Source organism: Bacteroides sp. 1_1_14, from assembly GCF_000162515.1.
GTDB lineage: Bacteria > Bacteroidota > Bacteroidia > Bacteroidales > Bacteroidaceae > Bacteroides > Bacteroides thetaiotaomicron.
This window is the reverse complement of the sequence record NZ_GG774709.1, coordinates 57,672-106,355: the sequence shown is the minus strand read 5'-3', so window position 1 is coordinate 106,355 and position 48,684 is coordinate 57,672. Positions and strand designations below refer to the sequence as shown.

Here is a 48,684-nt window from a genome sequence, read left to right as displayed (position 1 = left end):
TTTATTTATCACTTATTCATTTGGAAATGTTATCCGTTTAAATCCCGTATTCAAAGCATATTATTCGGATCTAACGGCAATGACTCGTGAATTTAAAAATCGATGGACACTCCCCGGAGACGAAGCAAAGACTAATGTTCCTGCTATTTTGAGCAAACGTATGTACGACAGCAATGAAGACTTGAAGTATGCCTACAACGCTTACAATTATTCAACAGAACGCATTGCAAAGGGGGATTTTATCCGTCTGAAAGAAATCTCACTGGCTTATGACTTCCCCAAAGCATGGATCAACCCATTGAAGTTAACAGACCTCTCGCTGAAAGTCCAAGCCACCAACCTTTTCTTAATCTATGCGGATGATAAGCTAAATGGTCAGGACCCGGAATTCTTTAATGCAGGTGGTGTTGCCTCACCGGTTCCCCGCCAATTTACTATTACTTTAAGACTGGGGTTATAATTTAAAATAAGAACGAATATGAAGAAATACATAATAATGGCCAGTGTGGCCGCGCTCGCAATAGGGCTCTCATCGTGTTCTAATTTCTTAGATGAGCTTCCCGACAATCGTACCGAGCTGAATGAAAACAATGTTGGCAAAATATTACTTTCCGCCTATCCTACTACAGCAATCTGTGAGATGGGGGAAATGTCATCAGACAATACTGATGCTTATCCGAATCGCTTTTCTTCTTTCAACCGTTTGCAAGAAGATCTCTATAAGTGGGCAGACTCTGCAGAACAAGATCAGGACTCTCCCCATGCACTTTGGGAATCTTGCTATATGGCAATCTCTGCCTGCAACGAGGTTTTGAAAGTGATTGAAGACGCAGGAAATCCAGCTTCTCTTAGCGCTGAAAAGGGAGAAGCCCTAGTATGTCGCGCCTATGCTCATTTTTTACTTGCCAATATATTTTGTAACGCTTATAGCAGCCAAGCAAGTTCAGACTTGGGTATCCCCTACATGAAAACGATAGAGACAACCGTAAGCCCTGATTATCAACGCGGAACTCTAGAGGAGGTATACCAAAATATTGAGAAAGATCTATTGGAAGGTCTAGATCTGGTTACTGATATTTATGCAGTCCCCAAATATCACTTTACAAAGAAAGCAGCTCAAGCTTTTGCTGCACGCTTTTACTTGTACTATGTAAAATCGGATAAATCCAATTATACTAAGGTGATCGATTACGCAACAAAAGTATTAGGAAGCAATCCAGCCACCTCTGTACGCGACTGGAAATCTTTGGGTGCACTAGACATAAATGGCAGTGTTCAGCCAAATGCTTATGTAGATGCAACGAATGGCGCTAACTTATTATTGGTCAGTGCAGGTTCTTATTGGGGATATGTTCATGCACCTTATGGACTAGGCGAAAGATACGCCCATGGACCGAAAGTAGGCAATGAGACATGCAATTCTGTTGGTCCTTGGGGAAGTGACTATTACATGGGTGTTTGGAGCAACTCAAGTGCACTGCCGACCAAAATCGTTGTTATGAAAATAACTCAATATAAAGAAGTGGTTGACGCAGTAGCCGGAACAATCAACGGACACATGATCAATGCAGCATTTACTACAGATGAAACATTACTCTGTCGTGCAGAAGCTTATGCGATGAAAGAAATGTATCCACAGGCAATTGCTGATTTAAATATATGGCGAGAAGCATACACACGTTCTACTACCCCGCTTACCACAGAATCTATAAACGATTTCTACGGAAGCATGGAATATTACACTCCTACTGAATCTACAGTTAAGAAAAAATTGAATCCCGACTTTACTATAACAAATGAAACACAGGAAAATGTAATCCACTGCATACTTCATGCACGACGTTTAACAACTTTACATGAAGGGTTACGCTGGCAGGATATTAAACGCTACGGTATTACTATCTATCGTCGTTTAATGAATGATAATGGTACTATTACCGTCACAGATAAGCTGGAACCCAATGATCCTCGTCGAGCAATACAGATACCGAGCGATGTTATTTCAGCCGGATTAAAACCAAACCCTAGAACTAAATAAAAATCGATAAGTTATGAAAAAATATATAATATATACATTGATCGTTACTATAGCCGTTTTTTTAGGCTCATGTAATAAAGATGATATTGATACCAAACGCAGTATATTTGATCCTACTGAAGTTTATGAGCCCAACGAGTTTGACAAATGGCTACTTGACAACTATGTTTACACTTATAATATCCAGGTGAAATATCGTCTGGATGACAATGAAACGGATGTAGAATATCATCTGGTTCCAGCCAAGTATGACAACGCAATTACATTGGCTAAGATTGTAAAATTTGTATGGATGGAAGCTTATGACGAAATATGGGGAATTGACATGACCCGTACGTATGTCCCTAAACTACTCCAATTCATTGGAAATGTTGCTTATACCGAGTCAGGTATGATCCTCGGACAAGCCGAAGGAGGAATGAAAGTAACCCTGTTTCGTGTAAATGAAATAGATAAAAACAATCTCAGTGTAGCTCAATTAAATGAGTACTATTTCAAGACAATGCATCATGAATTTACACATATTCTTAATCAGAAAAAAGCCTATGATACATCATACGATCGTATATCGGAATCCGACTACGTAGGTTCAAGCTGGTATAGGGTATCTGAGTCGGTTGCTCTGCAAAAAGGATTTATCTCTCCTTATGCAATGGACCGTGCTACGGAAGATTTTGCGGAGATGGTTGCTATTTATGTCACCAATGACGCTAGTACTTGGGAAGATATGCTAGCAAGTGCCGGCACAACAGGAAGACCGATCATAGAAAAGAAATTTGAGATTGTATTTGATTACATGCTCAATTCCTGGGGACTTGATTTAGACAAATTGCGCGAAATTGTTTTGCGCCGGCAAAGTGAAATTACCGAATTAGATTTAAGTACGCTTTAATAATTGTAGGATATGAGAAAGATTAAAATATATGGCTTACTGACTTGCGTTTGCCTGATGATGCAATCGTGTCTGTTTAATGAAGATGATATCTTTGATGAATCTTCTGCACAACGGGCTATAGCCTCCGTCAACGAATGTCAGGAGATTTTAAAGGGCGCAGCCAATGGGTGGTTACTCGAGTATTATACAGGAGAAGACGGAGAATATGGTGGCTTCAATGTTTTGGCACGATTTGATGGCAATAATGTAATTATGGCTGCAGATTTCGCTACAGATAATTACGAAATTGGAGAAGAATCTACTTCCTTGTATAAAGTTGAATCATACCAGGGAACAGAATTAAGTTTTGATTCATACAATGAATTAATTCACGAATTCTGTGAACCGAGTGGTTATAATTCACCAGGATATGCCGGAGATTATGAGTTCGTCTTCAGAAGCGTTTCAAAAGAAAAGATCGTACTGACTGGGAAAAAACATGGAGTAACGTTGATCATGACACCTCTGCCTGCTGAAACAAATTGGCAAGAGAAACTGACCAATATTGCCAATGTCGTTTCACAGGCTTCATATGTAACCTATAAGTTAATTGTGAATGGTCAGGAAATAACTAAAATGGGACAGGAAGAGCATGCCTTCTCAGTTACCAAAGTAGACGAAACCGGTGAAACAACCGTAAGTCTATATCCGTTCATATATACAGAGGAAGGCATTAAAATGTATGAACCATTAGTAGTTAATGGAGTAGAAATAAACAACTTCAAATGGGATAATGAAAACCTTACATATATTTGTACAGATACAGGTGTAGATGCAAAAATAGAATTCTATTGTCCGGAAGGATATCTCAACTATTTAGGCAACTATATACTACAATTAGCAAATGGGCAACGTATACAACTTGAGCTCAAACAAAAAATGATAGGAAAATCATTTGCAATGAATTTTGCTTTGAGTGGTACTCCTATTGAATTTGTCTATAACTATAATATGACAACAGACTGTATTGATGTACCTTCTCAGACAGTTGGCGTATATCAAGGTTACAACGTATTATTATATCCAGGAATTCCCGGAGGCAATTTCTATGCAGATGACTCAGCTGTATTCCAAGGACGTATTGCAAATACAGATCCGCTTACAATTAAGTTCACTTATGTAAACAATCCTATTTGCACCCTTATGTTGCTGGTATATCAAAAAACAGACGGTTGGTATGGATTCTCTACAATGTTCCAAGATGTAACATTGATAAAAGTTGATTAATTAACAAACAGCATATTATGAAGAAAATAACAAGCATATTTGCATTATTATTATGCGTATTCGTCTTCTCATGTAGTAACGACGACGATAAAGAAACATCTTCTTTGCAGATTGTTAGCTCAAATGTCACATTTGAATCTGCTGGAGGAACCGGTACAATAAAAGTTAACGCAATAAGTGAAATTACTGCTACCTCCAATAAAGATTGGTGTACCGTAAGCGTGAATGGAGATATTATAAATGTTTCTGTCATTGAAAATAATGATATGTCCGGACGTACGGCAGCAGTAACCATAACAGATGGTGAAGCATCCACTTTGGTTCCTGTTTCACAGGGTGGCTGTGTTATTCTGTATAATAAATCAGAATTGGGGCATGCTTTTACTTATGCCGGTGGTTCTGCTACAGTATCTTTCTCAACCACAGCATCTTATTCAATAGAAGTACCCGCCGAAGCCCAAAGTTGGTTATCATACACACTTGACGAAGAAAACAGAACTATAACATTTAATGTTGCTGCGAGTGCTGATAAAACCCCACGAGGAGCGGCAGTTAAAGTTACCGCAGGTAAAAAAACGATTTACTATCATCTTGGAGAGTATGAATTGAAAGACATCGCAGGCAAATGGAGAGTATCCTTTGTTGATGGAGATGATAGTACTCTAGCTGGAGAAATAGAAGTAGTTCAGGATGAAGAGGAACCTACCATCTTCTACTTGTCAGGTATTTCCAATTTCTTTGACCTACCGTTAATCTATAATGGAGAGGCCTTACTCACAATGGGAGGTCTTAATTTAGGAACATACGCTGGGAGATATAACATCTATACAGTAACATTGTCTGAAGGTGGATATGTCAGTTGGGATATGTCAACGCAATATGTTGCTTATCCGTCATCCATCAATGGCAAATTTGCATTGGTATTTGGTGATAATGGTTCCTGGGATGGAGACGTAGTCAATGGCATTGCCTACTGGGCATTCTCCGGTGCTGCGGGAACAGGAAGTGCAGGATGGTTGGAGAAATTCAACGCTCTTACACTAAGCAAATAAGACGGCAAGCGTGCTTAGCTAAGTCTGTCTCTCTAACATGTATAAGATTTAGCTTTACATTAATTATTCATATAAAGGGTGTTCAACATTGGACACCCTTTACATTATCCTTTTCCATATAAAAAGCAATACAAAAGATGATGTTATTATTAAATTAATTCGTATCTTTCGGACACACAAAAAAGTTAAACCAACAATCACACATATGAAAATGATTCTTTTCCGACTAATATGTTTAAAGACATGCCTACTATTAATCCCTGTACTTTACGCACAAAACAACTATCGTCCGGGATTTATCATCACTGTTCAGAAAGACACAATATATGGAGAAATCGACTACCGTACAGATAAGATGAATGCTAAACGCTGCGTCTTTCAATCACAAGGTAATGATACCGAACCAGTAACCTATCATCCTTTCGAAATCTTGGGATACCGTTTTACAGACGACGGTAAATACTATGTCTCCAAGAACATAGAATTGAAATACGGTGTCTCTACCCCCGTCTTTCTCGAATATTTGCTACAAGGAATGAAAAGCTTGTACTACTATGAGACAGAAGATAACATACCAATCTATTTTGTTGAAGATAATAATACCCTTGTAAAAATAGATGCGCCCAAACTGTCCAAGCAGGCTACCAATATACAGTTTAAAGGCCAGACTGACCGATATATTCCCCTTCTTCATTACGCATTCAAAGACTGCCCAAGCCTGGCTCCCCAAATAGACCGGGCCCGTTTCAGCCGAAAGGAGATAATAAAAATCACAAAAGAATATCATTATGCAATGTGTACCAGCAATGAAGATTGCATTGAATTTGAAGCAAAAGAAGATAAACGTTCAATACAGTTAGATATAACTCCTTATGTAGGAGTTATTCAATATAATGTACCATCGGGTAGTCCGATCGGGCTCTATAGCTCACCCGAACTATCTTACCTGGCAGGAGTCACTTTAGCTATCAGCAATAGACGGTGGATGAGTTCGCTCAGTGGTTGTTTTGATGTGTCTTTTTCCCGCATAACATCCTCTGCAAGATCATTGAATAATGAAAATTCATCCACTATATTTAAACATAGCGGAACAATGTTTTCGGGTAAGTTAGGAATACGCTATACCTATCCGAAAGGAATGGCGCGACCATTTGTTGAGCTTGGAGCAGACTTCAGTGGAATGATCAATGCCAAGATAAAGATAAATGATAAGAGCGAGAGATGGCTGGATGGTGTCTACCCTGGCTATTACGCCAATGCGGGAGTAAACTTCAAACTTTCGCGGAAAAACAAACAAATGATATGCATACGCGCTCAATTCAAAGGCTTAAGAGACATGATGGAAAAATCAGCCCTCGTTAATGGATGGTCAGGAGTGATAGGATATACATTTTAAGTACTGCATTATTCGTTTATATAGTACTCACACTAGGAAATCTCTTATAAAACCGTTTTTCTTGTTATACCCATATTCTACCCGACAATAAAACTCCCCTTATTTCAGCCTTTCGAATGAAATAAGGAGAGCCTTATATAACTGGGTTATCAGCTATTAATACTTGACTTCTCAGGTATTAATAACTGACGCGACAAGTATTAATACCTGAGAAGTCAGATATTAAGACCTGTCGTGACATATTAGAATGCTTGTACCAGAGTTTATTAACTACCGTCTTAGTAAGTCACCGTCAACGGTGTACGCACCTTCTGCGCATACTCAGCCATATACGCATTCCACGCATCAACCGTCTTGATAGCAGCCTTATCCCAGGCAGAACCCCAGTAATAAGTATATTCCGAGCCCGGTTCATACTCGCTGATTGCCAATACATGACCGTCAGCTCCACCGCGTAGCTCCTTCTTCTCCTTTTCCGGGAAAAGAACCGTCTTTGCCTCTTTTACCAGTGAAGGAAATGCAGCGCCGATAAATATCTTACCGTTACCCCCGCTTCTGTCGGTTGTAGGGTCTACATAGGTGATATAGCCGTTTGCAGCGTCTGCTGTAACCACACCGTCCGGTTCACGAAGAACGATTCCGGTAGTCACAGGCATCGCTTCTTTCAGGTTAGTATACGAAACAACGGTTTTATTCAGGTAAGAACCAGCATCCAATGTGATGACACGCGTCTCCACCACGTTAGAGTCGCCACGAACAGTCAACGGATTAAATTCCAGCTTCACTGTGAAACGCAGCGGGCCATTATCAAGGATTTCCTGTGTCCGATAGCAATAAGGATAGATAATCGTATCACCCGCCATCAGAGCGGCTGTACCGCAGCCCAGCGTAGGACCTACGGCATAACAATCCATCCCGTAGCCGTGGTCAATGTGATAAGAGATGGCATTTTGCAGTTCGGCAGCCGCTTTAGGGTCTGTCTTTTTCAGTTCGGCAATTCTGGCACGCTTTTCCTTATCCAGTTCTTCAGCGTAAAGGCTTTCAAGAATCGGTTCCGTAGTGTTATACTTCGTAAAGAGGTCGTAGCCGAAACCACGTTCACCACGCTTCTGCAAGGCAGGGCCATAGGCACGGTATCCGCCCAGGTCATTCTCCCATGCCACGTCGTCCAGACGTTCGGGATAATAGCGGCCGCAGGCAATTACATTATACGGGTCGGGAGTACCGGATTGGATAGTATAAGTGGCTGTGCCATTTGCTTTCACCGTAGCCGGGAAAACCACTTTCTCGTCATACGTTACTTGATAAGGTACTTGCTGGCCATCTTCACCAAGCACTACGATCTGAGCCGTATCAGCCAGCTGCAGCTTGGCTGTAACGTCACTCATCGGAACTTCAACCATTTCACCTGTGCGCTCCAACGCCAGAGGATTGGTCACTGTAACCGTCATTGACTGCTTGCTGTCAGCACAAGAGGCAAAACCCATCAGGGCAATAGCAGCCAAAATAAATATCTTCTTCATATTATACACAACAAATAAGGGGATAGAATCAGGTAAAAAAACGAAAGGGGATAAATGTAAACCGTAAACTATTCAACAGAAAAACGATAAGGTGACAGGCGGTAAAGAATCTCCTTACCACCCTATCACCTTATAATAATCTCTTGTTATCGTTATTTCGGCTGTTTTCCGATATAAGCCAGGATACCACCGTCTACGTAAAGAACATGGCCGTTAACAGCGTTAGAAGCCTCAGAAGCCAGGAATACGGCAGGACCAGTCAGTTCTTCCGGATCCAACCAACGACCGGCAGGAGTCTTGGCGCAGATGAATGAATCGAACGGGTGACGGCTTCCGTCTGCTTGTTTCTCACGAAGAGGAGCAGTTTGCGGAGTAGCGATATAACCCGGGCCGATGCCGTTACACTGAATGTTGTATTCACCATATTCAGAGCAGATATTGCGAGTCAGCATCTTCAGACCGCCTTTGGCAGCAGCGTAAGCCGATACAGTTTCACGACCCAGCTCAGACATCATAGAGCAGATGTTGATGATTTTACCGGCACGCTTCTTCATCATGGCAGGCAACACAGCCTTAGAAACGATGAACGGAGCGTTCAAGTCGATATCAATCACACGACGGAAGTCAGCAGCTTCCATTTCGTGCATAGGAACACGGCGGATAATACCGGCGTTATTAACAAGGATATCAATCGTACCTACTTCTTTCTCGATAGTAGCAACCATTGCCTGAACAGCCGGTTCGTCTGTTACGTCGCATACATAACCGTGAGCTTTAATTCCCTTTTCAGCATAGGCAGCCATGCCTTTGTCTACCAACTCCTGGTTGATGTCGTTAAAACATACAGTAGCGCCTTGTTCTGCGTAAGCAGAAGCAATTGCAAAACCGATACCGTAAGAAGCACCTGTAACGAGAGCTACTTTACCTTTCAAAGAAAAATTCAAATACTGATTCATAATTTTTTGTTATTAAATGATGAAAACTATTGTAGTTGTTTATTTTAAATCTGTAATTAATGAGAAGTCCTGATCGCCATAATCGAGGTTTTCACCGCCCATACCCCAGATAAAGGTATAGTTGTGGGTAGCCGCAGCCGAGTGGATCGACCATTCGGGAGACAGAACAGCCTGATCGCCCTTCATCCATACGTGACGAGTTTCGTCCACCTCACCCATAAAGTGGCAGATAGCGTGCTCTTCGGGGATTTCGAAGTAGAAGTAAGCTTCCATACGACGGCTGTGCACGTGGGCAGGCATCGTGTTCCATACGCTTCCCGGAGCAAGTTCCGTCATACCCATCTGCAGCTGACAGGTAGGCAATACCTGATTGACCAGCATCTTATTGATGTTACGGTGGTTGGAACCTTCCAACGAGCCCATTTCAGCCACTACGGCATCCGCTTTCGTCACTTTACGGTCGGGATAGTTGCGGTGTGCGGTCAGTGAGTTGAAATAGAATTTGGCAGGATTGGAAGCGTCTTTGCTTTCGAACGTCACCACACGGTCGCCCGAACCAAGGTAGAGGGCTTCTTTATAGTCAAGTTCGAAAACCGCATCTCCGGCTTTCACTACGCCCGGTCCGCCTACATTGTAAATACCCATTTCGCGACGGGTCAGGAAGAACGGAGCCTTCAGCGGGTCGATCGCTTCGAGTGTCAGCACCTCTCCTACCGGAAGCGCGCCGCCTACAACCATACGGTCGTACATGGAGTACACCATATTCACTTCGTTGGGAACAAATATTTTTTCGATTAAGAAATCGCGACGGATTCTTGCAGTATCATAACTTTTTGCATCCTCGGGATGCGCAGCATAGCGAATTTCATAGTTCGTTTTCATACCTTATTTATTTATAGTTATTGAATAAGCTCTCTTTCTCAAATGCACATCGTTTACGTACACGATGCAAAAATAGTAAAAGAAAACGGGTTAACCTTGCAATTTTGTTCCAATTATCCACCAAAAATGTCCAGAATTGATGCAATGTACATCTTTTTAACGAACTATAATACGTTTTGAAGGAGTTTGACGACTATTTTCAATGATACAAAACGATATAAAAAAAGGAAGCTCCAATAATCAATGATTATCAGAGCTTCCTTTTGGTTGTCCTACCAAGATTCGAACTTAGACAAACAGAACCAAAAACTGTTGTGCTACCATTACACCATAGGACAAACATATGCGCTTTCTGTTAAAAAGCGGTGCAAAGATAGAGGTTTGCAAGCAAACCTCCAAATATTTCGATTACTTTTTTACTTTGCCACCTTGCAAATCGCTGATTTTTACTTCGCGATCAGCAGAAAATAGTTCTTTTTACCACGCTGAACAAGCAGATATTTCCCGTCAAGCAGATCGGCAGTCGTAATAACCTGGTCAAAAGCTTCCAGTTTTTCTTTATTCAATGATACGCCACCGCCTTGAACCAACTTACGCATTTCGCCTTTCGAAGCAAATACAGCCGCATTATCGACAAACAGATCAACAGCCTTCACTCCTTCCGCCAAGGCGTCACGAGAGATTTCAAACTGGGGTACGCCTTCGAATACAGCCAGCAACGTATCTTCGTCCAACTTGCGCAATGACTCGGAAGTAGCGTTACCGAACAGGATATTAGACGCATCTACCGCTGCATTGTAATCTTCTTCGGAGTGAACCATGATAGTCACTTCCTTGGCCAGACGTTTCTGCAAAGCACGCAAGTGCGGAGCCTGCTGGTGCTCGGCCACTAATGCTTCGATTTCTTCCTTCTCGATCGAAGTGAAAATCTTGATATAGCGTTCTGCATCAGAGTCGCTTACGTTCAGCCAGAACTGGTAGAACTTATAGGGAGAAGTATAACGAGGGTCCAACCAGATATTTCCAGATTCAGTTTTACCAAACTTACCACCGTCAGCCTTTGTAATCAGCGGGCAAGTCAGCGCGAACACCTCTCCCCCATTGGTACGGCGGATCAGTTCTGCTCCGGTAGTGATATTGCCCCACTGGTCGGAACCGCCCATCTGAAGTTTACATCCTTTAGTTTCATACAGATGAAGGAAATCGTAGCCTTGAAGCAGCTGATAAGTAAATTCGGTGAATGACAGTCCGTCACGTGCTTCTCCGTTGAGGCGACGCTTTACAGAATCCTTTGCCATCATATAGTTTACAGTGATATGCTTACCTACTTCGCGAACAAAGTCAAGGAAAGAAAACTCTTTCATCCAGTCATAATTGTTCACTAATTCAGCACGGTTAGGCACATCCGACTCGAAGTCGAGAAACTTGGCAAGCTGTTTTTTGATACACGCCTGATTGTGACGCAATGTTTCCTCGTTCAGCAGGTTACGTTCTGCCGATTTTCCGGAAGGGTCTCCAATCATACCTGTAGCGCCACCGATGAGTGCCAGCGGCTTATGGCCGCAGCGTTGTAAATGACGAAGGATCATCACTCCACAAAGGTGACCAATGTGTAGCGAATCGGCAGTCGGGTCGATACCCAAATAGGCAGTCACCTGCTCTTTGTTTAACAACTCTTCCGTTCCCGGCATGATGTCCTGCAGCATGCCACGCCATCTCAATTCTTCTACAAAATTCATCGTATTACTCTTTTTATTAGGTTTTTATTGTCTTTCAATTCCATGTGCGACAAAAGTACGACTCTTTCTCGGAAGATACAACTCTTAACGCCTAAAAAAGACTTTTTGAATATTTTCCCGAATCGCCTGCCGCAGCTCTTCCGCATCCGTGCTTCGTGCTTTCGCCACCTGCTTCAGCACTTCTTCAATGTCGACCGGACTGTCATCCGTCTCCAGAAACAGGTGACCGACAGGCACTCCCTTCACTGTTTCCTCCGGATAGTGCACACCGAAAGAAAGATAAATGCCGTTCTTTATCAGTTGCCCTGCCTGCTGCGGTTTCCCGCGAAAGCCGTGCCAAATCCAGGACTGAGCCGGATTCAGTTTCTTCCTCACCGCCAGCAACTCATCCATCGCCTTCACACAATGAATAATCAGTGGCAACCGATACTTCTCCGACAATTCCACCTGCTTCTCAAACATCCTTACCTGAAGCTCCATCGGAGCAGCTGTCAGTTTATCGAGCCCCGCCTCTCCTACCGCCACAAACTGCTCTTTCACAAGCAACTGCTGCAGAAGCTCAAATTGCTCTTCCGCATTGCGTTCCGTCAGTTTCCAGGGATGAATGCCGGCCGAATAGAAATATCCCTCTTTACCTGCCGTCCTGACATCCGAAGCCGACAGGCACAGCGAATCATCCACCGGTAATGGAAAATTGATAATCGCCCTGCCGTGGGAAGCATCCTCCGACTTGTGAGTATGAATATCCAGAATATGACTCGCGTTATTCTCCATATCTCTCGTTCTTTAGGGTAAATCGTTTTTAAGGCACAGGATCGTAACCGGAACCACCCCACGGATGACATCTGAGGATGCGCCGGACAGCCAGATAGAGTCCTTTGACGGGACCGTGTTTCTTGATTGCTTCGACCGCATAGGCCGAACAGGTGGGCGTAAACCGACAAGACGGAGGGGTAAGGGGCGAAATACACACCCGATAAAAATAGATAGGGATCAGCAGTAAGAATGAAAACACCTTCCTCACAAGACTTTTCAGGGACATCCAGCAGACGGACACCCGGTGAGCACAGGGTTTCATAAGGATAACTTTTCAGAAATGCGCGAAAGCGCTGTCTTCATTTTCTCTTCCAGTTCGGCAGTGGCTACAAGTTCGTCCGACAGATAGATAAAAGCGATTGCCAGACGCTGCCCTTTGTTTTGCAAACCGTCCAGCAGTGGCTGTTTGTTCTTCCGGTAGACTTCGCGTATCTGCCGCTTCACCCGATTGCGCTTTACAGCACGTTTGAAACGCCGCTTCGATACGCTGATAAGTATCGTTGCCGGCACTTCACCTTGTTCTATGGGCATATATACAACGCGTATCGGAAAGATGGAAAACGACTTGGAATGGCCGCCTTCGAACATCTTTCCGATCAATATTTTACTATTCAGCCTTTCGGCTTTACGCAAAGTATATACGCTCACGCTGTTTATTTATTGTTTTCCTTGATGAACATATCAAGCGCAGCCGTCATTGACGGAGCCTGCACAGTCGGTGCTTCAAGGTCCAGACGGAGTCCGGCGTCGCGTACAGCTTGCGCGGTAGTCGACCCGAAGGTACCGATTCTGATCTCTTTCTGGTCAAAGTCCGGGAAGTTCTTCTTCAAAGAAGTCACTCCGGCAGGGCTGAAGAACACGAGCATGTCATAATCAAATTCCTCATCCGATGTAAAGTCATTGCTCACAGTGCGATACATTACAGCTTCTGTATGCTGTATGTTATTCTTGTCGAGCAGGTTTTTCACATCATCATTGTGCACGTCCGACATAGGGACGAGATATTTCTCCGTTTTATGCTTTACGATAGATGGCACCAAATCTTCAATCTTTCCGGTAGCACCGAAGAAGATTTTACGTTTGCGATATTGCACATACTTCTGAATGTACAATGCAACCGCTTCTGTGACACAGAAATACTTCATTGTTTCCGGAATAGTCACACGCAGCTCCGTACACAGATTAAAGAAGTGATCGATTGCGTGGCGTGAAGTGAATATAACGGCAGTGTGATCAAGAATTGAAACCTTCTGTTGCCGGAATTCTTTCGCCGAAAGACTCTCGACCTTTATAAACGGCCGGAAATCTATTTTTACGCCATATTTCTCTGCTATGTCGTAATAGGGAGATTTCTCTGACGCAGGCTTAGGCTGCGAAACTAGTACTTTTTTAATTTTCAACGTCCTAAATTTTTATTAGCAATACATTGTTTACCTGGATCATTCCCTGATAGAGTAGCAGACAGGGTATGATTTCAAGAGCGCAAAAGTACAAAATTAATAGGAAAGCCGCACTTAATTGATGAAAAAAAAAGCTTTACCCACTTATAAAACATCAATATTTTAGTAAAAATTAGAATAATTAGTCCGATTATCACTAAATTGGTCAGATTCAGATCGAAATAAACAAGGAATAGAACAAAAGGAAAAAGGGCGAAGCCGACGTAATATATGAGCGTAGAATAAGATTCCAACCATATATTTGTCTTGTTTTTGTCAAAAAACACCCACCCGAGGAACATATAAAGTAACCATTTCAGTAAAAAATAGGCAAGGCAGAAGCCGACATAAATCCCCAATAGCAGGAGAGGGGAGACCTTGGTCATCAGCATCGGACATGTATCATGAAAATAATTGAAGAACACGATACCTGTCAATACACAGGTCTGCACTACCAGCACGAGGAGATAGCGCACATCGGCTGCCGTAGAACTATCAAAAATGCTTGTCCGCTCGCGATGCAGTACAAAGTCTTTCACCTGTTGGGTGAGAAACTTCTTTCCGCGAGCCAGAGCGATGGAGGAAAGAAAGAAGCAGGCAAGCAATGTCAAGGCAATCACATCATCCGTACGGGGAGAGTAGGAGATAGGGATTCCCTCGAATCCGGAGTTCAGTATATCGGCTATCATATGGCTGCAAATTTACGGATAGAAGCGTCCCATACGGGAGTTATCTGAAGTAACTCCACCGCTTCTTCCGGTGTTTGTGCCACTTTCCATATATCACCGTGTTGCTGGCGCATGAAGTTTTCCTCTATGGCCCGTTCGAGCATTTGGAACAGCGGATCAAAAAAGCCGTTTATATTCAGAATGATAATCGGATTCAGATACAGTCCGAGCTGTTTCCATGTGATGATTTCAAGCAATTCTTCCAAAGTGCCGCATCCGCCCGGCAAGGCAATGATGCCGTCGCTCAGATTCGCCATCTTCTGCTTGCGTTCGTGCATGGAAGTGACTTCGATCAATTCCGTCAACCCTGTGTGATGCCAGTTCTGTTCGACCATGAAGTGGGGGATAACACCTGTCACCTCACCGCCATTCTTCAGAACTGCGTCGGCTACGGAGCGCATCAGTCCGATGCTTCCGGCACCGTTTATCAGACGGATATGTTGTTTGGCAAGCAGGCGGCCGAGTTTTTCGGCTGCTTCAAAATATACGGGGGCTATCTTAGTGCTGGATGCGCTGTATACGCATACGGAATGTATCTGATTCATTGTCTTTTGCAAGTTTACTGGATGAATGGGTACAAAAGTACAAAGAAATCATATACATATCAAAATGAATGTGCAATTTATGTTTCGGTTTGTTTTTTTAGAATTCAAAGCTATAGGTTATAGACGGAACTATGCCATAAAGGTAGATTTTATATGTCTTCGCAGCATCCATAGAATAATGCACATCTCCACGCCCCGCATAAATAGAAAATACATTCTTCCTGTTATAAAGATTAATAATCGAACAAGTAAGAGTTCCTTTTTTCATACGATAGGCTGCCGATAAGTCCAATTGGTGGTAAGCAGGTGCACGATAGCCGTTTCTCGAACTATAGATATATAAAAGAGCTCCTTGAAATTCATACTTACCAACCGGAAGAGTCAGATTCATCCCCGAACAATAAGAGAAAGTAGAAGATAACGACCATCGTTTATTGATATTATAGTTCAGAAACAGTTTCAGATTATGGGGACGGTCGTATACTGGACGATATTCCGTATCCTTTATATTAGCCAGTCGGTTGCGGACATGAGAAAGTGTATAGCTCGCCCAGCCCGTTAAATCTCCTTTGTTCTTGGATAGATAAAATTCCACCCCATAACTTTCGGCTTCTCCTTGTTCCACCTCCTTCTCAATCAAATTATTCATGAAGATATTCACATCATCTTTAAAATCAATAATATGATCCGACTTTCGATAAAAAGCTTCCATGGAGAATGTATATTGGCGATCTAACTTATTCCACTCATATCCGACAGCTAACTGCCTCATAACTTCAGGCTCCAAATTTTTATTAGCTGGAATCCACATATCCGATGGAATACCGACAGAAGAGTTTGAAAGCATGTGCAAATTCTGCGAAGCTTGATTAAAAGATATATTCAAACGGTTATTATAATTCAGATCATAAGAAAGTTCCGCTCTCGGTTCGGGAACGATGAAAGTCTTTCCTTCGTAACCGGGTCCCGAAGGGGTATAAAGTGCAGCCAAACGAATCCCTCCATTCAATTGGAAACGGGAAGCGAACCGGTATTCGATCTCTCCATAAAGTCCAACATCCAGCATTTTTCTCCGATCCATCTGAAAAGGGACCACATGAGTGAAGCCTCCATAGTTATCAAGGCTGCCCGGTCTTGTAGTAAAAAAATGCAGCGCTCCTCCAGCTTTTATTTTCAGATTGCGGGAAGCAGTATGCTCCAAATCGTACTTCAGTTGATAAGATTGCATATTTGACTTCCACAAATAGTGCAACCCATCCGAATAATTTTTATAGCGATAGTAGTAATTACTAAAAATAGCACTCAGATTGGTATAAGTCTTATGGTTCAGCACATGATTCCAACGGAAAGTAGATGTAGCATTTCCCCAATCCATTCCATATCCCCGCACAAATCGGTCAAAAACAGTATGGTCGCCACCTGTATACACTGAGAAATAAATTCGGTTACGGTCGTCAATAATCGTATTAATCTTTGCGTTTACATCGTAGAAGTACATCTGTGGATCTGGTGCAAACTTATTTCCCAATAAACTGCAAGTCAGTCCGGGATAAGCAAATCTGCCAGCAACCAAATAAGAACTTTTATCCTTTTTCAGTGGTCCCTCAAACATGACCTTCGAAGCAACCAACCCGACTGTAGCCATTCTCTTATGTTTCTTATTATTTCCCTCTTTCATACGTATGTCAATAACGGAAGAAGCTCTTCCACCATAGTTCAACGGAAAATATGATTTATACAAATTCACGCTTTGCACCGCATCGTTGTTGAACGCAGAAAAGAATGAAAGAGCATGATTGGGATTAAAGACGACAGCCTCATCAAGCAGAACTAAATTCCCCCATTGATTACTACCACGCACAGAAATATTATTTGCCCCTTCATTCCCACTAGCAACTCCAGGGAGGAACTGCAGGGACTTCAGCAAATCGGGTTCACCACCTACTGTCGGCAATGCCTGTATATCTTTCTGCCCTAACCGAAACTGACCGGTATGTCTGCGGTCTGCCACTACTTCCACATCTTTTAGTTGATAATCGCCCGGCTGAAGTGCAAAGTTTAACACCTTATCCGAGATTATATTCAAAGTATCCGTCTGCGTAACATAGCCCAAAACAGAACACCGAATAATTCGTTTCCCTTTTTCAAGACTTATCGAATACATTCCATACGAATTTGTTGAAACTCCAACACCCGAAGTATAGTCGAAAACATTGGCATCAGACAATACTTCTCCTGTCTGCCCGTCAACGACACGACCTCTCACAACCAACGTCTGTGCAGATAGTTCCGATAAAGAACTACAACCCAAAAGCACAAACAATGATATGCAAACAACCGATTTCTTCATTGCAATATTATATTAATGCCTTCTATCTACAAACATTCCCTTCTCAGAATAAGCACTTACCCGGAAGAGCCCCCATACGTTACCACTAATATTACTTTTCACATTTGTGGGAGTAGGGGTATATGCACCTCCATCTGTCCGAAGTTGCTCAATAGCCTTATCATAAATATCGTAGCATGCTTTGGATATTGTTTCCATTGTGATAAATACAGAATCACCAATGACTGGATAATGTGACCCAGGTGCAATATTTCTCACCCCCTCTCCATCACTCACAAGAAGATCCACTACTGTATCAGCCAAATGTTCATCGCTCAGAATGGAATATCTCCAATTTTCATCAGCCCGAAACAACCAATGAATAGATGAAACGGGGAATGTCAAAGAAGAATATTCTTTTACATGAAACAGATAATAATTTTCGATCTCCGGTTGATTGACAAAACTGATAATAGGAGCCCAAGATGCCGTTTTTCCTTCTCCTAAATCAAAATTCTGTACTTTCAAATCGGTTATTTCAGTCTTAGGGATCATTGTTTCTGTGGCTGTATGATGTTCTCCCTTATAATAGATATCCAATGTATAGGTATGACCTTCTATACCATAAATTTTTGTAGTTATATATACCCCACGTCCCCTATACCGCCCATTACCTAATGGCTCATATTCCATTTTCTGAGTTCGGTAATTGTAATAATGCAATTCCACATAAGAAGAGCCTTCTTCTTCTTGAGGAATTAGTAACTGGAGAGTATCTTTAATTCCTGCTGTAACATCTTCTATCACAATCTCGGCATCCTCAATCCCTTCATAGTAATACTTCTCCGCCGACATAGTAGCTGGCTTAGTCAGTTGAAAAAAGTAAGGAGGAGGACCACTTGAGATAAGTCCTCGAAAGACAATTCCATTGGCTATATTATCAGGCATATCGACTTTAAATTCTTCTTCACAGGACAGGAAGAAAAAACAAAAGGAACAAATTCCTATTTTTATAAGAAAAAGAAAACATATAGATTTCTTCATAGTCAGTTATAGGTTCTTCAGTTTTTACTGCAATTCATATTCTAAAAGTCTAGATAGTTCTTCATACGAATTAGTCATGTATACAAGACGGTCATTAATGATGATAGTAGGAGTTGCAAAAATTCCTCGATTCACCAAATCATTTATAGTTTTATCTAGCATCTCGTAGTTCTCAGACGAAAGTAGATCTCGCTTAAACCGCATCATATCTAAGTTCTTGCTCCTTGCCAAATTAAATATATAAGTGGAATCAGCAACTCCTTCATATGCAAAAATAGTATCATGAAAGTCCCAAAATTTATTTTGCCGACCGGCTGCCTCACAAGCTAATGCAGAAAGGGTAGGGGAATCGCCAAAACTGACAAAACCGAACTTTACTCTATCTTTATATTTATCATAAATGCGTTGTAATGTACGCTCAAATGCCACACAGCGTTCACAAGTAAAATCAGAAGCTACAATAAAGCTAACATAAGCATCCATGTTTCCTCTATAATAAACACATAAGTCGGTTATTACGCATTTAGGCTGTTTGGGAGGAAAGATATACTTCTTAATGCTTGCTTTGCTATACAATGAATCAACTAACTGCTGGATAAATATTGAACGGAGCTTATTTTTCAGAGTAAGTTCCCCTTCCATCGTTTTTGGGGAGGAACCATACAATTGACTTCTTACTATATTCACCTGATTATCAGCTAATTTATAAAATGCCTTGATGCTATCTAAATTAGTACCTGTTCTCATATCTACATATAGTTCCAAATATTGCTCAGCAGTCATGTTTTGTTTTTTAGCTTCTTTATCCAATAGTTTCTTCTTTATCAGATCATCCAATACTTTTGATTTTATTTCATAAGCCATATTCAATAAATCAAAAAGTTCCTGTTTACTAGCTTCCGACAGATCTGATAAAAGAATAGTTTCGTCATTCACTTCCGCCACTATTTCCTTATTCGCATGAGAACAAGAAAATAGCAACAGAAGCAAAGATATGCATAATAATTGTTTCATCAATATAAACGAGATGGGTAAAATCTATTATTTTTACTAAATTTAGCATCTGTACTTAAAGATACTGAATAGGTCGTATTTCCATTTTCAGTAATCCCAAAATCATTTAATGCTACAGACTCGTTAAAACTATTATCTAAAGTATATCCAAGATTGTATCTTTGTATCCAGTTTTTATTATTGCTATCTTCATCATCACAATGAATCGTTCCAGTTGCAGCATTGGTAGTCGACAATAAACCATATTGTATACCAGCAGGACCAAAATAATTGGCTATACTGAAAGATGATCCATTAGATGGAAATCCCCAAGCTAATGTTACATCGTCATCTATTTTCGTATAACCGCCAAGACTGGCTTTACTATTATAAAGATTGTCATTACCTTCTACATAGTTAGACGGATTATTATCTTCCGCATCATGGTGGCAAACAATTACATCCATTTGACGGTTTTCCCTACGATACTCTTGAGTTAATGTCAGATTATAATTAATATGGTCAACAAGTAATACGCCTCCGGGATAATAACGACTTGCATTTGTTAAGCAGAAAACAAAATTGACATTACCATTTTCAATATATGTAGCACCTACATTTCCCGTAGTATACGAATTGTCTCTCTTGTCCTCACAATCCATAGATATTCTAAGTTCTTTGTATGTACCGCAGCTACTGATTTTGAACACACCAACAACACCCCCTTTTGCTGCATACACACCTCTCATCACCCTCTCTTTAGCCACAGATTCACGATTCATCAATTCTGCCTTATACTCATCCATAGATGCTTGAATCTCAGCTTCACTAGCCAAAGTCTCGATCTTTTCTCCCTCGTCATCAGCTTCCTTAGCCTTAACGTCATCATACTCGCTATTCAATTGAGCCAAATCCTGCTCAGTCTCCGGCAAATAATAACTGTCGCTACAAGAACTGCATATTACGAATGCAGCTAATGCGATAAAAATATTCCTTTTCATCGTGTTCTACGGTTAACCACCACCATAAGTTTTTCATTAATATTCAAGAATAAAATCACCTGATAAAATCGAATTTACGATACTAATTTCTAAAGAATACTCGCCAGCAGCCTCTCCTGTAAGGTCAATTTGGAGTGTAGTTACATTCAAATCGGTGGATGAATAAACAATCTCACCTGTTTCAGAATTTTTCACTGTAATCGTTGCTGAACTAGCAACAACAGGGAAATCAACCGACAACAATGAACCATCAATATAAGCAGTCGGAAGAAGAGGTATTGAACGATGAGAATCCTGCATTCCTTTACTTTTCAGTTTAATGCTCTGCCTAGTTGCCAACCCCATAGCAAAAGTGTCAACACTTACCTGAAGTAACATTGTCAATAAAAAAAAGAATAGAAGTTTTGTTTTCATAATAATTGTGTTTTTAAAATTCTGTTTCAAAGATACACAAGTATGATGAATAAAGCTGTTCTTATGAGGTAACAACGGTAACAGCCCTTCCAACAAAAGGTAACAGTCAGTAACAAAACATCAGTAACAAACTAATTATCAACAGAATATATATTCAAATATATCCTCTCTCAATTTTCCTTTAATGCGACTCTTCCGCATCTTAAGAGCTTCCGAAGATACATTCATTAATTCTAAAATGACTATATTTGAACAATGCATCAATGAGAGTACACAATAAAATAAATCATCGTTAGTCAAAGCCGGACAACACTTTTCCAAATTCGCCATTACGTCAATAAACGCCTTGCGAATCGCCACATTTATCTCAAACCTAGAAGCACTCATCGACAGCAACTGTTTAGGAGTTGCTGTCTCCATCGCCTGCAGTTTCTTATAACATTCAGTTACCTCAAACATAGACATACATAGTTTGAACTGCCGTTCTCCAAGTTCTACCAATTTATTTATATGCTCCTCTTCAGATTCCATAGCTTTTTCTTCCCTTAGCTCCATAGTGTCCACACGCTTCTGCATAAGCTCTTTTTGCAGAGCAATATAACGTTTCTTTCTTCTTCTATCATTCCACATGAAAAAGAAAACACCTGCTAGCACAAGAATAAAAACAGTACCTACCAAATAGCCAATCACGGCTTGTTCTTGCCGGGACACCATTCTTTTATGCTCCTCCAATTGATGATTGTCCATTAATTCATCAAGTTTTTGTCTATCAGATAATTCTTGAATAGAATCATAAAGAACCATATAAGCATCAGCGTTCTGCACCGCAGCTTCCCAATTACCAAGTCTCTTTTCCAACTCATATAGCCCGTCATAACGTGCAGCCCTCCCATAGACATCTTGTACATCTTTATTCAGAGCAAAGTAATACCGAGCAGAATCAAGTTGGTCCAATTCGAGCATAATTTCTCCTTTATGACGATAAACCTTGTCCAACTCATCCGATTTTAGCATTGATATTACTTTTGAAATATATTCATTAGCTCGAACATATTCTTTCTTCTGCTCATATACTGTCGCAAAGTCATTATAGAGTATTGGTAACCGACTCGAATCGTGAGTAACTAATACACAATCATAGGCTTTCCGGAAATAACACAATGCGCTATCCAATTGATTCCGCATCAAAAAAACATGCGCCATTCCCCTTAGCGAATAATAGGCATATTTCTCATTTTTATAAAGAATTTGATAGGCTTTTTTATAAGCTTCCATAGCCACATCATATAAATCTTCCTCCAAATAACATTCCGCCAGATTATCATATATCATTGCCAAGAATGCATTCTCATCAGGCATTAACTGAATAGCATCTAAATACTTATCCACAGCAAAAGGAATACGCCCCATATCCCGATACGTAGCTCCCCAATAATAGTGAGCCTGCGCAGCCCGCAGACTTTTCTTCTTACCATAATAATTCACCGCTACTTTTATCAATGAATCATCACTCAAAGTTACATAATTCTTATGCCGTGCCTGAGTCAGCAACAAAGCATACAACGCCCTATCGCCACGTGATAACTTTTGTGGAAATGGAATACTTTCAAGGAAAATCAAAGCACTATCAGGAAACTCAGTCATTAAAGAATCAGCATGCAACAATAGTTGATTTTCCTTTCGAGAAGTACAAGAAGAAAGGAATAAAAGAAAAAGACCGATAAAAACAGAGAATCGGAGCCCCATACGCTTGAATAAATAATATGTTCGTGTACCTGTCATTATCGTTTTGTATTATGATAATACAAAGAAAAACCTTTTTTACGACACCAACAACCTTTATGTGTAAAAATAAAGATAAGCTGGACACATTATAGACAAAAACAAATTAAATCTCCATATTCCATACAATGAAAAAATATCCGCATTCAGTATTTTCAGTTTCGCCCGCAAACGCCTTGTCGGAAGGGGATAGCGGCTGAAGGCACAGTTTTACAACCCCGTTCTTGAAGCTTTATGAAGGGAGTAAGGTGCTTCAGTCCTTTCAGTCCCCAAAAACAATTTCGAACTTGATACCGTTCAAGATATCAGATGGTACCTCTCAGTGTGTCAGAAAGTACCATTCCGCAGGTCAGCCAGCACCATTCAAGGAGTTGGAAATCTCCCCATATTTTATTCATTCCTACACAGGCTTTCCGCTAATTACTATCCGACTCACTGTGTATAATGAATAAACTCTGCCAACAGTTGAAATAGAACCTGCATTTACCTCAAACAGAGCCTGTATTCAAGATAAACAGAGCCTGTATCCAAGGCAAACGAACTCTCTGTTTGATCAGAACACACTCTTCGCTTGATTGATCTGAAATAAGCCGGCAGCTCGCCAACTTTCACCTCGGAGGCGAACAGACTTTAGCTCGGCGATGAATGAAGTTCAGCTCGGGGCTTACAAAATTTAGCCCGTATGTCAGGGCTGAAAGAACTGAAACCACCTGACCCCCTTTCAAAGTATGTCAGAGACGGGGTTGTAAAGCTGTGCTTTCAGCCGCTATCCCCTTCTGACAGGGAGCTTGCGGACGAAACTGAAAAAGCTGAATGCAGATTACAGGATAATAATAGCATAGAGTAAAAGTCATACATCTTTCATTCAATTGTTGTACATCTCCGCCCCAAACGTTATACATCATCAACCTAACTGTAGTACTGAAACCCAGTAACTGAAGTACTTCTCACAACCAAGTCATGTACTATATACCACAACCCATACTTTGTGTCAGAAATCAAATATAGTCATCTGCTGTTTACAAGTTTGTCAACCGCAACAAATATAACGATTTTATTAATCATAACTTATAAACAGTTCAAATTCAACCTATTTATAAGTCGTAACTTATAGCATCACCCCGAATAACAAAAGCCGCAACTCATCTCTCCCGTATAAGAAGAGATGAGATTGCGGCTCACTATGGACTAAATAGCCGTAAAGCTATAAGCTGATTTCAAATAAAATTACAGACCAAAAGCTGCCTTGATCTTATCCACGTAGTCCAGTTTCTCCCATGTAAAGAGTTCTACTTCTACGGTCTTATTGCCCTCATAGCGGGAGAAGAACGTTTTCGATACCACTTGCGGCTCACGTCCCATGTGGCCATAAGCGGCAGTTTCCTGATAGATCGGGTTACGAAGTTTCAGACGCTCTTCGATAGCTTTCGGACGAAGGTCGAACAACTGGTCGATTACACGGGCAATCTCGCCATCGGTCATATTCACGTGGCTACGCCCGTAAGTGTCCACGAAGATGTTGATCGGGCGTGCTACACCGATAGCATAGCTCACCTGTACAAGCATTTCGTCGGCAACACCTGCCGCAACCATATTCTTAGCAATGTGACGGGCAGCATAAGCGGCACTACGGTCCACCTTGCTGGGGTCTTTTCCGGAGAAAGCACCACCACCGTGAGCGCCTTTGCCACCGTAAGTATCCACAATAATCTTGCGGCCTGTCAGACCGGTATCTCCGTGAGGACCACCGATCACGAACTTTCCGGTCGGATTGACGTGATAGACGATCTGATCATTGAACAATGCCAGTACTTTATCATGATGGATAGAAGCAATGACACGGGGCATCAGGATTTCGATAACGTCACGACGGATGATAGACAGCATTTCTTCGTCAGCTTTGAGCTGTGCTTCGGCAGAGTCATCAGCCGGCTGAATAAAGTCATCGTGTTGCGTAGAAACAACAATAGTATCAATACGGACAGGAGTTCCGTTGTCGTCATATTCAATCGTCACCTGGCTCTTGGCGTCCGGACGGAGGTAGGTCATCACCTTTTCTTCGCGGCGGATATCAGCCAGCACCTGCAGAATGCGGTGTGCCAGATCAAGCGAAAGCGGCATATAGTTTTCTGTCTCGTTCGTTGCATAGCCGAACATCATGCCCTGATCGCCCGCACCCTGTTCCATCGGGTCCTGACGCTCTACGCCACGGTTGATGTCGGGACTTTGCTCATGAATGGCAGAAAGCACACCGCAAGAGTTACTTTCGAACATGTACTCTCCTTTAGTGTAACCGATTTTCTTAATCACTTCACGTGCGATGAGCTGGAGGTCAACGTACGCTTTAGTTTTCACTTCACCCGCTAATACTACCTGTCCGGTAGTTACTAGTGTTTCGCAAGCTACTTTAGAACTGGGGTCGTAAGCCAACAGTTTGTCAAGCACGGCGTCCGATATTTGATCGGCTACCTTGTCGGGGTGTCCTTCCGACACCGATTCGGATGTAAATAAGTATCCCATCTTTTTAAATTAAAGATTATAAATTGAAAATTAAAATTGGGAAAATAAAGAGGGGAGGAAGAGAGCTGCGGAAGCATTGCCGAAAAGGCGTCAACAAGACGTGTTTTAGCATTTTTTTCCGTGGTTGCAAGCTGCTCAAATCTGTCCACACTTTCATTTCGGGGACAAAGATAGGTATTATTCGGAGATTATATTTATCTTTGGGCAATGTTTAACACATATATACAGGAAATTGGTATGAGAACAATTACATTAATGCAATATGTATTTTCCATTATCCTTCTAGTCATCATCTTCCTCGTCATGGATTATTTCTGGAAAGGAGACGAATTTTCATGGACGTATGAGTTTGCAAAAGGAGGAATCGGCGGAACTATCATCTGCCTTCTGAACCGTCATTTATTCCTCCGCCATCCTAATCCTAAACAGAAAAAATATGATTATCAACAATAAATTAAGAACTCTTTTTGTACTGGCGCTTTATATAGGATTCACCATTGCCATTTACGCCATTGTATGCCACTTCCTGAAGATTGAGTTTCAGGATATTCACTTGTTATATGCAGTATTGGTGGGCTGTGTGGCTTATCTGCCGAGGTTTATCGCCGAAAAGAAAAGTAAAAAGTAAAAGGATAAGCAAGGGGAAGAGAATGCTGTATTATTTTTCTATCTGCGCCAGCAGCACCTTCATTGCCTTTCCCAATACCGGATGCACCAGTTCGGGGGCAATCTCCGTTAAGGGGCGCATCACGAAGTCACGTTCCGCCATCAAAGGGTGGGGGAGGTTGAGTGCTGCTCCGGAAGGAGAAGTAACCGAAAGTATCAGATCATCATAAAGCAGCAGGTCTATATCAATCAGCCGGTCGCTATATACGCCACCGACAGACTTATGCGTACGTCCCAGTTCCCGTTCGATCTCCTGCGTCTTCTGCAGTACTTCCAGAGGCGACAGTTCCGTTTCTACACACGCCGCCGCATTCAAGAAACTATGCTCCGAATCGAATCCCCAAGGGGCAGTGATGTAAAAAGCAGACAGGGAAATGACTTTCCCTACCTGCTCCTCTATCTTTTGCACGGCAGTCCGGAGATTCTGTTCTTTATCTCCCAGATTAGTGCCGAGACTTATATACACTTTCGCCATTACCGGTCTATTCTACCTTAAACTCCCGCTCCCTGTCCAAAGGAACAAAGAACTCTACTTTGCCACATTTCGGGCAGACGTATAAGTCGAATGCTTCGCGATTCTGGAATAACTCAAACAAGTTTCCAAAAATGCCCGTGTTCATTCCTTCATGAAACTCATATTTTCCGGAATAAACCATCCTGACCTGACAACGCAGACAGTCGATAGACCGCCCGCTGTCATCATTCTCTTCCGCCGGAGTCATATCCAATATCTTATCGTCCGGAAAGCTGTAATTACAGTTCCAGCAGATTTCAAAGCTATCTTCTACTTCTTCGTGGCATTTGGGACAGATTTTCATAGCGGTATCTTTTCGTTTATTTATCCAGAATCAGCATCGCATCACCGTATGTACCGAAGCGATAACCTTCCTTCAACGCTACATGATAAGCATCCATCACCTGTTCGTAACCACCGAAAGCGGCCACAATCATCAGCAGTGTAGACAATGGCATATGGAAGTTGGAAATCATCGAATTGGCCACAGTAAACTCATACGGAGGGAAGATAAACTTGTTGGTCCAGCCTTCAAATTCTTTCAAATGTCCGTCGGTGCTCACCGCACTTTCGATAGCACGCATCACAGTTGTACCTACCGCACACACGTTTTTACCCTTATCCTTGGCACGGTTGACCGTATTGACAGCTTCCGCGTTTACAATCATCTGCTCGGAGTCCATCTTATGCTTCGTCAAGTCTTCTACGTCGATATCACGGAAGTTGCCCAGACCGGCATGCAAGGTGATATAAGCGAAATCAATACCTTTGATTTCCAGACGCTTCATCAGCTCACGACTAAAGTGCAGGCTGGCTGTCGGAGCAGTTACCGCACCTTCGTTCTTGGCGAAGATGGACTGGAAACGTTCCGAATCTTCCGGCTCTACAGGACGGTTGATGATGGAATGGGGCAGGGGAGTCTCACCCAGAGCATAGAGGGCTTTCTTGAACTCATCGTGCGGTCCGTCATAAAGGAAACGGAGCGTACGGCCGCGGGAAGTGGTGTTGTCTATTACTTCCGCTACCATCGAGTCGTCGGCACCGAAATACAACTTGTTGCCGATACGGATTTTACGGGCAGGATCTACCAGCACATCCCACAGACGGAGTTCTTCGTTCAGCTCACGCAACAGGAATACTTCGATACGAGCTCCCGTCTTCTCCTTATTACCATACAGACGTGCCGGGAATACCTTCGTATCGTTGAATATAAATACGTCTTTATCATCAAAGTAGTTCAAAACATCCTTGAACATCTTGTGTTCAATCTCTCCAGTACGACGGTGCAACACCATCAAGCGCGACTCATCTCTATACTTCGTAGGATGCAAAGCGATTTTATCCTCGGGTAACTTAAATTTGAATTGTGATAGCTTCATATCTATTCCTTATTACGTTAATTATTATCTTCGTCGTTTTCTATTTCCTGCCGGTCGATCCACTCTTTAAAGTGTTCGGGGTCCAGGCAATCTTCCAGACGGACATCCCCCACACGTGTGCGGATCAGTTCCGTCAGATGGGCTCCGCTCTGAAGCGCTTCGCCGATGTCACGGGCCAGGGCACGGATATACGTCCCTTTGCTGCACACCACGCGGATTCGGATCGTCGGTTCCGGATCGTCCAGACGGCATTCAAGCAACTCTATCTCATCAATAACAAGTTGCTTCGCCTTTAGTTCCACCTCTTCGCCTTTACGTGCCAGCTCATAAGCGCGCTTGCCGTCCACCATGCAGGCGGAAAAGGCAGGGGGCACCTGCTCGATGGCACCAAGGAAGTGCGTCAGTGTTTCTTCCACCAGCTCCCGGGTGATATGTCCGGTAGGGTAGGTGGCATCTATTTCATGTTCCAGGTCGTACGAGGGAGTGGTAGCGCCCAACCGGAGCGTGGCTACATATTCCTTGGTATGATACTGAAATTCTTCTATTCGTTTCGTAGCCTTGCCGGTGCAGAGGATCATCACTCCCGTGGCGAGAGGATCGAGCGTTCCGGCATGACCTACTTTCAGTTTTTTCACTCCTATCCGGCGGCAGATATGATAGCGGACGTGTCCTACTACCTTAAATGATGTCCAGCCGAGAGGTTTATTGAAAAACAGTACTTCTCCTTTTTTAAAATTCACGTTATAGAGTTATAAATAACGAGTTGTGAGTGGGAGTAAAATGACTCACGACTTACAACTGCGTAATAATTACTGCCAATCCCGCTATTGCACAATAGATGGCAAAGTAGATCAGCTTTCCTTTCTTCACAATATTAATCATCCACTTGCAGGCAAGGCAACCGGCTACAAAAGCCGCCAGAAAGCCAACAACCAATGATAACGCAGGGATATCCCCCACTACATCTTCACCTTTCATCATCTTTACACTATCAAGCAACGCTTCCCCGAGAATGGGAGGGATCACCATCAGAAAAGAGAACTGCGCCAGTTTTGCCTTGTTATCTCCCAACAGAAGTCCCGTAGCAATAGTAGATCCCGAACGGGACAGCCCCGGCAACACCGCACAAGCCTGTGCCAGACCAATGATAAAGGCATCTTTCATCGAAATCTTATCCTTTTGACGTGGCTTATAATAGTACGAGAATGACAGCAGGGCAGCAGTCAGCAACAGCATGCAGCCTACAATCATCAGTCCCGAACCGAAAATAGCTTCTACATAATCTTTAAAGAATACGCCTACAATACCAATCGGTATCATCGAAATCACGATATTGATCACATAACGAGTCTCATCGTTCATCTGAAACTTGAATAATCCTTTGAAAATCCAGTCAATCTCTTTCCACAGAATCACCAGCGTACTACATACGGTAGCTACATGCACGACAATCGTAAATGCCAGATTCTCTTCCCCTTGTATCCCAAACAATGCCGATCCGATGGCCAGATGGCCACTGCTGCTTACAGGCAAATACTCTGTCAATCCCTGAATCAATCCGAGGATCATTGCTTCCAACCAACTCATAATTTCTTTTTATTATTCTTTTGTTTTAGGTTTACGCAACACTGCGTATATCATCGATATAAAGCCAAACAGGCAAACAACAGGTGCTACCTTGATTCTGCGTACACTGAAAATATCCGGTTCGAAAACCGTTTCGGACGACGTAGGTCCCGTCATCAATAGAAATCCGATAATGACAATCGCCATCCCTATCGCGAGCAAGATAAAGTTCACTTTATCGAAGGCAAATTTCTGTTTGTCAGACATAAGCTTATTTTGTTACAAGTTACTAAATTTCCAACTATATGTTATTCTCCTAAATATAATATAAGGTATTGGCTTTCATCCTCAGATATTTATTCATCGAGATGTAAGCACACAACCACGTTATCACTATTCCGAATACCAGCACGCTGCCGCAGACAATGAGCATCACTTCGGGCGTGATGACCTGAATCAGCTCCTGTTCGTACGTCACCGCCCAGTAGGCAGTTCCCATCAGAATGGCATCGGCAAGCATACCTGCCAATACGCCGCTCCACACGTTTTTCCGCAGGAAAGGTCCACGGATAAAACTCCAGCTGGCACCCACCAGCTTCATGGTATGAATGAGGAAGCGCTTGGAGTAGATGGCAAGCCGTATCGTATTGTTAATCAGTGCAAAGGATATAAAGGTGAGCACCACCGCCAGCGCCAGCAGCACAAGGCTGATGTTCCGTATATTCTCATTGACGGCATCGATCAGCTCTTTCCGGTAGAGCACATCCTGTATGTTAGAGTTCTTCTTGATCATTTTCTCTATCTTCGCGATACTGTCGGAATTGGCATAATCGGAGTGAAGCTTGATTTCAAGGGAGGCCGTGAAAGGGTTATAGCCAAGAAACTCTTCGGGATCGGTGCCCATCGCCTCCGTCTGCTCTTTCAGAGCCTGTTTTTTGGAGATGTACTCGGACTGCTTCACAAAAGGTTCCTGATTCAGTTTCTTCTGGAGTTTCAGAATATCCGCCTCCTTCATGTCATCACTGATAAGAACGGAGAAACTGATATTTTCGCGGACGTATACAGACATATTGTGCGCCGTGAGCACAAAGAACACAACCAGCCCCAACAGCAGCAACACCAATGTCGTACTGATACTGGACGTTATGAATTGCATATCGAACAGTGACTTCGACTTATATCTGTTTTTATTTCCCATGCGCTATCTTTTTTTCCGGAATACGTAAATCATCGAACTGCTCCGTTCTTTCCGCCCCAACGTGCTGAACCACGCAAGCGTCCCCGCATACATCCCTTTGAGGAAACTGCACGAACTGCCGCGATGTTTCTCACTCAACATCGATACATAGAACGCATCAAACGGCATCGGATGACGAGCCGCCATAATGAATCCATGACGGGAAGCCAGCTGCTGAATAGTGACGGGAGTGAAATGCCAGAGATGGCGGGGGACATCGTATGCCGCCCAATATTCACCATAACGTCCTGCATCATAGGAAGAACAGTTGGGCACTGCCACAATGAGCATCCCTTTCTCTGCCAGCAGTTCACGAAGCATTTCCCATGTTTCATTGAGATGTTCCAGATGCTCCATCACGTGCCAGAGGGTGATCACATCAAAGCTACCGGGAGCAAACTCTTTCAAAGCTGATTCGGGTTTTACGTCCAAATCGAAATGCTCCTTTGCAAAAGCACGTGCCTGCGGACTTTTCTCCACTGCTTCCACCTTCCATCCACGGCGTGCCATGGTGTCGGCAAAGTATCCGGTTCCCGTCCCGATATCGAGCAAACGCCCTCTTTTACGGTGTGCTTCCCTTGCTACCAGACGCGCTTTGCGACCCAGCATATAGGAACGTACATAATGGTAGATGGTATTCATCGCGCCCTTGCGCGTATCAGTGTGGGAAATGTAATCGGGAGTCTCGTAATACTTGCCTATCTCTGCTTCTACCGGCACGCCTTGCGTGAACGTAAATCCGCAGTCTTCACACGAACACAGTTCAAACTGTTCGCCCGAAGCATAAAAATCCGTACAAGTCATGACGCGTTTCAAGTGCGTACTGCCACACACCGGACAAGCATTTATAATGAGTTTCTCCATTAATTTCTAAGCAAAATTAAGTGCTGCCTCGATTCACAAGACAACACTATTCCCGAATTTGGTGCAAAGAAACAAATAAAAAGTGATGGATTGGGCTTTCGTTAAGTACTTTTAATAATATAACGTTACTCTGACACTTATTTCAAAGTGTATCTCAAAACAGGGGATGAAATTAAATGTGAATCAACTTCCCTCAATCAGAACAGCCATTTCTCAGTACATGAAGAATGGATAGGAATCATCTCGTAGAATCAGAAATATACAACACAAGTACGGACTGAACAGGAAAAACGGAAGGATTCGCGATTGGCATATTTCCGAATCACACAGATTTTACTTTATAGCAATCAATAAAACATATATTAGATCAAAAACATGAAATCCGAACACATATTTCATAATTTAAGTTTCAATCTAATATTTTTGAATCCTTCTGTAACTGACGACATCCGGAGCAAAACAAGCACTCAAAGTACCTTTTTACCCATTCCTTTAAATGAAGCGAAGTGCTTCTCACCGACCAACGAGTCGTTCCTTTAAAACCAACGAAGCTTTTCTTTAAATGAAACGCCTCCTAACATTGGTAGTTATCATGCATATTTCACCTATCTATATCCAAAAGCAAGATCATTCCTGCATATTCTTGCATCTTTTTATGCAGTATTTCTTCTATTTGAATGAATCTGATCGACCTTCTTTCAAGGATAATCTTAAAAACAGAACAGAATCCCCCACATACACCTTCCTGAATCGGACTTTAATTTGATTGTTTTACAAATCAGTTTCTTTCAGATCATATTCACAACAATCTGCCTGCAGGCAATTATGTATCGTATCCATTATCTGTTTTCTTTCTTTTTGATTGAAGACAAAAGAGATATTATGGCCGGAATCATTCTTCCAGGAATCGATAGATTGTAAAACAATACTTATATATGTTCTAAAATCACCAGCAGGTAACTTTGAAATATCTTCATGAACAATAACAATATCAACTGTATCAATCCAATAGAAATCCAAATATAATTCACAAAGTGCATCCCAGTTCCTCCCAAAATAAACAGGAAAAGAAAGACCTTCTGAAAGCTTGGTATACAAATCTTCTTTATCAGATACTTTTGGAATATATCCCATGTAAGAATCTAATAATCTGTATTCACCAGGATCTTGAACAAAAAGTATATTTTTCATATCATCGTGATTAACGTTCATAACTCACAAACCTGAAAAATGCCATCCTCTTCTAAAACAATTATAGCCACAACTATTGGAGAGCTCCATCTTTATATGATTTCATTTCTATCATCCGCTTAAAATTTTCCACAAAGATCATATAGGCATTCAGACTTTTATTGTCCAAGGCATAGAGCTCCCCATTATCAGCTGCAAGACGCTCTAAAATCTCATAGTCTTCTTGCGAATGAACCTGCCCTAACATTTTTATTGCATTTTCTATACATTGCAATGCACGTTCATTATTTCCACGTAGATAATAAAAAATTGGCAAAAGATCATACTTCACTTCACCTATATGGAATTTATCACATTCTAGCCCATAGACTAAATTGTCCTCATCTGAAAACTCATTTAAATAAGGAAGACCATATTCAATAATGGCATCTGCCATACTGTTGACTTCTTTCTCCACATTTTCCTGATTCGAAAATTTCCATTCTTTAAAAGTATTTTCAGGCATTAAATATCCAAGAGGCGTACTAATTGTCGCATAAACATATTCCGGATATTTAAAAGGAAGAGCATTGTTCAATTGTGCACTCAACCTGTTTACATTCTTGTAGGCAACTCCAATAACCGGATTTAAATAAAAAGAATATTTCTGACCACAATTAGCAATTGTAAATCCTATATTCTGTATACGATTATCATCCAATTGGCGCACAAATGTATTTAGTACTTTTTTCTTAAATCCAAATTCTAAAAGTCTTTCTCCCAAAAGGAGCATTACTTTTTTTCTTAATTCCTTCATACGATTTCTATCTTAATTCCACACATTCGACAAGTACATCATAAAAACAATCTCTAGAAAGAACTAATCCTCATGATCACTTTTTTCTTCCGGATAGTAGCTTATCTCCCAGTTCAAATCATTAAGTTCCTCGATTGTATACCATTTTTCCTGTAACAAATGCGCTTGTGCAAACTCTTTATAGCTTTCATCATCAGGTTTGCCACTTAATGATTGATTAATATATACACACCAATAGTTTCATTCCGGAATAAAGACGTTTCTCCCATGCAAAGCCGCTTTGAGTACCTATTTGCAAAGCGGCATTCGCTTCTACATAATCATCTGTACGAATAGGACCATGATCCTTGAGATCATCACTATAACTATCCATATGCACCCACACAGGAATATCTGAATGATTGACGAAATTTACATAATCATGGGCATCTTTCTCACAGGCCATGAGAAATAAAAATGTGAAGACAAAAAGGAGGTTCTTAAAAAAACGTTCGCTATTCATTATAGTATTATTTAAGCTATTTGTAATGTTCTGTACAAATATAAAAAGAAAAGTGCGGACTCCCCAAAAATCCGCACCTTTACTTTATGATATTCTTAACGCTTTTTCTTCAACTGTCTAACCACTTCTTTAGTTGAAAGTAATTTTTTACTTCTATCAACAATCGCGGCATCATACCCACCACTTTCTACTTTTTGTTTAGCATCAAAAATATACAATGTACCAAAATAAAGCAAGGTGGAATCAGTACACACTTTTAAGCATTCTCTCTCCACTCTGAAATATTCTTTCTTACTACTTCTAATAGAGCCAATATTGCCTCTAAAAAAAGCGACCTTTGATTTACTGAAGTTAAAATCTTTTTCTGATATTCCAGCAACAGTATTTAAATATTTACCTTCCAACTCTGTCAGAAACGAACTATCATCCATCCCCATTTTATCTATATTGCTTAATATATCCTGAGGGATATTCTCATATTTATTTCTCATATGATATACTTGCGCCAACATATTGAAACTAATTATTGACAAGAGGCAAAATATTATATACTTTTTCATAATACGTAAAATTAATAGATATTGCGTTAGTTATTTCTCATTCCTCAAAAGTAATGCAATATTTTTTAGTTTTCGTATTGCATTTTCACTATCGCAACACTCTCTTAGTTTATCATTAGTGGACTTGATATAGGAATCAGACACACTCCCTTTTTCGACAAAGATTAAATCCTGAACAAGATCATCAATTATGGACCAAGATTCGTAATCCATCAATTCTTTTTCTTTCAAAGTAGCACAGCGAATCAATATATCTCCATCACCATGATACTTTTTATAAATTCTAAGATGCTCCAGCGTAATCATAATTTCATTGTATTATTCAACAGGATTTCATACGAGATAATCGCTAATACGATAAGTATATCATAAAATCAGTCTCTAGAAAGAACTAATCTCCACGATTACCTTTTTCTTCCGGATAGTAGTTTATTTCCCAATTCAACTCATTTAGCTCCTCTATTGTATACCATTTTTCCTGTAACAAATGCTCTTGTGCAAACTCTTTATAGCTTTCATCATCAGGTTTACCACTTAATGATTGATTATATACACATATTAGTAGCAAGCTACCAGGATACAAAGATCCTTCCCAAGCAAAGCCACCTCTAGGAGCAATTTGCAAATTCTCATGAGCTTCAACATAATTATCAGTAAGAATAGGCTTAAGATCCTTTGGTATTTCACTATAGACATCAGTATGTACCCATACAGGAATATCCGAATGATTGACAAAATTTATATATTCATGAGCATCTCTTTCACAAGCCGTGAAAAATAAAAGCGTGAAGACAAAAAGGAAATTCTTAAAAAAGCTTTGTCTATTCATTATAGTATCATTTAAGTTATTTGTAATGTTCTGTACAAATATAAAAAGAAAAGACTATAGCAAAAAACATATCATTATTAAAGAATCCTCTTAAAGCAGATTCTTTCTACTTCAAGAAGATTTTTTTCATTATAGTCTACTTCTTTTCAACTATAAGCACCATATCATGTAACTTTGTACCATTATAATACACATAATTAAATAATGAGACAATACCCATACCACCTATATCAGTCGAAAAAGAAGAGAAATAGTCAAAAAATCCGGCATACTGCCTCAAGCGTATTCAGTTTTTCTTTTTCTTGTTTCCATGAGATACTTTCTGCCACAACCTGACGGGCATGAAGAATAAGAAGCATCCGCAAAGCGGGGTCTTTCACCTCGGTTATCACCGGATAAGAAACAGGTTTGTTTTCAAATGATGTACATCGTCTCAAATCACGACGCTTGCGGGTGTTTGCCTTGCGACACTCCTTGCAATAATTGTCAAGGGCCCCGGTGCGTTTGTTTGTATAAAAGGCCTCATGCGGTAGCTCCCGCTTGCAGCACCCGCAAATGTGCAGAGATTGATTCATTAAAGGTTCCATATTGATTTTGCGTTTTAAAGTTTTCATGCTTAAATATTTGTTTATGTGATTATCGGACATATAGTTCCTGCATATTGGGGATATATGGCCAGCGTATTGGATCTATAGCTCCTGTATGCAGGATATATAGATGCTGTAAACCGGCTCAATATCACTGGTGTTCATCCGATACAGAATCTTCCGGAAGGGGGTGGATGAGGCATTTTACAACCTTTCATAAACTTTTTGCCGTTTTTCATGGTTATTCTATTTTTAATTTATATTTTTGAAACACATTTCTAAGTTTGCTGCTACAAAGACAAAGTAGTTTTCTTACATAAAACAAATGGTTTTAGAAATTAACGCTAAAAAATTACATAACTGACTATCAATGAACGAATAAGAAGTTCTAATATCTTTACACTAATTTAAAACAAGAATAAAATGGATACATTTCTAGATGTTTCGGGAATAGTAAAGCGTGCCAAGCAGGCGCTCAACTTTAAAAAGGATAGTGAACTGGCCAGCTACTTAGGTGTTTCACGTGCAACATTATCCAACTGGTGCGCCAGAAACCGGATTGACTTTCATCTGCTGCTCAACAAAATGAGAGATGTAGACCTTAATTGGCTGCTGGTGGGGAAGGGTACTCCCAGACATCAAGCCAAGTTCTGTGAAAGCGATTTAGCAAGCGGTGAGGTCCAGATGATTCACAACCCTAAAACAGTAGAGGCGTTGGACGACCGCAGTGTTGCCCTATATGATATTACAGCTGCCGCCAACCTGAAAACGCTGCTCACCAACAAGCGACAATATATGGTAGGAAAGATACAGATTCCAAGCATTCCCCTATGCGACGGAGCCGTCTACATCAGTGGCGACAGCATGTATCCGATACTGAAATCGGGAGACATCGTAGGCTTTAAAGAGATTAACAGTTTCGGCAATCTTATTTACGGCGAAATGTATCTGGTTTCGTTTACTATCGAAGGGGACGAGTACCTGGCGGTGAAATATGTGAACCGCTCGGAAAAGGAAGGATATCTCAAGCTGGTAAGCTACAACGCTCATCACGACCCGATGGATATCCCTTTCAGCACCATCAATGCAATGGCAATCGTGAAGTTCTCCATCCGCAGACACATAATGATGTAGTTTGACAACCACTCTCCGCCCTCCCCAAATAATATTATTTAGGCACGGATTTCACGGATTAACACGGTTTCAATAAACTAAAGCCATGTAATCCGTGAAATCCGTGCCTAAATGAAAGTCATAAAAGGGTTTTGACATCCTCTTTATATATTGTATAGCAGGTATATACCTGCCCAAATAGAGAATGATATACTAGACTTCTTCTCCTTTCAGCGTAGCCGAACTGGCTTCCGTCACCCGCACATTGACAAAATCGCCGATACGGTGCGTACCTCTGTCGAACACCACCACACGATTCTGCTCCGTACGACCGAACAACTGATCGCGCGAACGTTTGGAAACGCCTTCTACAAGCACTTCATACGTCTTGCCGATGCAACGTTGATTGGACTCCGCGGACAAACGGTTCTGCAAAGCGATAATCTCATTCAGACGGCGAACTTTCACGTCTTCGGGCACATTATCTTCAAGATGCTTCGACGCATACGTCCCCGGACGTTCGGAATATTTGAACATAAAGGCGGCATCATAGCCACATTCCTCCATCAGAGAAAGCGAGAGCTGATGGTCCTCTTCCGTTTCGGAATGGAAACCGGAGAAGATATCGGTAGTCAGTCCGCAATCGGGAATGATACGCTTGATAGCGGCTACCCGGTCCAAATACCACTCACGGGTATATTTGCGGTTCATCAGTTTCAAGATGCGGGAGCTGCCGCTCTGCACAGGGAGGTGGATATGCTTGCACACATTCGGCACTTGGGCGATCACTTCCAGCGTTTCATCGCTCATATCCTTCGGATGGGAAGTCGTGAAACGGATGCGCACGCCCGGAGCAGCTTCGGCCACCGTACGGAGCAGCATCGGGAAGGTAACCACTTCGCCCGTCGGCTTCTCGAACCGGTAAGAGTTGACATTCTGCCCCAGCAGGGTAACTTCCTTATAACCTTTGGCAACAAGGTCGGCCACTTCATTCAGAATACTTTCCACATCACGGCTGCGTTCGCGTCCGCGTGTATAAGGCACGATACAGTAGGTGCAGAAGTTATTGCATCCGCGCATGATGGATACAAATCCGGAAATGTGGTTGCCGCAGATACGCGACGGAATCACATCACGGTAAGTCTCGGTCGTCGAAAGATCTACGTTGATCGCTTTCTCGCCGGCCTCTACCGCGGCAATCAGCTCAGGCAACGTCAGATAAGCATCCGGACCGACCACCAGATCGACATGATGGTTCGTAATCAGATCATCCTTCACCCGTTCCGCCATACAGCCCAGTACGCCTACAATCAGGGCCTTCTTCTTTTTCTTCAGCGAGTGGAAAAACTCCAGGCGGTTCAGAATCTTCTGCTCCGCATTGTCACGGATAGAGCAGGTATTCATAAACACTGCGTCGGCCTCTTCCAGCGTTTCGGCTACCGAATAGCCCGCCATCTGCATCACCGAAGCGATCACCTCACTGTCCGCCACGTTCATCTGGCAGCCATAAGTCTCGATAAACAACTTCTTGTTGTCATCAGCAGTTGCGGATTTAAAGTCCGCTCCCGTTAATTCGTTCATATTCAAATCTTGTTTTAAATTTATCCGCAAAGATACGGCTTCGAATTCAATAAGCGGTAAAATGGTACGAAAATAACGCAAAAACTTGTAGTTCAGGCATTATTCTGATAATTAATGTTAATGAAATAAACATTTACGGGGCATATCCTTGCTAAATTTAATTTTATTTTTCACATTTGTGCAATGAAAGAAACATTAGATTTTTTCATAGTTAAGGTTTAGGTTAAAAAAATTAAGGGGAGCTGTGAAGCTGCCCTTTTTTCATAACAAAATGTTAGCTCAAACCAGATATAATGTGTAACTTTGGCAGATTAACTATTTAGAAGTGAAACAGAATGGAAGATTTTTTGAAATTTCTCCTGATAGCAGGTGTCATTCTTGTGGGAATATTCAAAGAGGTGAGCAAGAACAACAAGTCGAAAAAGGCTCAGAATAAACGCCCCGTCCCGCCTGCACCGTCTCCGGTCGAAGTAGATCCTGATGCTATTCCCATACCCGAATTCTGGGGGAGAGGCAGCAGGACTATGGACGAACTGCTACAGCCCATACCCATAGAACAACCGGCTCCCAAACCGGTGCCAAAGAAAAAGAAAAAAGAAGAAGTATCTGTGGCTGCATCCATAGCAAACAGTTCCGCACAAGATAAACGAAACACGAAGCAAGGTTCCCACTATGACCATCCGGAACCTGACAGCGACCAAGACTTCTCCATCCATTCCGTAGAAGAAGCCCGCCGCGCTATTATCTGGGGAGAAATCCTGCAGCGAAAGTATTAAGTGATAAGTATTAACCAACAAATATCAACCGCATTTAACGCGAAATTATACTATTTATGTCATTCAATCGTATTTCGGCAGCAGAAGCTGCAAGCCTGATCAAACATGGCTACAACATCGGTCTGAGCGGATTTACTCCCGCCGGAACTGCAAAGGCTGTTACAGCTGAACTTGCAAAAATTGCAGAAGCGGAACATGCCAAAGGCAACCCATTTCAAGTAGGAATTTTTACAGGTGCTTCTACCGGAGAATCTTGCGACGGCGTCATGTCTCGTGCAAAGGCCATCCGCTACCGCGCCCCTTATACCACCAACTCCGACTTCCGCAAAGCTGTGAATAACGGTGAAATTGCCTACAACGACATCCATCTGTCGCAAATGGCACAGGAAGTGCGTTATGGCTTCATGGGCAAAGTGAACGTAGCCATCATCGAAGCCTGCGAAGTGACTCCGGACGGAAAGATTTATCTGACCGCTGCCGGTGGTATTTCTCCGACTATCTGCCGCCTGGCGGACCAGATCATCGTTGAGTTGAACGCCGCACACAGCAAATCCTGCATGGGTCTGCACGACGTGTACGAACCGCTCGACCCGCCTTACCGCCGCGAAATCCCCATCTACAAGCCAAGTGACCGCATCGGATTGCCTTATATTCAGGTAGACCCGAAAAAGATCGTAGGCGTAGTGGAAACCAACTGGCCGGACGAAGCACGCTCTTTTGCCGCTGCTGATCCGTTGACTGACAAGATCGGTCAGAACGTTGCCGACTTCCTCGCTGCCGACATGAAGCGTGGCATCATTCCGTCTACTTTCCTTCCGCTGCAATCGGGCGTAGGAAATATCGCTAACGCCGTACTCGGTGCACTGGGACGTGACAAGACGATTCCCGCATTCGAAATGTACACCGAAGTTATCCAGAACTCCGTCATCGGTCTGATCCGTGAAGGACGCATCAAATTCGGTAGTGCCTGCTCACTGACTGTTACCAACGACTGCCTGGAAGGTATTTACAACGATATGGATTTCTTCCGCGACAAGCTGGTTCTCCGCCCGTCGGAAATCTCAAACAATCCGGAAGTGGTACGCCGACTCGGCATTATCTCTATCAATACGGCAATCGAAGTCGATCTGTACGGAAACGTAAACTCTACCCATATCGGCGGTACAAAGATGATGAACGGTATCGGCGGCTCGGGAGACTTCACCCGCAACGCTTATATCTCAATCTTCACTTGTCCGTCTGTAGCTAAGGAAGGAAAAATCAGTGCTATCGTACCGATGGTGTCTCACCTCGACCACAGCGAACACTCTGTGAACATCATCATCACCGAGCAAGGTGTAGCCGATCTTCGTGGCAAAAGCCCGAAAGAACGCGCACAGGCTATCATCGAAAACTGTGCACACCCGGACTACAAACAGTTACTTTGGGATTATCTCAAACTGGCAGGCGGCAAAGCACAAACTCCGCACGCTATTCAGGCTGCACTTGGCATGCACGCCGAACTGGCCAAAAGTGGGGATATGAAGAATACGAATTGGGCGGAGTATGCCAGATAAGGCATGAAACGTCTGTCGTTCATACTATCATTCATCGTTTGTATTTGCGTTGCAAATACAAACGATGTTTTTTCGCAAAAAAGGGAACTGCAACAGTTCAAGGGCAAGGTGACCAACCAAGAAGGAGAACCGGTACCCTATGTCAGCATCTATGTTCCGGGAACTGGCAGAGAAACCTCTTCGGATATGTCTGGAAACTTTTCTATAAAAGCCAAACATAAAGAAACTGTTTACTTCAGATATATAGGAATGAAAGATGTGCAGATACAACTGGATAAAAATAATCCGTCGGAAATTCTTGTGCAGATAAAGCCGGATACTTTTCGCCTTGATAACGTTATCATTAGGAAAAAGCAAATTATCGAAGTTAAACCCGAAGATATACCTAATGATATTATGATCACTATTATAGAACATAGTCCCGACTTTCCGGGCGGATTAAGCGGACTAAGGGAGTATCTGAAGAAAAGCATACAGTATCCGAAAAAAGCTTTCCGGGCAGGGGAAGAAGGTCAAGTCACAATAGAATTCACCATCGACCCAAAAGGGAATGTAATCAATGCACAAGTTGTAAAGAGCGTATCTGCCAAATTAGACAAAGAAGCCTTACGCATCATAGAGTCCATGCCGCAATGGAAACCGGGTATGCAGCGAGGCCGTCCTGTAGCAGTGCGCATGTCTGTCCCAATAGACTTCGTGATCGATCAAGTCTACAAAGCCATTGATTGAGGGGAAATAAACCGAAAGCCTCTCGTCAGAGGTTCAGCACTCATTTACATGGAATAGTCGCCAACATATGGAACGGATAGTTACTCTCCGCAACAGTCATTCCGTTTGCCGCATAGCACTCGCTATCCGGGTCTGGTAAAGTCATTGCCTGCTGTAAAAGAGCAGAAGATATAAAGTCAGACTCCGATCGTTCTGATATCGCTTCGCTCTGTCTCGCATGCTTTTTCGGAGAAGCAGACTTCGACTTTGCTGCATTTGAAGTAGCTACCAAAGACTTCAGATGAACTTCCCGATAAACAGTATCTACCCGTTCATGGATAACAACTACCGTATCAATGACTGTAGTGACAACGGCAATCTGATCAGATTGCGTATTACTTCCACCCGGGAAGCCATATCCGATGGTCCATCCCAGCAGACAGGCAGCTGTCAGCCACCAGGGAGAAACCTTCAGTCTCATCCTCTTCTTTTGATTCTTCCGAACAGCTTGCATTAAAGAAGAAAAATCAGCCGGAGTATGCTCCGATTTTTCCTGTTCGTATTGTTCTTTAGCAAAGTGAATCAACTGCTGCACATCCTGTGACTTTTCCAGTCTCTCTAAATCATCATTTTTCATTTTCAGTTGTTTTTGGGGTTATAGTTAGACAAAGAACGCTGTAATATTTTAAGTGTATAGTATAAACGAGACTTCACTGTACCTTCCGGACAATGAAGAATCTGCGCAATTTCCCGTACCGAAAGCTCTTCCTCATATCGAAGTGTATATGCAGCCCTTTGTTCGCTCGTCAGGCTGGCAAGTACTTTCTTCAACTGCTCATTAAAGATTCTACGGTCATGCATGCTCTCAAACTCCGGCGAAACACAGTAATCCTTTTCTAACGGATGAGACTGTTGTGAAAAATATTCCTCCTCTATTTCACGGTGCCGGTATTCATTCTTACAAAAATTATATGCAATGGCAAAAGCCCATGTGGAGAATTGCTTTCCAGTCTGATAACTACTCCGTGCTTCATAAATGCGGAGAAATAACTCTTGTAAAAAGTCATCTGCCAACGCAACGTCTCCGGACATCATACGGATGAAAAAACCTTTAAGCCGGGGAGCGTAGCGACGATAAAGTTCCTCAAATGCCTTCTCGCTCTTCTTGGAAACAAAGCGTTCCATGAGCTGCTCGTCCGTCTCAGTGTATGTCAAAGAACTGAATAGCATCATAGTCCACTCCATCTATTAGTTTCTGATATTCTTTTCTCATATCCTTCCCCTGCTTAAAAGGTCCACCTTTCTTGCGCATCTCATCGATATAGGCAAAAATCGCATCCATCAGCTTTACATATTTATTCATCTCCACATTTGCGATCCTTCTGGGGGTAGTCGAATAATCCAGAATACTTTGTAATAAGCTCTTTAATCTTATGTATTGGTTTTTATCTCCACTCATTTGATAAAATCGTAATAAAGGAGAGAAAGCGATGATATAATTACCTAGAATATGAATACCACTTGAAAAATGAGACTGATCCTCTATCAACGGGTGGCGCAAATAGTCCAGCAGATAATTCTGCTCAAAATTCTTTCTCGTAGCCGCCAGATTATTGTATGGTTTAGACGAATACCGAAATACCAGCCCCTCCGAATAGAGGCTGTCTTTCATCTCTTCCAATAAATCTCTGTGGTAGAAAAAATGCGTATAATACACAGGACGTTTCTCTTTTTCGGCAAAATACCACAATCCAGGACATCTCACCGTCTTTGCATCCGGAAGCGTTTGCACATCTATTCCCACTTCCTGCCATAACTGACTCTCCTGAGTAGGATTCCTCAAGTCGGCAACATCGACCACCTTCACATCCGTAAAGAGTCCGATGCCGTATTGCAACAGATAGCGGTAATAGGTACCAAGATTCAAGTCAGAGACAAGTATGGCGTCTTTCTTTAAACCGGAACACTCATTATAAAAATAGAATAGAAAGGCATGGGAAAACAATCCGCTGTCATACCATTCACGGGCAAGCTCCTTTATCTTGTCCATATCTTTTTTATGGTGATAATAGGTCAGATCAGAGATATAGTCGCGTTCACTGGTACGCTTGATAGAGAGTATCTTTTGTTGAATTACTTCCCGTTTTCCCTCATCGGTTTCCAAATTCAGCAAATGCCGATAGTAAGTCCGTGTATCAGGAATCCACTTCTTCATTTTCTTCACGATGCCATGTTGTTCCCTTCGCAATCTTTGCACCTGCAGAGAATCCTTCCACCACACTAACTTTGCCTCTTGATATTCAGCATTACAAGCAACCCAATAATTCTCCCATGCCTTTTCATTCCGCTTATCTTTCTTTAACTCAACCTGCCAGGCATCCTTCTGCGCCCGATACCAATCTGCCCCCAAAGGAAAGAAACCATCCAACAACCGGACTTCCAAAGGTTCTGCTTTCTGTTCCTGGGCAAATACGGTATGTCCAAGCACTACGAAAAGGAGTAACATATAAATAAGTCGTTTCATGCTTTTCTGAGTTTATTGAAGATTGATGCTTTTCTGATATTGCTCCCGCACCTCCTTACTAAAAGATTTTGCATTGTCAATGACAGATTTCAGTAACAAGTATAGTTTGTCATAATGATTCAAGTCTCCTGATTCTTTGTAAAACTGTAACAGAGCTTTCAAAGCAGGTACATAATAAAGACTCAATGCTTCCGTCAATTGGGGATTAAAAGCTACAGTCGCCACTGTCTCCGGATAAAAAGTCTCACGCAGGTAATCCATCAAATATACATTCTCAAAATTCCGCCGCACGATCGCCAGATTATCATAAGATTTAGGAGAATATTTCATCAATAATCCCTCGGAGTGCAGGCAATCCTTAAACACACTTCTGGAAAGTTCATCCATCGTAATAGAAAAATATACGGGACGGTTTGTATGCCGGATAATGTAATCTACCTGTCTCTTGATTTTCTTGGAATACGTTTTCATAAAATCTGTAGGGGAGATAAATCCAGTCGTATCATTATTTTCTTCTTTATATTTAGGGATTCCCAGTTCTTCGGTCAGTTTATCCATATACGTAAAGCTAGACAAGAAAGGATACACAATAATCTTCTTATCATTAAACATATCTTTCGCATTCTGAAGCATTCTGGCACCGTATAAGTCAAGGCTTCCACCCATAAAGATGATAGCATCCTTATCTGCCGAAGCCAGCTCGTTATAGGCAAAATTGAGTATCTGCGCAGGAAATTCACCGGATTGATACCAACGTACACATATATCTTTGAGCCGCTTCTCATCTCTTAATGACATAGACATGTAAGTAGGATAATGCAAAATAGCATCAGGCCATTTGTCTATAATTTCTTCGATTGGCATTCTCTTTTCACCCGGCTTAATGTTCATATTCCGCATAACTTCATACGTAGCGGTATTAGGGATGCTTTGCTTCATTTCTGCCATCATTTCATCAAACTCTTTCTGTATATCTGCCCCAACAGCAAGTGTAGCAGATGGTTTCATCGAAAGCAATAAGGATATTCCTTTTAGTGACTGGAGTTTCCCTGCATACTGCATCCATGCTTTTTCGTCTTTAGGGTTTTCCTTTACTTTCTGTTTCCATTGGTCTATCTGCTCACGCAAGGAATTTGCAACCATTTCAATAGAGTCGGAAGACAACTCAGCATCATAATAAGTAGATTCAACTTGCGAATACAACAGTGTAGCACAAGAACAAAACAGGATAATCAACAGATATTTGATCGTTTTCATTATTCACTCTTTTATTAAATTCAACATTGCTTAATTAGAACCGTTCTGACAAAGCATACACGCAAGCAAAGCAAACGTTCAAATAAAAGAGTACTTTTTTTTGCAGGTGTTTACTATTTGCATCCACAACGGGTTCAACGTCCCGTCCAATAATCTATTCATCACTCCATTCAAAGTCCGATAATCACCTCACAAACCTTATCCTGAAACGCCCTCGCCCTGGCTGCCGAAAGCACATTCTGATTCATAATGGCAAAAGCCACTTCATGTCCATTCTTCATCTTCAGATAACCGGCAAGGGCATTGATAGCTGTAAACGAACCGGTCTTTGCATGGACATTTCTGAATGCGGAAGTATTCTTCATTCTGTTTTTCAGCGTTCCGTCTATTCCGGCAACAGGAAGCGACTTATACAATTTCTGAAAAACATCGGATTGTGAATAGGCATATTTCAGAAAATCGACCAACAGGGCAGGAGACAGGTAATTATAATTAGACAATCCGCAACCATCCGCGATCTTATAGTCTTTCGGATCGTGCCCGAGGTTACGAACCAGTTTCATAATCTCAACAATACCATCTTCTGCCGTCACACGCTTCTTCCCTGTAGCTTGTGACGCAATCTGGCAAAGCATTGCTTCCGCATTCAGATTATCACTTTCCTTCATCAACTGATTCAAGACCTTCTGCACCGGAGTCTCCCAGCGAGCCATCTGCTCTGCTCCATCGGACGGTAATTCAGTAAAACCGTACGATTCGGGAACCACGATTCCTTTCGCACGGAGGCGTTCCAAAAAAGTATGCATAAAGAAACTCCCTGAATCATAGATGTTTATCAAATCCTTTCTAAACGTAGGAACATTGCCTGTCACGATCAGATTATTCCCATTGGTCAACCAATCTCTTGATAACGAATACTTTCCGGCAGAAGGAGTACGTGTCTTTGTCCGGTTCGTCAAGGTATAATAAGAAGACACAGGCTTACAGGAAACGCTTGCCGTATCTCCTTGCAGAGAGCCGGGAACCACCGTCACCTCCACAGCACCCTTACAAAACATCAACGGAGACATATAAGGCTGATAAGCCTCCGGAGTATCATCCCATGCCCATCCGTGCCCCCAATAAAGGGAATCTTTCATCGAAACATCGCCATACACCTGTCCGTTGATCACCGAAAAAGGGAAGGTGATTACTTCTTCGATCAATGAATCCATCATCAAACTGTCAAATTCCGGATCAAACCCACCGACAACGTATAAGTTGCCTTGCAGCGTATCATGCTCTATCACCCCGTCGTGCCATACTTCCGTACGGAAAGGATTGTCCGCATCGGGACGGGAGAGGGCTGTAATAGCCGTGAGCAGCTTCATGGTAGAAGCCGGGCGGGAGAGTTTCGTATCACGATAAGTATATAATGACTTCTTCGCTGTCAGGTCATACACGGATATGCCGACTTCGGATGCTTCGGGAAGCATTCTTTTGATTAGTGAATCAATCTGAGAAAGATTTGCCTGTCCCCATACGGATGCGGGCAACAGGGCAACTGATAAAACCAAAAACAACAAATACTTCTTCATCAACCTTCCACATTAACCTACATTAACTTTCATGCTACTTCAGCTTCTTCCGTATCTCGAATATCACGGCTATCCGCTTATGCTCAATCTTATAATGCTTCCCGGAAAATCTCTCCTACCGTAGGATGAGGGAAAACAATCTTCTTCCATGCGGCGGCAGTCAATCCAAGCTCAATGGCAGTACCGGCAAGAGTGATGATTTCCGAAGCAGGATTGCCCAGCACGTGTGCTCCGATTATCCGTTCCTGTTCATCCAGCAGTACTTTGCAGACCCCGTTCACGCCTTCATTCTCCGCCACAAAACGACCGGAATAAGCCATCGGAAGTTTCACCACCTTATAAGTAATTCCTTTTGCTGAGGCCGATTCTTCCGTTTCTCCGACTCCTGCAATCTCCGGATTCGTATAAACAACGCCGGGGATAGCCCGGTAACTCATAGCATCTTCCTTACCCAAAATAGAATGTACGGCAACCTCGGCCTCACGGACAGCCGTATGAGCCAACAAAGAAAAGCCTGTCAGATCACCGCAGACATAAACGCCGGACAGCGAAGTCTGCATCTTCTCATTGACCTTGATAGCGCCACGCCCGGTTTTATCCAGATTCAGATTTTCGAGTCCGAAACCTTTCGTCACAGGTCGGCGTCCAACGCTCATCAATAGTTTTTCTGCTGTAACACTGCCCTTTCCTTCTGCATTCTCGTATGAAACAACCGCACCCTCTTCCGTCTGTGATAAAGCGACAACTTTAGTGCTGAGCAGGAATTTAATGCCCCGCTTCGCATATTCGGCACGAAGCAATGCAGACAGTTCCTTATCCATTCCTCCCAAAATCTCATCCATCATCTCAATCACCGTTATCTGCACACCGAGACTATTAAAGAATGACGCAAACTCCATACCGATCACTCCACCGCCCACAATGGCAAGGGAGGCAGGCAGTTCCTTACTGTCCAGCGCATCCCGATGTGTCCAGTAATTCACCGTTTCCACACCGGGAATAGGAGGGATAAAGGTCTCGGATCCTGTACAAAGGATCAGATTTTCCGCATTGTATGTCTCTTCGCCACAGCGAACTGTATTTTTATCTATGATCTGCGCCTCTCCCGTCACCATCGCGACATTATTGGAGATCAACTTTGCCTTTACACCCAATACCAGTTTGCGCACCACTTTACTTTTACGGGCAATGATCTTCGGCAAGTCAAAAGAGACTTCGGAGACATTCACCGCATATTTCGAGGCATGACGTGCACTGTCGTAAGTCTTTGCCGAATACAACAGCGTTTTCGTCGGGATGCATCCTTCATTCAGGCAGACACCTCCCAAATTATTCTTCTCGATAAGGAGTACGCTCAAACCGGCTTTGCCGGCAGCTTCGGCGGCTGTATATCCTGCGGGACCACCACCGATGATAATGACTTGGTATTTCATAGGTATAAAATTTATTGTTCCATTCTCTTTTTAATCAACTCCACAAATTCACGTTCCTTGACAGGCATCACCGAAGCAAACTTTCCGTTTCCATACTCTATCAAGACATA

The 48,684-nt window shown here is 42.2% G+C and carries 50 protein-coding genes, 1 tRNA gene and 2 pseudogenes (1 of these 53 cut by a window edge); 12 read left to right on the top strand and 41 right to left on the bottom strand.

Translation table 11 applies throughout. The features are described 5' to 3' along the window. The 6 genes and pseudogenes from HMPREF9007_RS06190 to HMPREF9007_RS06215 all read left to right on the top strand — a co-directional run. Nucleotides 1-460, top strand: a pseudogene (locus HMPREF9007_RS06190) (SusC/RagA family protein); the annotation flags it as partial. 18 nt (nucleotides 461-478) lie between these two features. After that, on the top strand, nucleotides 479-2,038 hold the full coding sequence (locus tag HMPREF9007_RS06195; RefSeq protein WP_008762846.1) for a RagB/SusD family nutrient uptake outer membrane protein: 1,560 nt from the start codon (nucleotides 479-481) through the stop codon (nucleotides 2,036-2,038). A 13-nt stretch (nucleotides 2,039-2,051) separates the two neighbouring features. After that, nucleotides 2,052-2,930, top strand: a complete 879-nt coding sequence (locus HMPREF9007_RS06200; RefSeq protein WP_008762845.1) for a putative zinc-binding metallopeptidase — start codon at nucleotides 2,052-2,054, stop codon at nucleotides 2,928-2,930. A 12-nt stretch (nucleotides 2,931-2,942) separates the two neighbouring features. Next, nucleotides 2,943-4,199, top strand: a complete 1,257-nt coding sequence (locus HMPREF9007_RS06205; protein WP_008762844.1) for a DUF4302 domain-containing protein — start codon at nucleotides 2,943-2,945, stop codon at nucleotides 4,197-4,199. Between the two features lie 17 nt (nucleotides 4,200-4,216). After that, the gene (locus HMPREF9007_RS06210; protein WP_008762843.1) at nucleotides 4,217-5,251 is read left to right on the top strand and encodes a BACON domain-containing carbohydrate-binding protein; all 1,035 of its coding nucleotides are present in this window, start codon (nucleotides 4,217-4,219) and stop codon (nucleotides 5,249-5,251) included. 205 nt (nucleotides 5,252-5,456) lie between these two features. After that, on the top strand, nucleotides 5,457-6,647 hold the full coding sequence (locus HMPREF9007_RS06215; protein ID WP_008762842.1) for a hypothetical protein: 1,191 nt from the start codon (nucleotides 5,457-5,459) through the stop codon (nucleotides 6,645-6,647). 278 nt (nucleotides 6,648-6,925) lie between these two features. Here the strand turns inward: HMPREF9007_RS06215 and HMPREF9007_RS06220 are convergent, their stop codons facing one another. The 18 genes and pseudogenes from HMPREF9007_RS06220 to metK form a co-directional block, all read right to left on the bottom strand. Continuing rightward, nucleotides 6,926-8,170 carry a DUF4861 domain-containing protein gene (locus HMPREF9007_RS06220; protein ID WP_008762841.1) on the bottom strand — a complete coding sequence of 415 codons (1,245 nt, stop codon included), beginning with the start codon at nucleotides 8,168-8,170 and terminating at the stop codon, nucleotides 6,926-6,928. Between the two features lie 152 nt (nucleotides 8,171-8,322). Further along, complete coding sequence (locus HMPREF9007_RS06225; RefSeq protein ID WP_008762840.1) at nucleotides 8,323-9,126, bottom strand: gluconate 5-dehydrogenase; 804 nt, start codon at nucleotides 9,124-9,126, stop codon at nucleotides 8,323-8,325. Between the two features lie 39 nt (nucleotides 9,127-9,165). Continuing rightward, nucleotides 9,166-10,008, bottom strand: coding sequence for a 5-dehydro-4-deoxy-D-glucuronate isomerase (kduI, locus tag HMPREF9007_RS06230; RefSeq protein ID WP_008762839.1), 843 nt, complete (start codon nucleotides 10,006-10,008; stop codon nucleotides 9,166-9,168). A gap of 264 nt (nucleotides 10,009-10,272) precedes the next feature. After that, nucleotides 10,273-10,346, bottom strand: a tRNA-Gln gene (locus HMPREF9007_RS06235). 108 nt (nucleotides 10,347-10,454) lie between these two features. Beyond that, on the bottom strand, nucleotides 10,455-11,747 hold the full coding sequence (gene tyrS / locus HMPREF9007_RS06240; RefSeq protein ID WP_008762838.1) for a tyrosine--tRNA ligase: 1,293 nt from the start codon (nucleotides 11,745-11,747) through the stop codon (nucleotides 10,455-10,457). 84 nt (nucleotides 11,748-11,831) lie between these two features. Continuing rightward, the gene (locus HMPREF9007_RS06245) at nucleotides 11,832-12,521 is read right to left on the bottom strand and encodes a TatD family hydrolase (protein ID WP_008762837.1); all 690 of its coding nucleotides are present in this window, start codon (nucleotides 12,519-12,521) and stop codon (nucleotides 11,832-11,834) included. 28 nt (nucleotides 12,522-12,549) lie between these two features. Continuing rightward, a complete protein-coding gene (yidD, locus tag HMPREF9007_RS06250) occupies nucleotides 12,550-12,771 on the bottom strand; it encodes a membrane protein insertion efficiency factor YidD (protein WP_032814320.1) in 222 nt (73 codons plus the stop codon). A 50-nt stretch (nucleotides 12,772-12,821) separates the two neighbouring features. Next, the gene (gene rnpA / locus HMPREF9007_RS06255; protein WP_008762835.1) at nucleotides 12,822-13,211 is read right to left on the bottom strand and encodes a ribonuclease P protein component; all 390 of its coding nucleotides are present in this window, start codon (nucleotides 13,209-13,211) and stop codon (nucleotides 12,822-12,824) included. A gap of 5 nt (nucleotides 13,212-13,216) precedes the next feature. Further along, nucleotides 13,217-13,963: a uroporphyrinogen-III synthase gene (locus HMPREF9007_RS06260; protein WP_008762834.1), complete on the bottom strand. Its 747-nt coding sequence runs from the start codon at nucleotides 13,961-13,963 to the stop codon at nucleotides 13,217-13,219. Nucleotides 13,964-13,967: 4 nt separating this feature from the next. Further along, nucleotides 13,968-14,691: pseudogene (locus HMPREF9007_RS06265) on the bottom strand (DUF4271 domain-containing protein). Continuing rightward, nucleotides 14,688-15,275, bottom strand: a complete 588-nt coding sequence (locus HMPREF9007_RS06270; RefSeq protein ID WP_008762833.1) for a TIGR00730 family Rossman fold protein — start codon at nucleotides 15,273-15,275, stop codon at nucleotides 14,688-14,690. Before HMPREF9007_RS06270 ends, HMPREF9007_RS06265 begins: the two are co-directional and overlap by 4 nt. A 97-nt stretch (nucleotides 15,276-15,372) precedes the next feature. Then, nucleotides 15,373-17,625 carry a carboxypeptidase-like regulatory domain-containing protein gene (locus HMPREF9007_RS06275; protein WP_008762832.1) on the bottom strand — a complete coding sequence of 751 codons (2,253 nt, stop codon included), beginning with the start codon at nucleotides 17,623-17,625 and terminating at the stop codon, nucleotides 15,373-15,375. Nucleotides 17,626-17,637: 12 nt separating this feature from the next. Beyond that, nucleotides 17,638-18,648 (bottom strand): DUF4249 family protein, encoded by a 1,011-nt coding sequence (locus HMPREF9007_RS06280; protein WP_008762831.1) that lies wholly within the window; start codon nucleotides 18,646-18,648, stop codon nucleotides 17,638-17,640. Between the two features lie 24 nt (nucleotides 18,649-18,672). After that, nucleotides 18,673-19,662, bottom strand: coding sequence for a thioredoxin domain-containing protein (locus tag HMPREF9007_RS06285; RefSeq protein WP_032850616.1), 990 nt, complete (start codon nucleotides 19,660-19,662; stop codon nucleotides 18,673-18,675). Further along, on the bottom strand, nucleotides 19,662-20,642 hold the full coding sequence (locus HMPREF9007_RS06290) for a hypothetical protein (RefSeq protein ID WP_022471747.1): 981 nt from the start codon (nucleotides 20,640-20,642) through the stop codon (nucleotides 19,662-19,664). Before HMPREF9007_RS06290 ends, HMPREF9007_RS06285 begins: the two co-directional genes overlap by 1 nt. Nucleotides 20,643-20,678: 36 nt before the next feature. Further along, nucleotides 20,679-21,056: a DUF3244 domain-containing protein gene (locus HMPREF9007_RS06295; RefSeq protein WP_008762828.1), complete on the bottom strand. Its 378-nt coding sequence runs from the start codon at nucleotides 21,054-21,056 to the stop codon at nucleotides 20,679-20,681. A gap of 138 nt (nucleotides 21,057-21,194) precedes the next feature. Then, nucleotides 21,195-22,838 carry a tetratricopeptide repeat protein gene (locus HMPREF9007_RS06300; protein ID WP_022471748.1) on the bottom strand — a complete coding sequence of 548 codons (1,644 nt, stop codon included), beginning with the start codon at nucleotides 22,836-22,838 and terminating at the stop codon, nucleotides 21,195-21,197. Between the two features lie 1,227 nt (nucleotides 22,839-24,065). Further along, nucleotides 24,066-25,358, bottom strand: coding sequence for a methionine adenosyltransferase (gene metK, locus HMPREF9007_RS06305; protein WP_008762826.1), 1,293 nt, complete (start codon nucleotides 25,356-25,358; stop codon nucleotides 24,066-24,068). A 237-nt stretch (nucleotides 25,359-25,595) separates the two neighbouring features. On the opposite strand from metK, the gene HMPREF9007_RS06310 reads away from it, so the two are divergent. Beyond that, the gene (locus HMPREF9007_RS06310; protein ID WP_225651565.1) at nucleotides 25,596-25,811 is read left to right on the top strand and encodes a hypothetical protein; all 216 of its coding nucleotides are present in this window, start codon (nucleotides 25,596-25,598) and stop codon (nucleotides 25,809-25,811) included. Then, nucleotides 25,795-25,986 carry a hypothetical protein gene (locus HMPREF9007_RS06315; RefSeq protein ID WP_008762824.1) on the top strand — a complete coding sequence of 64 codons (192 nt, stop codon included), beginning with the start codon at nucleotides 25,795-25,797 and terminating at the stop codon, nucleotides 25,984-25,986. Before HMPREF9007_RS06310 ends, HMPREF9007_RS06315 begins: the two co-directional genes overlap by 17 nt. Nucleotides 25,987-26,016: 30 nt before the next feature. Here HMPREF9007_RS06315 and folK read toward each other — a convergent pair whose 3' ends face one another. The 15 genes from folK to HMPREF9007_RS06385 form a co-directional block, all read right to left on the bottom strand. Further along, on the bottom strand, nucleotides 26,017-26,499 hold the full coding sequence (gene folK / locus HMPREF9007_RS06320) for a 2-amino-4-hydroxy-6-hydroxymethyldihydropteridine diphosphokinase (RefSeq protein ID WP_008762823.1): 483 nt from the start codon (nucleotides 26,497-26,499) through the stop codon (nucleotides 26,017-26,019). Between the two features lie 7 nt (nucleotides 26,500-26,506). After that, a complete protein-coding gene (locus tag HMPREF9007_RS06325; RefSeq protein ID WP_008762822.1) occupies nucleotides 26,507-26,842 on the bottom strand; it encodes a hypothetical protein in 336 nt (111 codons plus the stop codon). A 16-nt stretch (nucleotides 26,843-26,858) separates the two neighbouring features. Continuing rightward, complete coding sequence (gene queA / locus HMPREF9007_RS06330; protein WP_008762821.1) at nucleotides 26,859-27,917, bottom strand: tRNA preQ1(34) S-adenosylmethionine ribosyltransferase-isomerase QueA; 1,059 nt, start codon at nucleotides 27,915-27,917, stop codon at nucleotides 26,859-26,861. 17 nt (nucleotides 27,918-27,934) lie between these two features. Next, nucleotides 27,935-28,657, bottom strand: a complete 723-nt coding sequence (truB, locus tag HMPREF9007_RS06335; protein ID WP_008762820.1) for a tRNA pseudouridine(55) synthase TruB — start codon at nucleotides 28,655-28,657, stop codon at nucleotides 27,935-27,937. Between the two features lie 52 nt (nucleotides 28,658-28,709). After that, complete coding sequence (locus tag HMPREF9007_RS06340; RefSeq protein ID WP_008762819.1) at nucleotides 28,710-29,504, bottom strand: undecaprenyl-diphosphate phosphatase; 795 nt, start codon at nucleotides 29,502-29,504, stop codon at nucleotides 28,710-28,712. A 12-nt stretch (nucleotides 29,505-29,516) separates the two neighbouring features. Then, the gene (locus HMPREF9007_RS06345) at nucleotides 29,517-29,750 is read right to left on the bottom strand and encodes a DUF3098 domain-containing protein (protein WP_008762818.1); all 234 of its coding nucleotides are present in this window, start codon (nucleotides 29,748-29,750) and stop codon (nucleotides 29,517-29,519) included. Between the two features lie 49 nt (nucleotides 29,751-29,799). After that, entirely contained in the window at nucleotides 29,800-30,681 is an 882-nt protein-coding gene (locus HMPREF9007_RS06350) for a permease-like cell division protein FtsX (RefSeq protein ID WP_008762817.1), read from the bottom strand. A 3-nt stretch (nucleotides 30,682-30,684) separates the two neighbouring features. Continuing rightward, complete coding sequence (locus HMPREF9007_RS06355) at nucleotides 30,685-31,584, bottom strand: methyltransferase domain-containing protein (protein ID WP_008762816.1); 900 nt, start codon at nucleotides 31,582-31,584, stop codon at nucleotides 30,685-30,687. Nucleotides 31,585-32,355: 771 nt separating this feature from the next. Further along, nucleotides 32,356-32,775 carry a barstar family protein gene (locus HMPREF9007_RS06360; protein WP_008762815.1) on the bottom strand — a complete coding sequence of 140 codons (420 nt, stop codon included), beginning with the start codon at nucleotides 32,773-32,775 and terminating at the stop codon, nucleotides 32,356-32,358. Nucleotides 32,776-32,848: 73 nt separating this feature from the next. After that, a complete protein-coding gene (locus HMPREF9007_RS06365) occupies nucleotides 32,849-33,571 on the bottom strand; it encodes a DUF4304 domain-containing protein (RefSeq protein WP_008762814.1) in 723 nt (240 codons plus the stop codon). Between the two features lie 217 nt (nucleotides 33,572-33,788). Beyond that, nucleotides 33,789-34,073, bottom strand: coding sequence for a hypothetical protein (locus HMPREF9007_RS0125340; protein WP_008762813.1), 285 nt, complete (start codon nucleotides 34,071-34,073; stop codon nucleotides 33,789-33,791). Nucleotides 34,074-34,168: 95 nt separating this feature from the next. Continuing rightward, nucleotides 34,169-34,633 (bottom strand): hypothetical protein, encoded by a 465-nt coding sequence (locus tag HMPREF9007_RS06370; RefSeq protein ID WP_008762812.1) that lies wholly within the window; start codon nucleotides 34,631-34,633, stop codon nucleotides 34,169-34,171. A 30-nt stretch (nucleotides 34,634-34,663) separates the two neighbouring features. After that, nucleotides 34,664-34,939 (bottom strand): hypothetical protein, encoded by a 276-nt coding sequence (locus HMPREF9007_RS06375; RefSeq protein ID WP_008762811.1) that lies wholly within the window; start codon nucleotides 34,937-34,939, stop codon nucleotides 34,664-34,666. 85 nt (nucleotides 34,940-35,024) lie between these two features. Next, entirely contained in the window at nucleotides 35,025-35,462 is a 438-nt protein-coding gene (locus HMPREF9007_RS06380) for a hypothetical protein (RefSeq protein ID WP_008762810.1), read from the bottom strand. Between the two features lie 254 nt (nucleotides 35,463-35,716). Next, nucleotides 35,717-36,049, bottom strand: coding sequence for a hypothetical protein (locus HMPREF9007_RS06385; protein ID WP_008762809.1), 333 nt, complete (start codon nucleotides 36,047-36,049; stop codon nucleotides 35,717-35,719). A 423-nt stretch (nucleotides 36,050-36,472) separates the two neighbouring features. On the opposite strand from HMPREF9007_RS06385, the gene HMPREF9007_RS06390 reads away from it, so the two are divergent. Next, on the top strand, nucleotides 36,473-37,183 hold the full coding sequence (locus tag HMPREF9007_RS06390; RefSeq protein WP_008762808.1) for a helix-turn-helix domain-containing protein: 711 nt from the start codon (nucleotides 36,473-36,475) through the stop codon (nucleotides 37,181-37,183). A 192-nt stretch (nucleotides 37,184-37,375) separates the two neighbouring features. On the opposite strand, the gene miaB is transcribed toward HMPREF9007_RS06390, so the two are convergent. Continuing rightward, nucleotides 37,376-38,743, bottom strand: a complete 1,368-nt coding sequence (gene miaB, locus HMPREF9007_RS06395) for a tRNA (N6-isopentenyl adenosine(37)-C2)-methylthiotransferase MiaB (protein WP_008762807.1) — start codon at nucleotides 38,741-38,743, stop codon at nucleotides 37,376-37,378. A 335-nt stretch (nucleotides 38,744-39,078) separates the two neighbouring features. Between miaB and HMPREF9007_RS27270 the strand changes: the two genes are divergently transcribed. From HMPREF9007_RS27270 to HMPREF9007_RS06410, 3 genes are read left to right on the top strand one after another with little or no spacing between them, the layout of a single operon-like run. Beyond that, a complete protein-coding gene (locus tag HMPREF9007_RS27270) occupies nucleotides 39,079-39,519 on the top strand; it encodes a hypothetical protein (protein WP_008762806.1) in 441 nt (146 codons plus the stop codon). 56 nt (nucleotides 39,520-39,575) lie between these two features. Further along, a complete protein-coding gene (locus HMPREF9007_RS06405; protein WP_008762805.1) occupies nucleotides 39,576-41,075 on the top strand; it encodes an acetyl-CoA hydrolase/transferase family protein in 1,500 nt (499 codons plus the stop codon). 3 nt (nucleotides 41,076-41,078) lie between these two features. After that, nucleotides 41,079-41,804 (top strand): energy transducer TonB, encoded by a 726-nt coding sequence (locus tag HMPREF9007_RS06410; protein WP_008762804.1) that lies wholly within the window; start codon nucleotides 41,079-41,081, stop codon nucleotides 41,802-41,804. 40 nt (nucleotides 41,805-41,844) lie between these two features. On the opposite strand, the gene HMPREF9007_RS06415 is transcribed toward HMPREF9007_RS06410, so the two are convergent. The 7 genes from HMPREF9007_RS06415 to HMPREF9007_RS06445 form a co-directional block, all read right to left on the bottom strand. Then, on the bottom strand, nucleotides 41,845-42,420 hold the full coding sequence (locus tag HMPREF9007_RS06415) for a hypothetical protein (protein WP_008762803.1): 576 nt from the start codon (nucleotides 42,418-42,420) through the stop codon (nucleotides 41,845-41,847). 2 nt (nucleotides 42,421-42,422) lie between these two features. Continuing rightward, on the bottom strand, nucleotides 42,423-43,016 hold the full coding sequence (locus tag HMPREF9007_RS06420; protein ID WP_022471760.1) for a sigma-70 family RNA polymerase sigma factor: 594 nt from the start codon (nucleotides 43,014-43,016) through the stop codon (nucleotides 42,423-42,425). Next, nucleotides 42,985-44,307, bottom strand: a complete 1,323-nt coding sequence (locus HMPREF9007_RS06425; protein ID WP_032850612.1) for a hypothetical protein — start codon at nucleotides 44,305-44,307, stop codon at nucleotides 42,985-42,987. Before HMPREF9007_RS06425 ends, HMPREF9007_RS06420 begins: the two co-directional genes overlap by 32 nt. Nucleotides 44,308-44,319: 12 nt before the next feature. Further along, nucleotides 44,320-45,564, bottom strand: a complete 1,245-nt coding sequence (locus HMPREF9007_RS06430) for a hypothetical protein (RefSeq protein WP_008762800.1) — start codon at nucleotides 45,562-45,564, stop codon at nucleotides 44,320-44,322. Nucleotides 45,565-45,734: 170 nt separating this feature from the next. Continuing rightward, on the bottom strand, nucleotides 45,735-47,141 hold the full coding sequence (gene dacB, locus HMPREF9007_RS06435) for a D-alanyl-D-alanine carboxypeptidase/D-alanyl-D-alanine-endopeptidase (protein ID WP_008762799.1): 1,407 nt from the start codon (nucleotides 47,139-47,141) through the stop codon (nucleotides 45,735-45,737). 89 nt (nucleotides 47,142-47,230) lie between these two features. After that, nucleotides 47,231-48,574, bottom strand: coding sequence for a dihydrolipoyl dehydrogenase (lpdA, locus tag HMPREF9007_RS06440; protein WP_008762798.1), 1,344 nt, complete (start codon nucleotides 48,572-48,574; stop codon nucleotides 47,231-47,233). Between the two features lie 11 nt (nucleotides 48,575-48,585). Then, nucleotides 48,586-48,684 carry the 3' portion of a PH domain-containing protein gene (locus HMPREF9007_RS06445; RefSeq protein ID WP_008762797.1) on the bottom strand. It continues 297 nt past the right edge of the window, so the window shows 99 of its 396 coding nt (coding positions 298-396); its start codon lies off the right edge, out of view — the gene reads right to left on this strand; it ends in the stop codon at nucleotides 48,586-48,588.

Excerpts from the sequence above, each read along its gene's own strand:
- HMPREF9007_RS06195 (WP_008762846.1), top strand. The coding sequence starts at position 479 with ATGAAGAAATACATAATAATGGCCAGTGTGGCCGCGCTCGCAATAGGG.
- HMPREF9007_RS06200 (WP_008762845.1), top strand. The coding sequence starts at position 2,052 with ATGAAAAAATATATAATATATACATTGATCGTTACTATAGCCGTTTTT.
- HMPREF9007_RS06205 (WP_008762844.1), top strand. The coding sequence starts at position 2,943 with ATGAGAAAGATTAAAATATATGGCTTACTGACTTGCGTTTGCCTGATG.
- HMPREF9007_RS06210 (WP_008762843.1), top strand. The coding sequence starts at position 4,217 with ATGAAGAAAATAACAAGCATATTTGCATTATTATTATGCGTATTCGTC.
- HMPREF9007_RS06215 (WP_008762842.1), top strand. The coding sequence starts at position 5,457 with ATGAAAATGATTCTTTTCCGACTAATATGTTTAAAGACATGCCTACTA.
- HMPREF9007_RS06220 (WP_008762841.1), bottom strand. The coding sequence starts at position 8,170 with ATGAAGAAGATATTTATTTTGGCTGCTATTGCCCTGATGGGTTTTGCC.
- HMPREF9007_RS06225 (WP_008762840.1), bottom strand. The coding sequence starts at position 9,126 with ATGAATCAGTATTTGAATTTTTCTTTGAAAGGTAAAGTAGCTCTCGTT.
- kduI (WP_008762839.1), bottom strand. The coding sequence starts at position 10,008 with ATGAAAACGAACTATGAAATTCGCTATGCTGCGCATCCCGAGGATGCA.
- tyrS (WP_008762838.1), bottom strand. The coding sequence starts at position 11,747 with ATGAATTTTGTAGAAGAATTGAGATGGCGTGGCATGCTGCAGGACATC.
- HMPREF9007_RS06245 (WP_008762837.1), bottom strand. The coding sequence starts at position 12,521 with ATGGAGAATAACGCGAGTCATATTCTGGATATTCATACTCACAAGTCG.
- HMPREF9007_RS06270 (WP_008762833.1), bottom strand. The coding sequence starts at position 15,275 with ATGAATCAGATACATTCCGTATGCGTATACAGCGCATCCAGCACTAAG.
- HMPREF9007_RS06275 (WP_008762832.1), bottom strand. The coding sequence starts at position 17,625 with ATGAAGAAATCGGTTGTTTGCATATCATTGTTTGTGCTTTTGGGTTGT.
- HMPREF9007_RS06280 (WP_008762831.1), bottom strand. The coding sequence starts at position 18,648 with ATGAAGAAATCTATATGTTTTCTTTTTCTTATAAAAATAGGAATTTGT.
- HMPREF9007_RS06285 (WP_032850616.1), bottom strand. The coding sequence starts at position 19,662 with ATGAAACAATTATTATGCATATCTTTGCTTCTGTTGCTATTTTCTTGT.
- HMPREF9007_RS06290 (WP_022471747.1), bottom strand. The coding sequence starts at position 20,642 with ATGAAAAGGAATATTTTTATCGCATTAGCTGCATTCGTAATATGCAGT.
- HMPREF9007_RS06295 (WP_008762828.1), bottom strand. The coding sequence starts at position 21,056 with ATGAAAACAAAACTTCTATTCTTTTTTTTATTGACAATGTTACTTCAG.
- HMPREF9007_RS06300 (WP_022471748.1), bottom strand. The coding sequence starts at position 22,838 with ATGACAGGTACACGAACATATTATTTATTCAAGCGTATGGGGCTCCGA.
- metK (WP_008762826.1), bottom strand. The coding sequence starts at position 25,358 with ATGGGATACTTATTTACATCCGAATCGGTGTCGGAAGGACACCCCGAC.
- HMPREF9007_RS06310 (WP_225651565.1), top strand. The coding sequence starts at position 25,596 with ATGAGAACAATTACATTAATGCAATATGTATTTTCCATTATCCTTCTA.
- HMPREF9007_RS06315 (WP_008762824.1), top strand. The coding sequence starts at position 25,795 with ATGATTATCAACAATAAATTAAGAACTCTTTTTGTACTGGCGCTTTAT.
- folK (WP_008762823.1), bottom strand. The coding sequence starts at position 26,499 with ATGGCGAAAGTGTATATAAGTCTCGGCACTAATCTGGGAGATAAAGAA.
- HMPREF9007_RS06325 (WP_008762822.1), bottom strand. The coding sequence starts at position 26,842 with ATGAAAATCTGTCCCAAATGCCACGAAGAAGTAGAAGATAGCTTTGAA.
- queA (WP_008762821.1), bottom strand. The coding sequence starts at position 27,917 with ATGAAGCTATCACAATTCAAATTTAAGTTACCCGAGGATAAAATCGCT.
- HMPREF9007_RS06340 (WP_008762819.1), bottom strand. The coding sequence starts at position 29,504 with ATGAGTTGGTTGGAAGCAATGATCCTCGGATTGATTCAGGGATTGACA.
- HMPREF9007_RS06345 (WP_008762818.1), bottom strand. The coding sequence starts at position 29,750 with ATGTCTGACAAACAGAAATTTGCCTTCGATAAAGTGAACTTTATCTTG.
- HMPREF9007_RS06350 (WP_008762817.1), bottom strand. The coding sequence starts at position 30,681 with ATGGGAAATAAAAACAGATATAAGTCGAAGTCACTGTTCGATATGCAA.
- HMPREF9007_RS06355 (WP_008762816.1), bottom strand. The coding sequence starts at position 31,584 with ATGGAGAAACTCATTATAAATGCTTGTCCGGTGTGTGGCAGTACGCAC.
- HMPREF9007_RS06360 (WP_008762815.1), bottom strand. The coding sequence starts at position 32,775 with ATGAAAAATATACTTTTTGTTCAAGATCCTGGTGAATACAGATTATTA.
- HMPREF9007_RS06365 (WP_008762814.1), bottom strand. The coding sequence starts at position 33,571 with ATGAAGGAATTAAGAAAAAAAGTAATGCTCCTTTTGGGAGAAAGACTT.
- HMPREF9007_RS0125340 (WP_008762813.1), bottom strand. The coding sequence starts at position 34,073 with ATGAATAGCGAACGTTTTTTTAAGAACCTCCTTTTTGTCTTCACATTT.
- HMPREF9007_RS06370 (WP_008762812.1), bottom strand. The coding sequence starts at position 34,633 with ATGAAAAAGTATATAATATTTTGCCTCTTGTCAATAATTAGTTTCAAT.
- HMPREF9007_RS06375 (WP_008762811.1), bottom strand. The coding sequence starts at position 34,939 with ATGATTACGCTGGAGCATCTTAGAATTTATAAAAAGTATCATGGTGAT.
- HMPREF9007_RS06380 (WP_008762810.1), bottom strand. The coding sequence starts at position 35,462 with ATGAATAGACAAAGCTTTTTTAAGAATTTCCTTTTTGTCTTCACGCTT.
- HMPREF9007_RS06385 (WP_008762809.1), bottom strand. The coding sequence starts at position 36,049 with ATGGAACCTTTAATGAATCAATCTCTGCACATTTGCGGGTGCTGCAAG.
- HMPREF9007_RS06390 (WP_008762808.1), top strand. The coding sequence starts at position 36,473 with ATGGATACATTTCTAGATGTTTCGGGAATAGTAAAGCGTGCCAAGCAG.
- miaB (WP_008762807.1), bottom strand. The coding sequence starts at position 38,743 with ATGAACGAATTAACGGGAGCGGACTTTAAATCCGCAACTGCTGATGAC.
- HMPREF9007_RS27270 (WP_008762806.1), top strand. The coding sequence starts at position 39,079 with ATGGAAGATTTTTTGAAATTTCTCCTGATAGCAGGTGTCATTCTTGTG.
- HMPREF9007_RS06405 (WP_008762805.1), top strand. The coding sequence starts at position 39,576 with ATGTCATTCAATCGTATTTCGGCAGCAGAAGCTGCAAGCCTGATCAAA.
- HMPREF9007_RS06410 (WP_008762804.1), top strand. The coding sequence starts at position 41,079 with ATGAAACGTCTGTCGTTCATACTATCATTCATCGTTTGTATTTGCGTT.
- HMPREF9007_RS06415 (WP_008762803.1), bottom strand. The coding sequence starts at position 42,420 with ATGAAAAATGATGATTTAGAGAGACTGGAAAAGTCACAGGATGTGCAG.
- HMPREF9007_RS06420 (WP_022471760.1), bottom strand. The coding sequence starts at position 43,016 with ATGATGCTATTCAGTTCTTTGACATACACTGAGACGGACGAGCAGCTC.
- HMPREF9007_RS06425 (WP_032850612.1), bottom strand. The coding sequence starts at position 44,307 with ATGAAACGACTTATTTATATGTTACTCCTTTTCGTAGTGCTTGGACAT.
- HMPREF9007_RS06430 (WP_008762800.1), bottom strand. The coding sequence starts at position 45,564 with ATGAAAACGATCAAATATCTGTTGATTATCCTGTTTTGTTCTTGTGCT.
- dacB (WP_008762799.1), bottom strand. The coding sequence starts at position 47,141 with ATGAAGAAGTATTTGTTGTTTTTGGTTTTATCAGTTGCCCTGTTGCCC.
- lpdA (WP_008762798.1), bottom strand. The coding sequence starts at position 48,574 with ATGAAATACCAAGTCATTATCATCGGTGGTGGTCCCGCAGGATATACA.